Raw genomic sequence first — 45,505 nt, forward strand, 5'->3', positions numbered from 1 at the left:
GGCTGCCCCGTGGGCTGACCGGCGACTACGGCACGTACGGCACGCTCGGCCATGTCGACATCGTGGCCGCCTTCGTCCGCCCGGGCACCGTCGTCGCCCACGTCCAGCCCGACCCGGCCCACCCCGACCACGCGGTCACCCGGGAGCTCCTGGCGGTCCTGCGCGCCGCCACCGACGCCAAGGGCCGCCCCCTGGAGGTCATCGAGGTCCCCGCGCCCACCGTGCTGCGCGAGGACGGCGAGTGGGTCGACTACTCCTACATCAACCACTACCTCTGCAACGGGGCGGTGATCCTCTGCGCCTTCGACGACCCGCGCGACGAGGAGGCCGCCGCGATCTTCCGGGGCCTGTTCCCGGACCGTACGGTGACCCTGGTCGACGCCCGTACGATCTTCGCCGGCGGTGGAGGCATCCACTGCATCACCCAGCAGCAGCCCAAGATCTGAAACCCACGCGAAAGCCCGGTCCCATGCCCCCCGCCCCCCGCCGCACCCACCAGCCCGCCCCGCCGCGCGAGGACGTCCTCGCCGCCGCCATGGCCACCATCGCCGAACGCGGGCTGGACGGGCTGACCATGGCGGGGCTCGGGCGCGAGGTCGGGATGAGCAGCGGGCACCTGCTCTACTACTTCCGCACCAAGGACGAACTGCTGCTGCGGACCCTGGAGTGGAGCGAGACGCGCCTCGGGGCCGAACGCCGTGCCCTCCTCGCCGAACCCGGGACCGCCCGTGAGCGGCTGGACGCCTACATCGACCTCTACCTCCCCGCCGGGCACCGGGACCCCCACTGGACGCTCTGGCTGGAGGTCTGGGGCCGCTCCCAGAACGCGGACGACGACGCCCGCGTCCGGCAGGCCGCCATCGAGGGGGCCTGGCACCGGGACCTGGTGGCGCTCATCGCCGAGGGGATCTCGCGGCGGGAGTTCCGCGCGGTGGACGCCGACCGGTTCGCCGCCCGGCTGCGGGCGCTGCTCGACGGGTTTAGCGTGCATGTGACGGTGGGGATCCCGGGGACGGGCCGGGAGCAGGTGCTCGTCCAGGCGGCGGAGTTCCTGGTCGAGACGCTGGCGCCGGGACCGTGGGTCGACGATGCGACCGGCGTCACGACCGCATCCTGAGACGCCGCAGTCGCCGGGCCCTCACTGTGCGAGACTGCTGCCGTGTCCTCGTTCGTCATGATTATTGGCAGCAGGCGCGCCGGTCCGCAGTGACCGTCCCGTACCACCACGTACGGCGCGGCCACCGTGCCTCAGACCCGCGCGCAGACCTCTCGCACCCGCGAGGGGTTTTTTCGTTTTCCGGCCCGCACCCGGGCCGGGCGGAGCGCGCGGGATGATGGGGGCAAGTGGAGCTGGGGCCTGTTCCGGGTTCCCCGAACAGGCCCAGACCGTCCGGATCCACTCATCCGACAGGAGTCAGATCAGCATGACCACCAAGGCCAACGCCGCCGACGACAGTTTCCATGTCTTCGACACCACTCTGCGCGACGGTGCTCAGCGTGAGGGCATCAACCTGACGGTCGCCGACAAGCTGACCATCGCCCGGCACCTGGACACCTTCGGTGTGGGGTACATCGAGGGTGGCTGGCCGGGTGCCAACCCGCGCGACACGGAGTTCTTCGCCCGGGCCCAGCAGGAGATCGAGTTCGAGAACGCCCAGCTCGTGGCGTTCGGCGCGACCCGCAGAGCCGGTGGCAGCGCGGCCGAGGACCCCCAGGTGAAGGCGCTCCTGTCCTCCGGCGCGCCGGTGATCACGCTGGTCGCCAAGGCGCACGACCGCCATGTCGAGCTGGCCCTGCGCACCACCCTGGAAGAGAACCTGGAGATGGTCCGCGACACCGTCTCCCACCTGCGCGAACAGGGCCGCCGCGTCTTCGTGGACTGCGAGCACTTCTTCGACGGCTACCGCGCCGACACCGAGTACGCCAAGTCCGTGGTCCGCACCGCGTACGAGGCGGGCGCCGAGGTCGTCGTCCTCTGCGACACCAACGGCGGCATGCTCCCCGCCCAGGTCCAGGCGGTCGTCTCCACCGTCATCGCCGACACCGGCGCCCGGCTCGGCATCCACGCCCAGGACGACACCGGCTGCGCGGTCGCCAACACCCTGGCCGCCGTGGACGCCGGCGCCACCCACGTCCAGTGCACGGCCAACGGCTACGGCGAGCGGGTCGGCAACGCCAACCTCTTCCCCGTGGTCGCCGCGCTGGAGCTGAAGTACGGCATGCGGGTGCTGCCCGAGGGCGCGCTCGCCGAGATGACCCGGATCTCGCACGCCATCGCCGAGGTCGTCAACCTCACGCCCTCCACCCACCAGCCCTACGTGGGTGTCTCGGCCTTCGCCCACAAGGCCGGGCTGCACGCCTCCGCGATCAAGGTCGACCCCGACCTGTACCAGCACATCGACCCGGAGCTGGTCGGCAACACCATGCGGATGCTGGTCTCCGACATGGCGGGCCGCGCCTCCATCGAACTGAAGGGCAAGGAACTCGGCGTCGACCTCGGCGACGACCGCGTCCTCGTCGGCCGGGTCGTGGAGCGGGTCAAGGAGCGCGAACTCCAGGGCTACACCTACGAGGCCGCCGACGCCTCCTTCGAACTTCTGCTGCGCGGCGAGGTGGAGGGCAGGGCCCGGCGCTACTTCCGTACGGAGTCCTGGCGGGCGATCGTCGAGGACCGCCCCGACGGCACCCACGCCAACGAGGCCACCGTGAAGCTCTGGGCCAAGGGCGAGCGCATCGTCGCCACCGCCGAGGGCAACGGCCCCGTCAACGCCCTGGACCGGGCCCTGCGCGTCGCCCTGGAGCGGATCTACCCGCAGCTCGCCAAGTTGGAGCTGGTCGACTACAAGGTCCGCATCCTGGAGGGCCGCACCGGCACCGAGTCCACCACCCGGGTACTGATCACCACCGGCGACGGGGCCGCCGACTGGGCGACCGTGGGCGTCGCCGAGAACGTCATCGCCGCGTCCTGGCAGGCGCTGGAGGACGCCTACACCTACGGCCTGCTGCGCGCCGGGATCGAGCCGACCGAGTAGCCCCGCCGGTCCGCCCACGGAAGCCGCCGCCCCCCATCCCGGGCGGCGGCTGTCGTACGTTCAGAAGGTGAACACGCAACGCGCCCTGCCCGCACGGCGGATGAGGCCGGCCCAATCTCGACGTGAAGTATTGACGGCACTGTGCCGGCGCGATTGACTCCAGCCGCGACGCCGGTACCGGTTCCGGAACCGGTACCGAACGCGCCTCCGGGCATGCCCGCCGCTCCGTCCCCCGCTGTGTCCCGCCCTGCCCCCGTCCCGCGCCTGTCCTGTCCCCGCCCGGCCCCATGGAGGCCCGATGCGCGTCACCATCGCCGCTGTCGCCCGCGAGGCCGGCGTCAGCGGGACGACCGTGCCGCGGGTCGTCGGCACCGAGGGCGGGGCAGACGGGACCACCGCCGCCCGCGTTCGTGAAGTGATCGCACAGCTCGGCCATGTGCCCAGCTCCGGAACCGTGGGCCTGGCCCGCGGCTCCAGCCGTACTGTCGGCATGCTGGTCCCCTCGCCGACCCGGCCGCGGTCGGGTACGCCGTGACCCTGCCGCTCTCCCCGCCCGGGGTGATCACCGGGGGAGAGGTGCACGACCACCGGCCGGACGGCGACCGGCTCGGCGTCCTCTCCCTCTCCCCGCCGCAACTGCGCGTCCCTCTCCCCGCCGCAACTGCGCGTCCCTCTCCCCGCCGCAACTGCGCGCCTTCCGCCGGCAGGAGCTGTCCCCGGGTGCTCCAGGGGGTGATGACCTCCCTCGACCCGGTGCACACCGTCCGAGTGACCCACCCGCGAGAAGAGAGAGCCACCCGTATGCACCGCACCCCGCAACCCCGCCCCCGTAAGGGCGGCAGTGGCCGAAGCAGACCCGCGACAGCCGTCCTGGCCGCCGTGGCGGTCCTGGCCACCCTGCTCGCCGGCGCCGCGCCCAGCCAGGCCGCCCCCGAGGACCCGGCCCCCGTCCTCGTCGACCGCTTCGAGGGCGAGGTGCCGCTCGGCAACAACCCGCCCGCCGACGCCATCTTCACCTGGGGCGGCGACGCGGACGACCACCCGCGGCTGAAGCTCGCCGAGCGCGCGGACGCCCCCGAGGGCGAGCAGGTCCTCGAAGGCAGCTACGACATCAGCGCCTGGGGCGGCTTCAGCCACGAGTTCGCCGTGGCCACCCCGCCGCGGAACTGGACCGCCCACCAAGGCATCCGCTTCTGGTGGTACGGCCAGAACACCGCGCCCCTGCCCCCTGGTTCGGGCAAGCGGATCAACTTCGAGATCAAGGACGGCGGGGCCAACGGCGGCGCCTCCGAGCTGTGGAGCACCTCCTTCACCGACGACTGGGAGGGCTGGCACCTGGTGGAGATCCCCTTCGCGGACTTCGTCTACCGGGCCGACTACCAGCCCGTCGGCGGCATCGACCAGATTCTCGGCCTCGACGAGATGTGGGGCTACGCCTTCACCATGCCCGGCGGCGCACCCGGCAGCTTCGCCCTGGACGCCGTCGAGCTGTACGGCAAGGCGGACCCGGCGCTGACCGCGAGCGTGGTCACCGACACGGCCGTGCGCCCGGTGAAGAACGGCGCCGGCGCCGACATCACCCTCTCCGTCGCCACCACCGGCTCCGTCCCCACCGAGGGCCCGGTGACCGTCACGTACGCCACCAAGGGCGGCACGGCGGTGGCCGGCAAGGACTACACCCCGGTCACCGGCAGCCACACCTTCCCCGCGGGCACCGCGTCCGGCACCACGCACAAGGTGACCGTCCGCACCGCGAAGGCGTCCAGGCCCGCCGAGGCGAAGACGATCCCCCTGGAGCTGACCGTCACCGGAGCCAAGGCCCCCAAGGAGACCCCGCAGGTCGTCATCGACGCCCACGGACTCCCGTATCAGAACGCCACGTTGCCGGTGAAGCAGCGCGTCGCGGACCTGCTGGCCCGGATGTCGCCCGCCGAGAAGGCCGGCCAGATGACCCAGGCCGAGCGCAACGCGCTGCGCGCCCCCGGTGACATCGCCGCCTACGACCTCGGCTCGCTGCTCTCCGGCGGTGGCTCGGTGCCCACCCCCAACACCGCCGCCGCCTGGGCCAGGATGGTCGACGCCTACCAGTTGCGCGCCCGGGCCACCCGCTTCCAGATCCCGCTGATCTACGGCGTGGACGCGGTGCACGGCCACAACAACGTCGTCGGCGCGACGATCATGCCGCACAACATCGGCATCGGCGCGGGCCGCGACCCGAAGAGCGCCGAGAGGACGGGCGCGGTCACCGCGAAGGAAGTCCGCGCCACCGGCGTCCCGTGGGACTTCGCCCCCTGCGTCTGCGTGACGCGCGACGAGCGCTGGGGCCGGTCCTACGAGGCGTTCGGTGAGGACCCGGCCCTGGTCGAGGCCATGGAGACGGTCATCCAGGGCATGCAGGGCAGCCCGTCCGGCAAGGACCTGCACCGCAACGACAAGGTGCTCGGCAGCGCGAAGCACTTCGTCGGGGACGGCGGCACCGAGTACGGCTCCGCCACCACCGGCTCGTACACGATCGACCAGGGCATCACCAAGGTCACCCGCCAGGAGTTGGAAGCGGTGCACCTGTCACCGTTCGCGGAGTCGGTGAAGCGGGGCGTCGGCACGGTCATGCCGTCCTACTCCTCCCTCGACATCCTGGGCGACGACCAGGGCCCGGTGAAGATGCACGCCAACGCCGAGATGATCAACGGCGTCCTCAAGGACCGGATGGGCTTCGAGGGCTTCGTCATCAGCGACTGGCAGGCCATCGACCAGATCCCCGGCGACTACCCGAGCGACGTCCGTACGTCGGTCAACGCCGGACTCGACATGATCATGGTCCCGACCGCGTACCAGGACTTCACCAAGACGCTCAAGAACGAGGTCGCGGCGGGCCGGATCAGCCAGGCCCGGATCGACGACGCGGTCTCCCGCATCCTCACCCAGAAGTTCCGCCTCGGCCTCTTCGAGAGGCCGTACGCGGACACCACCCACCTGGACAAGGTCGGCTCGGCCGAGCACCGCGCGGTGGCCCGTGAGGCGGCGGCCAAGTCCCAGGTCCTGCTGAAGAACGAGGGAGGCGTCCTTCCGCTCGAACCGAACCAGAAGGTGTACGTCGCCGGGTCCAACGCCGACGACATCGGCAACCAGGCCGGCGGCTGGACGATCAGCTGGCAGGGCTCCTCCGGGAAGACCACCCCGGGCACCACGATCCTGGCGGGCATGAAGAAGGCGGCGAAGACCCCCGAGTCCGTCACCTACTCCAAGGACGCCTCCGCCGCCACGGACGGGTACGACGTCGGTGTGGTGGTCGTCGGCGAGACTCCGTACGCCGAAGGCATCGGGGACGTCGGCAACGGCCACGACCTGGAGCTGACCGCCGCCGACAAGGCGGCCGTGGAGAAGGTCTGCGCCGCCATGACGTGCGCGGTCCTCATCGTCTCGGGCCGCCCCCAGCTCATCGGCGACCAGCTCGGGAAGATGGACGCGCTGGTGGCCTCCTGGCTGCCGGGCTCCGAGGGCGACGGCGTGGCCGACGTGCTCTACGGCAAGCGCGCCTTCACCGGACAGCTGCCGGTGACCTGGCCGAAGTCGCAGGCGCAGCTCCCGGTCAACGTCGGGGACACGGCGTACGACCCGCAGTTCCCCTACGGCTGGGGCCTCACCACCCTGAAGAAGCCCCCGGCCGGCGGCGAACTGACCCTCGCGGCCCTCGCCCTCGCCGCCCAGGTCGCCGAGAGGGCACACCTGGGGAAGACGCCGGCGGGCAAGGCGATCGTGGACCAGGCCCGGTTGCTGGTCCAGCGGAAGATCGGCGGGAGGTTCACGCAGGCGGTCTCGAAGCCGTTCGCGGAGGCCGACCATCTGCTGCTCACCGGTGACCTGACCGGAGCGGTGGCAAGATTGCGTACGGCGTACCGCGCAGGGTAGGAATCCCCTACTCCAGGCGGGCTACCGCGTTTGTCGCCCGCCTGGAGTAGCGTGAAGTATGAGGAAAAGGCTCTTCCCCACGCTGCTGGCAGGCCTGCTGCTCATCATCGCAGCGGTTGCCCTCGCCCTGACCTCCCCCGCGTCGGCCGCCCCCGCGGCGACGATCACCGACGCCGCCCAGGCCCTGCGCGAGGACCCGGTCTATGTGGACCCGGCCGCCCGCGATCAGCTCTCCGTCGCTGACGAGAAGGCCCTGGAAGCCACCATCCAGAACGCCGACAAGCCGGTCCTCATCGCCGTTCTGCCCGACACCGACGCCTTCCCCGAGGAAGGCCTGCTCCGGACCCTGCGCAGCGACACCGGCATCACCGGCGTCTACGGCATACGCCTCGGCGACGGCTTCGACGCGGGCGCGGACCCGCAGGTCATGCCCGTCCGCGCGGTCGACAACCTCACCGCGTCGGTGAAGAACCCGGCGACCGACACCGACGCGGCCGCCCAGCTCAACGCCTTCACCGACCGCGCCGTCGAACAGGCCCGGGGCACCGCCCCCGCCTCCTGGTCCGGCGAAGGCGGCGCGGCCGACGACGCCGGCGCCCCGGTCGGCGGCCTGATCACGCTCGGGGCTTTGGTGGCGGCGGGCGGCGCGGGCGTCTTCGCGCTCTCCCGCCGTAACAAGCGCCGCAAGGCGGAGGAGGAGCGGGCCGCCCTCGACAAGCTCCGGGTCGTCGTGGACGAGGACATCACCGCGTACGGCGAGACGCTGGAGCGCCTGGACTTCCACCCCGCCGAACCGGGCGCCGACGACACCATGCGCGGCGACTACGAACGCGCCCTGGACTCCTACGAGAGCGCCAAGACCGGGATGGCGAAGGCCCAGCACCCCTCGGACGTCCGCGGCGTCACCCAGTCCCTGGAGGACGGCCGCTTCTCCCTCGCGGTCCTGGAGGCCCGCCGCACCGGCAAGGCCCTCCCGGCCCGCCGCCCTCCGTGCTTCTTCGACCCACGCCACGGCCCATCGGTCGCCGACGTGCTCTGGACCCCCTCCGGCGGCGCGTCCCGCGAGGTCCCGGTCTGCGGTGCGGACGAGGTCCGGCTCAGCCAGGGCGAGGACCCCATGAGCCGTACGGTCGACGCCGGAGACGGCAACCGCCGCCCGTACTGGGAGGCGGGCCCGGCCTACGGGCCCTGGGCCGGCGGCTACTTCGGCGGCGGCCTGCTCCCCGGCCTCCTGGTCGGCACGATGCTCGGCTCCATGCTGGCGACCCCGGCGTACGCCTCCGAGTACGGCGGCGGTGACTTCGGCGGCGGCGCGGGCGGCGAATGGGGCGGCGGCGACTTCTCCGGCTCCGACTTCGACTCCTCCGGCTTCGGCGGCGGAGGCGGCTTCGGCGACGGCGGAGGCTTCGGGGGCGGCGGGTTCGACGGAGGCGGCTTCTGAGCGCTCAGGATCTTCGCGCCAGGACCGTGGCTGGCAGGACCTCAGCGCCAGGACCGTGGCTGGCAGGACCTCAGCGCCGGGAGCGCGGCTGGCGGGATCTCCGCGCCGGGAGTATGGCTGGCGGAATCTCAGCGCCGGGAGTATGGCTGCCAGGATCTTCGCGCCAGGAGCCTCCTACAGCTCCCTCAGCGCCCCGGGTTCCGGCTGATCCCCTCAGCCGGGGCCCGGGGTCCGGGGCTCGGCCCGGGAGCCGGGGGCGGCGGACGGCCGCCCCCGGCCAGGTGCGCTCGGCACACGGCCGCCCACGCTCAGCCGGTGGTCACCCGCAACGTGCCCGACACCGTGACATCGGCGCCCGAGCCGTCCGAGGGCGCGGCGGTCAGCCGCCAGGTGTAGCCGCCCGCCGGGACCGGCTCGCCGGCGGCGGACGTACCGTCCCAGCCGACCCGTACCGCGCCGCGCGTGTCCTCGCCCGTCCACGTGCGGACGGTCTCGCCGGTCGAGCGGCGGACGAGCGTCAGCTTCCAGGACGCGGCCGGCCTGGACAGCCACCACGCGGCGTTCCACCCGCCCGCCGCCGTGGCGGGAACGGAGGAGTGGGCGACGCTCAGCGGGGAGACGGACTGCTGCGGGGCGGTGACATGGACGGTGTCGTCGGTCCCGACCCAGGCGAGCTTGCCCGCGTCCGCGTCCAGGGTCCAGGTGGTGCCGCGCCCGTCGCCCTGTGCGGGCCGCTTCAGACCGGTGACGGTGCCCAGGTCATCGGTGGAACCGTCGGGACGCAGAGCGGTCAGCCGCAGATCGCCCGACGCCTCGCGGGCGGCCAGGAACCGGTCGCCCAGCAGGACCCCGGAGACCGGGGCCGGGTAGTCGCGGCGGGTCGCCGTGTCGTACACGCCCGCCGCGTCCTCGGAGGCGCAGCTCCAGTACAGCAGGGTGCCGCTGCGCTGGAGCTCGCCGGGCACACAGTCGGCGCCGAGATCGTGACTCGCGGTCGCCCGGCCGGAGCGCGGGTCCACCACGTTCACCGTGCCGGGCCTGCCCGGGGCCGACTTGATCAGCCGGTCCCCGTCCAGCACCGCGCCCTGCGCCCGCTGGTCGCGGACGACGAGGTCACGGGCGGTGTCGACGACGTACTGCCGGCCGCCCGCCTCGTACAGCACGAACTCCGGCGCGGCGTCGAGGATGCGGCCGCCCGTGCCGGGCAGGAGCAGTCCCTCGGACTGCCGCTCCGGGTCGTCACCGGTCACCAGGGTGTCCTTGCCGGTGCCGGGAGCGGTGACCAGCCGGGCCAGCCCCTCGTCCGTACCGTCGGCGAAACGGCCCGCCGCGAGACCGGGGAAGTCGGCGAGCCGCGCACCGTCCTCCGGGTCGAGGCCGGTCCCGACGGCCTTGCCGTGCAACGTGTCCTTCCCGGCCAGCGCGTTGACGTACCGCAGCCGCCCCCGGTCGAGGCTCAGCGCCCCGATCTCGCCGTCCGCCGTCCTGACCTCGGGTACCTCCCGCATCACCAGGTCGAAGACGGTTCCATTGCCGTCCTGGGAGAACATGTGGATGGCCCGCTTGCCGTCGGCGTCCTTGCCCAGTGCCAGCACGTCGCCGTAGCCCTCGGCCCGGAGCTGCGCGGACTCCACCGTGGGCAGGAGCGTGCGCTCGGTGTCCGCGCCGGTGATGGGGGTGAGGCGCAGCGGACCGCCGACGCCCTCGTGCCAGACGATGTTGTCCGCCACCACGAACGAGGTGACCTCGCTCTCCGCGGACTGTGTGGCGAGCGGGACGACCCGGGGGGTACCCGTACCGCTCCGGGGCATGACCCGGACCCCCTGGCCGCCGCTGCCGTTGCGCGAGAACCAGCTCACGGTCATCTGGGTGAGGCGGAAACTGCTCGCGTCGCCGGTCACGGGCAGCGGCTTCACCCGGCCGTCGTACGCGGTCAGGATGCCGTAGCCCCGGGAGCCGTCCGCGAGGCGGTAGCCGATGAGGACCTCGCTGCCCTGCCCGCCGAGCACCACGGGCCGGGCGTCCGTGGTGGCTCCGGCGGGCAGCCGTACGACGGGATCCGCCGACGCGGCGCCGCCCCGGGCCACCCGCATCTCGTACGTCCCGTCGCCCTTGTCGACGGTGGCCACCACCCAGCCGCCGGCGAAGCGCAGGTTGAGGTAACCGGCGGGCACGGTGATCGTGTCGGTGAAGCGCGCGTCCTCGATGCCGATCCGTACGACGTCAATCCCGCCGTCCGCGCGCTGCTGGGTGTAGATCGCCCGGTTGTGCTCGTCGTGGCCCCCCACGAGCAGTTCCTCCGACACGGACGCGAGCTCGGTGACGACCCTGGTGCGCCTGTTGTACGAGTTCGTCCAGAGGTAGTCGCCGCCCTCGCGGTGCAGCACGCCGTACCTGCCGGTCGCCAGGACCGTCTCCGGCCCCTCGCCGTAGGCGTCGGGCGCGGGTATCAGGACCTCCGCCGCCTCCGCTTTCCCGGCGGCGTGTGCCGTGGCCGGCAGCGCCGTGGCGAGCCCGGCGGCCAGCGCCACCGCGACCGCCGCCGCCCCCGCGGCCCGCCCGGTACGTCGGCCTCGGTTGTAGCTGTTCGTGTACAGGTGTCGAGACACCTGACCCCCCTTGTCAGTTGACCGATAGTGCGCATCTGCGATGCGAACGCGATCAACCTTATTTGTATGTGGGGAAGTTGTGCACCAGACATGCGCGATCAGCGATACGGGGATGCTCCTCCCTACCTCCAGGCCACCCACCAGGCAGCCACCCCGCCGAGGACGATCAGCGCACACATCACCACGTTGCTCCGCCGGTAGTCCACGAGGATCGCGGCGAACTCGCGCAGCGTCGCGTTGGGCCAGAAGTACGCGGCGGTGGGCGATCCGACCACCTGCCCCCGGATCCGCACCCGGCGGGCGGTCAGGGCGGCGCGGAAGGCGTGGTAGTTGTTCGTGACGACGACGCACCGGTAGTCGGGCTTGGCCCGCTCCATGATCGCCTTGCTGAACCGCAGGTTCTCCTCGGTGGTCGTCGACCGGTCCTCCCGCTCGATCAGATGGGCCGGGAATCCCTCGGCTATCAGGTGGTCGGCCATGGCGTGCGACTCGGGCAGCTCCTCGTCCGGCCCCTGCCCGCCGGAGGTGATGAGCACCGGAGAGCCCCCGCGCTTGGCCAGCCGCGCATGCACGGCCTGCCCCCGCTTCAGCCGGCCGGCCAGCAGCGGCGGCACGGTGGAGCCGCCGACGAGCCCCGAACCGAGCACCACCACGAAGTCGGCCTTGCGGCGCACGCGCAGCCGCCCGTAGAGGAACGCGTAACAGACGAAACACAGGAAGAGGAACGAGAAGTAGAGCGCCAGCCCTCCGGCGGCGACCGCGACCCCGGTCAGCACCGGGTTGCGCACGCTCACGGCGGTCACCAGCAGCGCGACGACCCCGACGATGGCGAGGGCGGCGGCCAGCGAGAGCAGGTTGGAGGGGCTCCTGCCTTCCTTGCGCACCATCCGTACGCCGTTGACGAACAGGAAGTACGTCAGCAGCAGGACGGCCACCGCCCCCACCGCCAGCAACGACCAGGCCGCGACCACGCCCGAGGCGGACTCGGACCGGATCAGCAGGTAGAGCCAGGCGGCCACCGCGCAGAGGACGGCCAGCCCCAGGATCACGGCGTTGCTGAACTTCCTGCGGTCGTGCAACACGCTCACGCAGAAGACGAGGAAGAGGAGTGCCGCGGGGGCGTAGACGAGCATGGGCACAGAGTAGGCGGCGGGGTGCGGGCGGCGGACGGCGGTCCGCTCCGGGAATCGGGGCGTGCCCTTTACGGACTCCGAGCCGTTTAACCCGGCATGAAGAAGCGAAGCGTTCTCGCCGTCGTCACCCTCGCCACCGGAGCGGTCATCGCCGCGATCTCCCCGCCCCCCGGAGGCGGGGACACGGCTCACGCTGCCGAGCCGCCCATCAGCGTCGGCGCGCTGGACAACGTCGGCGAACTCGGCAAGCTCGTCGACGGCGCGGCGGAGACGACCTCCTCCACCGCGGGCACGGTGACCACGACCCTCTCCGAGGCCCGGTTCAGCTGAACCGGCCGGCAGCACACGGCGGCCCACCGGGAAACCGGTGGGCCGCCGTGTCATGTCCCGCTGCGTGAGGCGGAACGCGGCCGGTCCGCACCGGGGCGGGGCGGCTCGATCCCGTACGACCGGACGAGGCGGGCCAGCTGTCGGCCCGTGGCCAACAGGGGCTCCTCGTTCCGGTTGACCTGAGCGGTGACCTCGGCTCCCTCCACGGCGTTGATCACGGTGGTCGCCACCTCCCGGGCGTCCCCGGCCGGGAACCCGCAGCCCGCCAACTTGTCGAAGACGAGCCGCTCCCAGCTGTTCAGCGCCTCGGCGCACGCCCGCTGGATGTCGGAGTCGGCGCCGAGCGTCTCCAGGGCCGCCGCCGTGACCGGACACCCGTCGACCCAGCCCGATTCCCTGAGCCCGGAGGCGAGTTGGCGCGTGCAGGAGAGCACCGCCTCGGCCGGGTCCGCCTCGCTGTCCAGGGCTTCCCGCAGGAGCGACGCGAACTCCTGGCCGCTGTAGCGGATCGCGGCGACGGCGACGGTTTCCTTGCCGCCCGGGAAGAAGTGGTAGATCGAGCCGAGCGTGGCCTGCGACTCCGCGGCGATCTGCTTGATGCCGGTGCCCACGTAGCCCTGCCGCTGGAGGAGACGCGCGGCCGCCACGACGATCCGGTCCCGGGTGCTGGTCTCGGTCTGCATGGTGTCACTGTAGCGGGCACTAAGTAGAGCGTTCGTTCTAGATCTGTGCTAGCTTCCTGGGCAGCGCGCTAAATAGAGCGTTCGTTTTAGTAACAGGAGAGCATCATGAGCAGGGGGAGTGTCATGAGCAACACGCAGCGCACGGTCACCGTCATCGGTCTCGGCCCCATGGGCCGGGCGATGGCCGCTGTCCTACTCGACCGGGGATACGCGGTCACCGTGTGGAACCGCACCGCCTCCCGCGCGGACGACCTGGTGGCCCGGGGTGCGGTCCTCGCGCCGAACCCCGCCGCCGCCGCGGCCGCGAACGAAGTGGTCATCCTCAGCCTCACGGACTACGCGGCGGTGTACGACGTACTGGAGCAGGCCGCTCCGGCCCTGGCCGGCCGGGTCCTGCTCAACCTCACCTCCGCCACCCCCGAGGAGGCCCGCACCGGCGCCCGCTGGGCGGCCGGACACGGTGCCGTACAGCTCACCGGCGGCGTCAACGTCCCACCCTCGGGCATCGGGCAGCCCGAGTCGTCCACCTTCTACAGCGGGCCGCGCGAGGTGTTCGACCGGCACAGGCCGGTGCTCGAAGCGCTGACGGGCCGGGCCGAGCACCAGGGCGAGGACCCGGGCCGCGCCGCGCTCCTCTACCAGATCGGCGTGGGCATGTTCTGGACCTCCATGCTGGGCTACTGGCAGGCCATCGCCCTCGCCCGCGCGAACGGTCTGACGGCGGCCGACATCCTGCCGCACGCCGACGACACGGCGAACTCCCTCACCCAGTTCTTCGCCTTCTACACCGACCGCATCGACGCCGGAAAGCACCTCGGCGATGTCGACCGGCTCGCCATGGGGATGGCGAGCGTGGAGCACGTCCTGCAAACGAACGCCGACGCGGGCGTCGACACAGCCCTCCCGGCCGCGGTCGTCGACCTGTTCCGCCGGGGCATGGAGGCCGGCCACGGCACGGACAGCTTCTCGGCCCTGGTGGAGGTGATGGGGAAGCCCGCGAGATAGTCCGGCAGGCTGGAGCCCTGCCTACGGTGAACGGGAGAGGAAGGCGCCGACTGGGCGGACAGGCGGCTAGAGGGCGGTGCTGCTGCTGTGCACGAAGGCGCCCCAGGCGGCGGGCTCGACGGTGAGGACGGGGCCGTCGGTCAGCTTGGAGTCCCGGATGTGGACGGCGGAGGGGTGGGCGGCGACCTCTACGCAGTCTCCGCCGTCACCGTTGCTGTAGCTGGACTTGCGCCAGTGGTAGGCGACCTCGATGCAGTTTCCGCCGTCACCGTTGCTGTAGCTGGACTTGAACCAGTGGAGGGCGGTGTGGCAGGGGGCCGGGTGTGCTGCGCGGGACATGTCTCTCCAAGCAGTGCGTCAAGCAGTGCGTCCAGTAGCCGGGCGCTCTCCTCGACGGTGAGCGCCTGGGAACGCAGCATCCCATACCTCTGCATAAGAGCGCTGACGTCGGCCGGGTCGTCGTACAGCTCTGCGCGCAGCTGGCCGTCGATGTAGGCGAGCTGATCGTGGTCGGGCGTCTCCAGCAGGACGAGCGGCCCCGCGAGTCCGGCGTGCCGAGGAGTGTTACGAGGCATGATCTGAATGGTGACGAACGGCAGATCCATGCAGCGCCGCAGATAAAGAAGCTGCTCCCGCATCACTTCGGGATCACCCAGCTGGGTGTGCAGGATGCTCTCCTCCAGGATGAAGTGGAGGATGGGCCGGGGCTTGCGCTCCAGGATCTTCTGGCGGTCGAGGCGATCCGCCACCCGCTTCTCGATCTCCTCCTCTTCGAGCGGCGGGTAGTTGCAGCCGAAGATGAAGCGTGCGTACGCCTCGGTCTGGAGCAGCCCCGGAATGAGCTGGGACTGGTACGAGAACAGGCTCACCGCGCCCTGCTCGTACTGCACGAAGTCCCTGACCAGCGCCTGGTAGCGCTCCTTCCTCGGGATCCTCTCCACCGCGACGCGCAGTGCGCCTTTGGTGTCCAGTAGTTCATCGAGCTGGACGGCCAGGTCCAACTGAAGGGCCCGTCGCCCCTGTTCGATGGAGGCGATGGTGTCCTCGCCGACCCCTACCCGCTCGGCGAGGCCGGCCTGGGTCAGGCCGGCGAGTTTGCGGAAGTGGCGCAACTGCGCCCCGACCAGCTGCCACGAAGTGACCCGCCTGATGCCGCTCTGCTTTCCCGGTTGCATGAGATGGCTCTCCCCTTTTCGCCCCGCTGTCCACCCGTCAGAGGTCGTACAGATTGTTTTGTACGGCCTTCCGCTCTGCTTCAGCGTAGTGACGGTGTGTGAGCGTGGAACCATGAACGAGACAACTCAACTCCCCTACTTCCGCACGGCCTTCTACTGCCGAGACCGCAGCTCCATCCCGGTCGTACGCAGGTTCACCCGCAAGGCGCTGATCGACTGGGAGTGCGAGGAGCGCGCGTATGACGTACTGCTCTGCGTCACCGAACTGGCGACCAACGCCCTCCGCCACGGCGTCCCGCCGGGGCGTGGCTTCAGGGTCCAGATCTTCCTGGAGCGGATGGAGAGGGCGCTCCGGATCGAGCTGCACGACAGCGGCGACGGCGAGGTCCGTGTGGCGGACGGTCTCCCCGGCGTGGAGGACGAGGGCGGCCGTGGGCTGTTGCTGGTCTCGGCGCTGGCGGACAAGTGGGGGGTGGCGGAGCGGAACCCCGGCAAGATCGTGTGGTGCGAGTTCACCCTCGGGTGATCCTTGCCGTTTCGGCAAGCACATTTGTCGTTCCGGGGTGACCTGCGCGCACTATCTCCACCAACTGGAGGTGGTCCGCATGACCGACATGCAGCAGCAGCGGTACGACGTGGTGATCGTGGGAGGCGGGGCGGCCGGCCTGAGCGGGGCGCTGACCCTGGCGCGGGCCCGGCGCTCGGTGCTGGTGATCGACGCGGGGGAGCCCCGTAACGCTCCCGCGTCCCATGTGCACAACTACCTGGGCCGCGAGTCGACCCCGCCGGGCGAGCTGCTGGCGATCGGCCGGGGCGAGGTGGCCGGGTACGGCGGGGAGATCGTGGAGGGTCGGGTGGCCTCGGCCGAGCGGCTGCCGGGGGAGGGGGACCAGGGCTTCCGGGTGGTGACGGAGGGCGGCGCCATGGTCGAGGCGCGCAGGCTCCTGGTGACGACGGGGCTCGTGGACGAGCTGCCTGCCGTACCGGGTCTGGCCGAGCGCTGGGGGCGTGAGGTGCTGCACTGCCCGTACTGCCACGGCCGTGAGGTGGCGGACCGCCCGGTCGGGGTGCTGTCCACCGGCCCCCTCGCCGTACACCAGGCGCTGATGTGGCGGCAGTGGAGCGACGACGTCACCCTTTTCCGCCACACGGGCCCCGGGCCGACGGACGAGGAGTACGAGCAGCTGGCCGCGCGCGGAGTGGCTGTGGTGGACGGCGAGGTGACGGGGCTGGAGGTCGCGGACGGCCGTTTCACCGGCGTACGCCTGGCAAGCGGCCGGGTGATCCCGCGTGAGGCCCTGGTGATCCAGGCCCGCTTCACCGCCCGCTCGGCCGTACTCGAATCGCTGGGGCTGGTCCCGGTCGCACAGGAGATGGGCGGTGAGGTGATCGGCACGTACATCCCCACCGACGCGGTCGGCGCGACGGAGGTCCCCGGTGTCTGGGCGGCGGGCAACGTCACCCGCCTCACCGAACAGGTCATCGGCGCCGTAGCTGCCGGGCTCATGGCGGCAAGCGCGATCAACGGCGACCTGATCGCCGAGGACACCCGCAACGCGGTGGAGGCACGGCGGCGCGGCTGAGCGGCGAGGAAGGGAAGTTGCCTGACGGGGCGTCGCCCCGGGTGGCGCTACACCGGGCCGTGCGGCTCGCGCCACATCCCCCACAGCGTGGGGGGAGCAGACCGGCATGACCCTGGTGTGACCTCCTGAACCACCGTCAGGACAGGCCGGGACGCTCCGCCTTCGGTGCCCTCTGCGCAACGGCGTACGCACGCAGGGCGATTGCTGCCCAGATGCCCGCCAGGACCAGCGCACCTACCGCCATGGCGGCGAGCTCCGGCGCCTCCGGGCGCCAGCCCAGGGAGAGGCGCGTGCCCACGAGAAGAAGGATGACGGTGATCGTGCCCGGGGAGGGGACCGGCACCCTGGCCGCCGCGGCCCGCAGCACGGCTGCCGTCGCCAGGCCGGTGACCGCCCAGGCGCCCAGGTAGAGCCAGGGTGACCCCGGGGCGGCGCCGAGCAGCCCGTAGTCGTCGGGGCCGAGGCGGAACAGCGAGCCGGCCCAGCCCAGGCCCAGCCCGAGGGCGGTGACGCCCACCACCCACAAGGCGTGGCGCCACAAAGGGCCGGGCCGCACGGTCACTTCTTCGTAAGCATGGCCGCCCGGATCGGACGGGTCCAGAAAATCCATCACACCAGAGAGACGCGCGGAGGGGGCCTTGCGTTGCGTCGAACGGCCGATCACCTGACCGAATCAGGCCGTCGCCGTCGCCGTCGCCGCTGTAGCTGTACCTGTCGCTGCCGCCGGCACCGGGCTCAGCTCACGAAGCGGTGGCGGGCCTGCTCGATGTGGCCGAGGTACTGGTGGGTCCAGTCGCACATGCGGTGGACCGTCCCCCGCAGGCCCTGGCCCGGCTCGGTGAGGGTGTACTCGACCTTCGGCGGCACGGTGGGGTACACCGTCCGCCCGACCAGGCCGTTGCGCTCCAGCATGCGCAGGTTCTGGGTGAGCATCTTGTGGCTGATGCCGTCGACCTCCTTGAGCACCTCGCTGAAGCGCAGGGTGCGGTCACCGAGGGCCTCGATGATCAGGAGCGCCCACTTGTTGGCGACGTCCGAGAAGATCTCCCGCGCCAGGGAGTCCGCACGCCGCAGGTCCGCCTCGTCGGGCGAGCCGCTGAACTGCTTGGTCACCATGAGGTTCCTCCGTCACGCATAAGTGCGTTCTTCCACGTCAGGGCCGACTCTCCTACGGTTCCTGAGTAACCACAAGAGACCGGAGAATCCCGGTCTCCCCGAGCATGAGGAGGCGCGGAACATGGCCATCACCCTGTTGGACCCGGAGGGACTGCCGAAGATCGGCGTGTACCGGCAGGTCGCGGTCGCCACGGGCTCGAAGCTCGTCTTCATCGCCGGACAGGTCGCTTGGGACGCCGACGGCACCACGGTCGGTGCAGACCTCGCCGCTCAGGTCGAGCGGTGCTACCTGAACATCGGGACGGCCCTGGCCGGGGCCGGCGGGTCCTTCGACGACGTGGCGAAGCTGTCGGTGTACGTCGTCGACTGGACGCCCGAGAAGATGCCGCAGTTCTTGGAGGGCGCGGCCAGGGCGGCGGTGAAGCTGGGCGTCACCCCGGTCCCGCCGGGCACGCTGGTGGGCGTCGCGGCACTCGACGTACCGGAGCACCTGGTGGAGATCGAGGCGACGGCGGTCCTGGACTGAGCTCGTTCCGGTTCCTGGCCCCGTCCTTGCCCGTCCTTGCCCGGCCCATCCAGGCCCGTTCGGCCGTCCGACGTAACGCGGGCGGACGAATAGTGGCGCCCCCGGGTGACAAGCGGGGTGTGGTGCATGTGTGAGCGTCCGCTGAGGGGATACGCGGAGGGGGCCGGGAGCCACGAGGGTGCCGGCATGTCGGCAACGTAAAGGGAGAACTTCGTGAGCATCATCGCCTGGATCCTCATCGGCCTGTTCGCGGGACTGATCGCCAAGGCGCTGACTCCGGGCAAGGACCCGGGGGGCTGTCTCCTCACGATGGTGATCGGCATCGTGGGCGGGCTGCTCGGCGGCTGGCTGGGCAAGGTGATCTTCGGTGTCGACTCGATCGACGGATTCTTCAGCTTGTCGACGTGGATCGCCGCCATCGTCGGTTCGGTGATCGTTCTGCTCGTCTACCGCCTGGTCACGGGGAAGCGATCCCGCTGACGCGTTCGGGTCGTCGGGTGGGAACGATGCCACGACGGGTCGACTCATCCGCTTCTGCCTACATTGGCAGAGGGCCATCCGCGCAACCGCAGTAGGAGACACCGCCGACACGTCTGCGGAAGACAAACAAGAGGAAACGACGACGTGACCGAGACCTCGCGCAAGCCGACCACCTCCGACTCCGGCGCCCCGGTGGAGAGCGACGAGCATTCGCTCACCGTCGGCCCGGGCGGGCCGATCCTGCTCCAGGACTCGTACCTGATCGAGCAGATGGCCCAGTTCAACCGCGAACGCATCCCCGAGCGTCAGCCGCACGCCAAGGGCAGCGGTGCCTTCGGGAAGTTCGAGGTGACCGCGGACGTCTCCGCGTACACCAAGGCCGCGCTGTTCCAGCCGGGCGTCACGACCGACCTGGTGATCAGGTTCTCCACCGTCGCCGGGGAGCGGGGCAGCCCGGACACCTGGCGTGACCCGCGCGGCTTCGCGGTGAAGTTCTACACCAGCGAAGGCAACTACGACATGGTGGGCAACAACACCCCCGTGTTCTTCGTGAAGGACCCGATGAAGTTCCAGCACTTCATCCGGTCCCAGAAACGCCGGGCGGACAACAACCTGCGCGACCACGACATGCAATGGGACTTCTGGACCCTCTCGCCGGAGTCGGCCCACCAGGTCACCTGGCTGATGGGCGACCGCGGTATCCCGCGCACCTGGCGCCACATGAACGGCTACACGTCCCACACGTACATGTGGATCAACGCGCAGGGCGAGCGGTTCTGGGTGAAGTACCACTTCAAGACCGATCAGGGCATCGAGACGTTCACGCAGGACGAGGCCGACCAGATGGCCTCCGCGGACACGGACTACCACACGCGTGATCTGTTCGAGCACATCCGCGACGGGGAGTACCCGAGCTGGACGCTGAAGGTCCAGATCATGCCGTACGAGGACGCGAAGGACTACCGGTTCAACCCGTTCGACCTGACCAAGGTGTGGCCGCACGGCGACTACCCGCTGATCGAGGTCGGGCGGATGACGCTGGACCGCAACCCCACGGACAACCACGCGGAGATCGAGCAGGCGGCCTTCCAGCCGAACAACCTGGTCCCGGGTATCGGCCCGAGCCCGGACCGCATGCTCCTGGCCCGCCTGTTCAGCTACGCGGACGCGCACCGCTACCGCATCGGCGGCAACTACCAGCAGCTCCCGGTCAACGCCCCCGTCGCCCCGGTGCACACGTACTCCAAGGACGGAGCGATGGCGTACCGGAAGACCACGGACCCGGTCTACGCCCCCAACTCCAAGGGCGGCCCGGCGGCCGACACGGAGCGCTACGGCACCCCGCCGAGCTGGTACGCCGACGGGGACATCACCCGGGCGGCCTACGTCGACCACGCCGAGGACGACGACTGGGGCCAGGCGGGCACGATGGTGCGCGAGGTCCTGGACGACGCGGCGCGGGACCGGCTGGTGGACAACGTGGTCGGCCATCTGCTCAACGGCGTGACCGAGCCGGTGCTGCAGCGGGCGTTCCAGTACTGGGTGAACATCGACAGCACGATCGGCAAGCGCATCGAGCAGGGCGTGCGCGCGAAGGCCGACGAGAAGGACCCGAAGGCGGCACAGCAGGCGAACCCCGCCCGCTCGTCGATGCAGCACAAGGCCTGAGGCCCGTCCCGCACTCCGGAAGGCGCCGATCCGGCACGCACAGCAGGCCCCCACCCCGTTGTCCACGGGGTGGGGGCCTGCGGCTGTCACATCTCGCGGTCGGCCGCCGCCCCCTCCCACGTCTCCGGCGCCCACACCCCCGACCGCCGCAGCGCGTTCGAGCAGTGACGGAAGATCTCGTCGATCTCGACGACCATGGCCAGCTTCGGGCGCTGGCCCCTCACGGTCATCGCGTCGAAGAACGGGGCGTCCGTGAGGATGCGGGCGCGGCCGTTGACGCGGAGCACGTCCATCGCGCCGGGTATCAGGTAGAGCAGGCCCACGTGCGGGTTGGACAGGATGTTGTGGAAGCTGTCCGCCCGGCGGTTGCCCGCGCGGTCGGGGAGGGCCAGGGTGCCGGGGCCCAGGACGTGGGTGAAGCCGGGGCCGTCGCCGCGCGGGGTGACGTCGCAGTTGCCGGCGGCGTCGGAGGTGGAGACCGCGCAGAACGGGGAGCGGGCCAGCAGGTCCAGGTCGTCGTCGGTGAGCCGGTCGTGGACCTTGTCGATGACGATGGGGTGCGGGGTGCCCAGGATCTCGCGCAGCTCGTCCGCCGAGCCCAGGGGCACGGCCCCGGCCGGCGGGCCGGAGAGGGGGGCGGCGGTGTCGGCGGCGTACGACAAGGAAGGGCTCCGTACTCGTGGGGTGCGACAGCGCGCGGTCGAACAGGCGCCGTTAGGTTGACCTTACTTCGGGCCCCCTGACCTGCCTTCTTCGGGGTGCGGGGTTGCGGAGGTGCGGGGGTGCCGGGGTGCCGGGGTCGGGTGCCGGGTGCCGGGTGCCGGTGCCGGTGCCAGCGTGCGAACGGTTGCGCGCCGGGGCACCCCCCCGGTCCGGACGCGCCGATGAGCGCGCCCCGCCGTCCGGACGCGCCGATGAGCGCGCCCCGCACCCGGATCTCCCGGGTGCGGGGCGCGCTGTCGTACGCGGAGCGGGTCACGCCTGCGGTGCGGCCACCTTGATCGCGGAGATGTCGAAGGTCAGCTTGACCTTGTCGCTGACCATGACCCCGCCGGTCTCCAGCGCCGCGTTCCACGTCAGCCCCCAGTCGGAGCGCAGGATGTCCGCGCCGCCCTCGAAGCCGACGCGCTCGTTGCCGTAGACGTCGGTGGCGGAGCCGTTGAACTCCAGGTCGATGGAGAGCGGGCGCGTGACGTCCTTGATGGTCAGGTCGCCGGTGATGCGGTACGCGTCGCCGCCCAGCTGCTCCGCCCGCGTCGAGCGGAACGTCATCAGGGGGAATGCCTCGGCGTCGAAGAAGTCGGCGCTGACCAGGTGGCCGTCGCGGTCGGCGATGCCGGTGTCGACGCTGGCGATCTTCACGTCGATGGCGGCGGAGGAGTTCGCCGGGTCGGTGCCGTCCAGGGTCAGGGTGCCCTCGTGCTCGCCGAAGGAGCCGCGCACGTTGGTGACCATCGCGTGCCGCACGGTGAAGCCGATGCTGCTGTGGGCGGGGTCGATGGTGTAGGCGCCGGTCAGGGCGGCCAGCGCCGGGTCCACCGCGGGAGCTTCGGTGACGGCGGTCGGGGCGGCGGTCGGCTTGCGGGTGAACAGAGCCATGGCTCCTCCTCGGGGGACGGGTGCGAGCGGTGCCGCGCGGGGGTGGCGCAGGTGCGTCGCCGGTGTTGTTTAACCTTCAACGAGATTGACTGTAACCCGGTCTTGTTCAACTTTCAACCTTCTCGTCCGCAGGGAGTGCCGCTCCCGGGGTCGCCCTCTGGCGGACGCGCGTAGAGCTCGGGCGCTATCTCCCTGCCAGGCGTGTGCGGCCCCGCACCCGTACGCGCGCTGTTTTGTCATGAGCAGGAGGAAAGTCCCCATGATGAACCGCCCACGACTCCGCTCCGCCCTCACCGCCCTGGCCCTCGTCCTCGGCGCCCTCTTCGTCCCCGGTGTCGGTGCCCTCGGCAGCGGTGCCACCGAGGCGCACGCCGTCACCAAGCTGACCCACGCGCAGGCGACCTCCCGGTTCAGCTCCTCCGGGATCACCTGGTCGTCCTCGGGTGGCTGCTCCAACCGCAACGTCCCCACCTGCACGTCCTTCGACCAGCTCAACCTGCCGACCGCCCAGGGCGCCCAGACCCTCAAGAGCGCCACCGGCTGCGCGCTGAGGATCACCGGCGGCACGGAGACCGGGCACGCCGGCGGCACGTACTCGCACTGGAACGGCTACAAGCTCGACTTCGCCAAGAGCACCTGCCTGACCAACTACGTCACCGGCGTCTTCACCTACATCGGCGTACGGGGCGACGGCGCCCGCCAGTACCGGTCCGGCTCCGGCAACATCTACGCCGACGAGGGCAACCACTGGGACGTGACCTACTACAACTGCGGCGGCTGCTGACCAGCCGGCCGAGGGGGCGGACCGCCCCGTGCCAGGGGCGGTCCGCTCGCGTGCGGGGATCAGCCGATCAGGTCGACGGGGGCCGGTCGCCCGGATCGAGCGGTGTCAGCCGGTCGGGTCGTCGGCGATCAGTCGATCGGGTCCACGGTCGGTCCCTCCCGCTCCAGCAGGTCCCGGGCGAACCGCTCCCACTGTGCGTACCGGTCGGGGTGCGCGGACCGCTGCACCGCCTGGCACGCGGCACCCGGATCCATCGACTCCCAGCCGTCGATCTGGAGCAGCCCCGGGTTCCTGGTCGGCGAGGGCAGCCCGTAGAAGGACTTCGACGCGGTCGGGACATGGGTGATCTGCTTCGCCGTACCCCAGCCCATGCTCGGGCGCTGCTGGAAGATGCCGAGCGAGTCGTGGTCCACGGCGCTCGTGTAGTTGACGAACTTCGACTCCTGCATGGCCGTCATCAGGGCGATCACCTGGGCCTGCTCCGGGAGGTCCGCCCCTTTGCCGACGCCGATGACCGTACGCGCGTGCGCGAGCTGTTCCGGACCCAGGTCGGACGGGTCGGCGAAGACCGCCCGCAGCTCGCTGTCCGGAGCCGTCCTGAGCAGGTGGGCCGTCGCGGTGTCCACGCGGCCGGTGGGGGTGAGGCCGTAACTCTGCTGGAAGGTGCGCAGGCCCTGGGAGGTGGGGGGCGGGGGAGCGGCGTGGGCGTAGGCGGGGGCGGCCAGCAGGAGCCCGGCGGCGAGGACCGCGAGCGTGCGGTGGGGGAGCCTGTTCTTTCGCATACCGAACGTTTCCGGGACGCCGAAACGAAAGTCAAGGATGCCGTGAATAGTATGAATTGAGGGTGTGTTGTCGGCCCGAGGTGCCCATGCCGGCCGGACGTGGGAGTGCCCCCGCCGGCCGGGCCCGGCAGGGGCACTCACCTCCCGGCGGCGGGGGCCGTCAGGACCCCACGCTCACCGTGAAGCGGCGCGGGTTCCCGTCGTGCGCCGCGCCCGAGACGTCCGGCTCACCGTCCGGGCGGACGACGTCGTACGGGAAGGCGTAGCCGATCGGGCTGTTGGCGTGGACCACGCGGGACCAGTGGTTGGTCACCGGCGTCCGGTAGTAGTCCGCCACCGACGTGCCGTTCGGCTGGCTCGGGTGGCTCAGCATGATCGACCGGGTACGGGCCACTTGGACTTACGGATCAGGGTTGTTGGACGGAGGCGGCCCCCGCTGCCGCCATGCGTTGACGGTGTCCCGACACGACGGCTACTCAGGGGCCATGTCGCCAAGATTCCCCTCCGCCGGCCTGGTCGCCGTCGCCGCAGCAGCCGTCCTGGCGCTCGTGGGGACCGCCCTCCCCGCCGCAGCCGCCGATCCGTCCCCCGCACCGGCGGCCGAGCCCAGCGGCTCCGCCACCATCGCCTCCCCCCACCTCACCGTCGCCGTGGCCGACGACTTCCCGCGCGTCCTGTCGTACACCGCCAAGGCCGGTGGCACGCGGCTCCTCGGCAGTACGCGGCCGGTCACCGCCGTCACCCTCAACGGCACCGCCCACCCGGTGAAGCTCAAGGGCGCGCCGAAGGTGTCCGCCTCCGCCGCCCGCTACACCCTCGCCTTCGGCGGTCTCCCGGGCGTCGAGATCGACGCCTCGCTCACCGTCTCCGGCCGGACCACCACCTTCAAGGTGACCGCCGTCAGAGACACCGCCGCGTTCCGGGTGGGCACCATCGACATCCCCGGGCACGACCTGATCTCCGTCGGGTCCACCGAGCCCGGCGCCGCCACCGCGTTCACGACGCTCGACCCGGACTCCACCCGCACCGCCGACGTCTTCGCCGAGGTCACCGGAGCCACCGAGCCGGACCCCGCACCCGTCGGCGCCACCTACGCGATCCTCAACACCGGCTCCCTGGCCGCCGCCGTCGAGTCCAACTCCTCCTACGACAAGCCCTCCGGCCCCACCGGTGGCGACGACGCCCGCTTCTGGCGCCAGGCCCGCACCGAGGCCGACGGAAGCGGCGTCCGGGTCGGCGTCAGCTCCGGCCAGTGGACCTACCGGGGCCAGGGCGCCCCCCAGCCCGAGAGCGGCGAGAACCTGCCCTGGGCCAAGGTCGTCGTCACCCCGGACGCCAACGGCGACCGGACCGTCGACTGGCAGGACGGGGCGATCGCCTTCCGCTCCATCGGCATCACCGCCCCCGGCAGCGAGGAGACCGCCGACCGGGTCGTCACCCACATCCCGTTCAACTTCGCCAGCCAGGCCACCCACCCCTTCCTGCGCACCCTCGACGACGTCAAGCGGATCTCCCAAGCCACCGACGGTCTCGGCCAGCTCGCCATCCTCAAGGGGTACGGCTCCGAGGGCCACGACTCCGCCCACCCGGACTACGGCGGCAACTACAACAAGCGGGCCGGCGGCCTCAAGGACCTCAACACCCTGCTGAAGGAGGGCAGGAAGTGGGGCGCCGGCTTCGGCGTCCACGTCAACGCCACCGAGTCCTACCCGGAGGCCCACGCCTTCAGCGAGCAGCTCGTCGACAAGACCAAGCCCGGCTGGAACTGGCTCAACCAGAGCTACTACATCGACCAGCGCCGCGACATCAACAGCGGCGACCTGGCCAGGCGCTTCCAGCAGCTGCGCGACGAGACCGACCAGAACCTCGACTTCCTCTACATCGACGTCTACTACAGCCACGGCTGGATCGCCGACAAGACCATCCGGTCCGTCCAGAAGCAGGGCTGGACCGTGGGCACCGAGTGGGCCGACAAGTTCGAGCGCGCCTCGCTCTGGTCGCACTGGGCCAACGACCTGAACTACGGCGGCGCCACCAACAAGGGCCTCAACTCGCAGATCATCCGGTTCATCCGCAACGGCGAGAAGGACATCTGGAACAAGCACCCGGTCCTCGGCCAGAGCGTCCTGGAGGAGTTCGAGGGCTGGACGGGTGAGACCGACTGGAACGCCTTCACCGCCAGTATCTGGCAGAGCAACCTCCCCGCCAAGTACCTCCAGCAGCAGAAGATCACCCGCTGGGACGGCAACGACATCACCTTCACCGGAGGTGTGCGCGGCACGGTCGAGGACGGGAAGCGGACCTTCTACGACCACGGCCGCAAGGTGCTCAGCGGCACCGGCTACCTGCTGCCGTGGGACGGCGGCAAGAAGCTCTACCACTACAGCGAGACCGGGGGCACCAGCACCTGGGAGGTGCCCGGCAAGGGCCCGTACACGGTCTACGAGCTGAGCGACAACGGGCGGAAGAAGGCCGCCACCGTCCGCCCGGTGAACGGGAAGATCACGCTCACCGCCACCGCCGGACAGCCCTACGTCCTCCACCCGGACCGTGCTCCGAAGAAGGCCTCTGTTGAATGGGGCCAGGGCACGCCCCTGGAGGACCCCGGCTTCAACGACCGTACGCTGAAGGGCTGGACGAAGACCGGCACGGTCGTACGGGACACCGACGAGCAGGGCCGCAACAGCGCCGCCCTCTCCGGCACCCCCGCCGCCGCCCTCTCCCAGCCCGTCACCGGCCTCAAGCCCGGCAGGCGCTACACCGCGTCCGCTCTCATCGAGGTGAAGCCCGGCCAATCCCGCCGTACGGTCCTGAGCGCGGGCGGGAAGTCGGTGGCCGTCGAGCGCTCCACGGCCAAGGACTTCGTCGCCGCGTCCGACTGGCACGGCACCTGCTTCCAGCGAGCCAAGGTCACCTTCACCGCCCCGGCGAGCGGCCGCACCACCCTGCGCGTCGAGGCGGCGGCGGGCTCCCCGGCGACGGTCCGCGCCGATGACGTACGGATCGTCGAGAACGCCCCCGCGACCCGCCCCGGCACCCTCGTGTACGAGGACTTCGAGGCGGTCGACCAGGGCTGGGGCCCCTTCCTCAAGGGCGACGCGGGCGGCTCCACCGACCCCCGCACCAGCATCTCCCAGCTCCACGCCCCGTACACCGGGTCCGGCTGGAACGGGAAGTTGATCGACGACGTGCTCGGCGGCAAGGAGTCCCTGAAGTCCCACGAGGAGAACACCGGGCTCGTCCACCGCACCGCCCCCTGGACCGTCCCGATGGAGGACGGCCGCCGCTACCGGGTGGAGTTCGACTACCAGTCCAGCCACGCCGGGGCCTACACCTGGGTCGACGGCTACGACCGGGTCGCGGGCGGCAGGGCCACCTCCACCGAGACCCGCGCCACCCCCGTCGGGCAGCAGCGCACCACCGGCCACTTCAGCCAGACCCTCACCGCGGGCTGCGGCGACACCTGGACCGGGCTGCGGAAGCGGGCCGGGGCACCCGAAGGCGCGGACTTCGTGCTCGACGCGTTCACCGTGACCGACCTCGGACCGGCCCCGGCCGGAAAGGAGGCCGTCTGCGGCACGCTCGGCGTGGCCGCCGACACCGAGACCCTGGAGCCGGGCGCTCCGAACACCGTCGAGGCGGTCTTCGGCAACGACGAGACGACCGCCGCCACCGGCGTGAAGCTGGCGCTGACCGTGCCCGAGGGGTGGCAGGCCGAGCCCGCGGGCCCGCTCGCCTTCGACACGGTCGCCCCGGGCGCGAAGGTCACCGGCAGCTGGCGGGTCACCCCGCCGGTCGACGCCCCGTACGAGACGTACCAGCTGGGCGCGGAAGCCACGTACGCCGTCCAGGGCTCCCCGCGCACGCTCGGCGCGCGGACCTCCGTACGGACCCTGCCGCCACCGCCCACGAAGGACAGCTGGGCCGGTGACCTCGACTGGACGGCCTCGCGGAACGGCTGGGGACCCGTCGAGCGCGACCGGTCCAACGGGGAGATGGGGACCGGCGACGGCAGCCCGCTGAAGATCGGCGGGGTCGCGTACGCCAAGGGCCTCGGCACTCACGCCCCGGCGAAGATCCGCTACTACCTGGGCGGGAAGTGCACCTCCTTCACCGCCGAGGTCGGGGTCGACGACGTCCAGGCCGGTCGCGGCAGCGTCCGGTTCTCCGTCACCGCCGACGGCACGGGGAAGGTGACCTCCCCGGTGCTGGGGGCCGCGGACCCGGCCTGGCAGCTCACCGCCGACGTCACCGGCGCGAAGTACGTCGAACTCGTCGTCGACGACGGCGGGGACGGCAACGGCAACGACCACGCCGACTGGGGCAACGCCCGCTTCCACTGCGGAGGTTGAACGCCCGTCGAACAGCGGCCCGGGCGCGGTGGACCTGAGGGGAACAGCGCTGGGCCATACTGGGGGGGCCTTCGGGCCCCCTCGGTGACGTGTGGTCCACGGCACACCGGCTCTTGTAGGGTTCCCATAGCGTCGAACGGCGTTTCGCTGGTGGATCGCCTGCACGGCGGGATGGTTCTGTTCACACCCACCACGAAACGGGGCAGGAGACTGTACGGAGTCGACGGCACGATTTCTGGGTCGGGGTTCGTAGGGTCGATGCATGACCGTTGTGGACGAAACCCAGGGTGAGCCGAGCGACACGCGTGGCCGGGTGGCCGAACTGCTGGCCCTGCGCGAGCAGGCCCGGCGTGGCCCCAGCGAGCGCGCGACCCAGGCGCAGCACGCCAAGGGCAAGCTGACCGCGCGTGAGCGCATCGAGCTGCTGCTGGATCCGGGCTCGTTCAAGGAGGTCGAGCAGCTCCGCCGGCACCGCGCCACCGGGTTCGGCCTGGAGGCCAAGAAGCCGTACACCGACGGTGTCATCACCGGCTGGGGCACGGTCGAGGGCCGCACGGTCTTCGTCTACGCGCACGACTTCCGGATCTTCGGCGGAGCGCTGGGCGAGGCTCACGCCACGAAGATCCACAAGATCATGGACATGGCCATCTCGGCCGGTGCCCCCCTCGTGTCGCTGAACGACGGCGCCGGCGCCCGTATCCAGGAGGGCGTCTCGGCGCTCGCCGGCTACGGCGGCATCTTCCAGCGCAACACGCGCGCCTCCGGCGTCATCCCGCAGATCAGCGTGATGCTCGGCCCGTGTGCGGGCGGCGCGGCCTACAGCCCGGCGCTCACCGACTTCGTCTTCATGGTCCGCGAGACCTCGCAGATGTTCATCACCGGCCCGGACGTCGTCAAGGCGGTCACCGGCGAGGAGATCACCCAGAACGGCCTCGGTGGCGCGGACGTCCACGCCGAGACCTCCGGCGTCGCGCACTTCGCGTACGACGACGAGGAGACCTGCATCGCCGAGGTCCGCTACCTCATCGGGATGCTGCCCTCCAACAACCGCGAGAACCCGCCGACCGTGGAGAGCGACGACCCGGCCGACCGGCGCGGCGACGTCCTGCTGGACCTCGTCCCGGCCGACGGCAACCGCCCGTACGACATGCACCAGGTGATCGAAGAGCTCGTCGACGACGGCGACTACCTGGAGGTCCACGAGCGCTGGGCCCGCAACATCATCTGCGCGATGGCCCGCCTGGACGGCCAGGTCGTCGGCATCGTCGCCAACCAGCCGCAGGCGCTGGCCGGGGTGCTGGACATCGAGGCGTCCGAGAAGGCCGCCCGGTTCGTCCAGATGTGCGACGCCTTCAACATCCCGATCATCACCCTTCTGGACGTCCCCGGCTTCCTCCCGGGCGTCGACCAGGAGCACGGTGGGATCATCCGGCACGGCGCCAAGCTGCTGTACGCCTACTGCAACGCCACCGTGCCCAGGATCTCGCTCATCCTGCGGAAGGCCTACGGAGGCGCGTACATCGTCATGGACAGCCAGTCCATCGGGGCCGACCTCACCTACGCCTGGCCCACCAACGAGATCGCGGTAATGGGTGCCGAGGGCGCGGCCAACGTCATCTTCCGCCGCCAGATCGCGGACGCCGAGGACCCCGAGGCCATGCGCGCCCGCATGGTCAAGGAGTACAAGGCCGAGCTGATGCACCCCTACTACGCGGCCGAGCGCGGCCTCGTCGACGACGTCATCGACCCCGCCGAGACCCGCGAGGTGCTCATCGCCTCGCTCGCCATGCTCCGCAACAAGCACGCCGACCTGCCGTCCCGCAAGCACGGCAACCCCCCGCAGTAGTCGCCGACCGCAGCGGCGCGATCCGCCGCACGGTCCACGACACCCTGCCGAGAAGACGGAGACACCCCGCCATGAGCCTGACTTCCGCCGAGTCCGTCCTGCGCGTCGAGAAGGGGCACGCCGACCCCGAGGAGCTGGCGGCCATCACCGCCGTCCTGATGGCCCGCGCCGCCGACCGGCCGTCCGCCCCCGCCCACCCGGGCCGCGACACGGCCGGCTGGCGCCGCCTGGAGCGCACGCCGGGCTTCCGCGCGCCGCACAGCTGGCAGGGCTGAGAACCCGCACGGCGTCACGCGGAAGGGCCCCGCACTCCTCAGGAGTGCGGGGCCCTTTCTCGTACGTACCGGAGGTCGGCTCAGCGCAGGCGCGCCATCAGGGCGTGCTCGACCAGCGTGATCAGCGCGCTCTTGGCGTCGGCGCGGTGCCGGGCGTCCGTCGTCAGGATCGGGGTGTCCGGCCCGATCTGGAGCGCCTCGCGTACCTCGTCGGGGGTGTAGGGCTGGTGTCCGTCGAAGCCGTTGAGGGCGATGACGAAGGGCAGGCCGCTGTTCTCGAAGTAGTCGACGGCGGGGAAGCAGTCGGCGAGGCGGCGGGTGTCGACGAGGACGACGGCGCCGATGGCGCCGCGGACCAGGTCGTCCCACATGAACCAGAAGCGGTCCTGGCCGGGGGTGCCGAACAGGTACAGGATCAGGTCCTGGTCCAGGGTGATGCGGCCGAAGTCCATGGCCACCGTCGTGGTGGTCTTGTCCCCGGTGTGGGTCAGGTCGTCGATGCCCGCGGACGCGGACGTCATCACGGCTTCGGTGCGCAGCGGGTTGATCTCCGAGACGGCACCGACAAACGTGGTCTTACCCACGCCGAAGCCCCCTGCCACCACGATCTTCGCCGAGGTAGTGGAGCGGGCCGCTCCGCCGCTAGAGCTTGCGAAGTCCACTGAGCACCCTTTCGAGCAGTGTCACATCTGGCTGGCCGCCGGCGGCCTCGTCGCCGCCGGGCTGATGGATAGCGACGAGTCCGGCCTCGGCCAGGTCGGCGACGAGGATCCGGGCAACGCCGAGGGGGATCGAGAGAAGGGCCGAGACCTCGGCGACCGACTTGATCTCGATGCAGAGCCGGCAGATCCGCTGGTGCTCGGGCAACTGCCCTTGCAGCCGCGTCGGATCGGCCGTGGTGCTGACCAGCGCCTCGATGGCGAGCTGGTAACGCGGCCGGGTCCGGCCGCCGGTCATGGCGTACGGGCGGACCAGCGGATTGTGCGCGGCCGGCTTGGCGGGCTCGGGGGCCCGCCGCTGCTGCACCGGCTGGATACGCGGCTGCTGGGGCGCGTCGTAGCGCTGCTGCTGAGGCTGCTGCTGCGGCCACGGCGAACCCGGCTGCTGCTGGGGCCACTCGGACCCCTGCGCGCCGTGGCCGCTCTGCGGCTGCTGCGGCTGCTGCGGTTGCTGATATGGCTGATATGAGTTCCCCGGGGCCTGGCCGCCGGATGCGGTGGGGTAGCCGAAACGGTTGTCACCGTGCTCACCCGGAACCCTCTGCTCACCCTCGTATGGGTGTCCGCCTGTGGGTGCTGCCACGTTTCCTCCTCCGACTGCCGGTCGCCGATCCCAGTGGGGCCGCGCCACCGCACCTTATGGCGCGGTGGCGCGAAACGCACTGTCTGTCTACTAGTTAAGAAGACTTCCCTGAAGCTCGGCGCGGAGATCCGGGGTCAGGACACTGCCCGCGCGGTCGACCAGAAGTGCCATTTCGTACCCGACCAGACCGATATCGGCATCCGGGTGGGCGAGAACGGCGAGTGACGAACCGTCCGAGATGGACATGATGAAGAGGAATCCCCGCTCCATCTCCACGACGGTCTGGTTCACCGGCCCGCCCTCGAAGATCCGGGAGGCGCCCGCGGTCAGCGACGTCAGACCGGAGGCGACGGCCGCCAGCTGGTCGGCGCGGTCGCGCGGGAATCCTTCGGACATGGCCAGCAGGAGTCCGTCGGCGGAGACCACCACCGTGTGCGACACCCCGGGGGTGTTGTCCACGAAGTTGGTGATCAACCAGTTGAGATTCTGCGCCGCCTGGCTCATCGGGCTCACACTAACGCTCCTGGTTGTAGGTGGTACTGGTGTCCGACCCGGCGGTGCGTCCTCGCTGGACCCCCCGCCGCAGGTTGCTCAACCTGCCGCGGACGTCCTCGGGGGCGCGGGAGACCTGTGGGCCGCCCTGCTGGGTCTGCTCCGCCGTGCCCTCGACCAGGTTGGCCTTGGGTACGCGCCGGGGGAGACCGGAGGGGGTGACTCCGCCCGCCTTCGGCTCACGGAGCTTCTCGGCCCGCTCCCAGCGCTCGTCGTTCGTCGAGCGCCAGTCCTCGGTGCCGTCCCCGTCGGTCTGCGGGGCCTGCCGCTCTTCCTGCTGCGGCTGCCGCCGCGGAGCCGGAGCGGCTGCGGACCGGTCGTTGCCACGGCCGCTCGGCTGCCAGTGCTGGGCACCGCCGCGGCGAGGAAGACCGGCTCCGGTCAGCTCGTGGCCGACATTCGGGGTGGACCCCGGACGGTCGAAGCCTACGTGCTCCTGCGACGGCGCGGGAACGCTCGGAACAGATTCCGCCTCAGCCTGCCGAACCGGCTCGAATGTGTTCTGGAAACCGCTCTGAACAGGCCAGTCGTCCTGGGGGGACTGGTCGGTCGGGGCAGCGTACCGGTCGGCGGCGTACGGGTCCTGCGGGTTCTCCGGAGCGGCATATGCCGCTTCCGGGTAACCCTCCCGCGGCTGCTCCTGGGACCCGTTCTGGTCCTGCCGCGGGTAGCCGCCCCCGGCGCCGTACTGCTGCTGCTCGTAGGAGTCGGCGTACGGGGCCTGGCCCTGCTGGGCCGCGTTCTGGCCGTACTGGTCCTGGCCGTAGGACTCCTGCGGGTAACCCTGCGAGCCGCCCGCGTACTGGTCCTGGCCGGCGTACTGCCCCTGCCCGTAGCCCTCCTGGCCGTACCCCTGCTGTTCCTGGGAGCCGTCCGGGAACGGGCCGCCGGTGCCGGCCTGGGCCTCCAGCGCCGCCCTGCGCTCCTCGCGCATCAGCGAACGGTTGACCGGGTCCAGCTGGCTCGGGTCCGCCGCTGCCTCGTAGCGCGAGTCGTCGAAGCCGAGCTCCGCCGCGGTGCGCATCTGGCCGTGCTGCGGCGCCGGCTCGAAGGGGTTCTGCTGCTCGGGGATGATCGAGGAGACGGTGAAGTCGTCCTGCCCGTCCAGGGAATCGCCACCGCCACCATGGGTGATCACGTCCGGGAGCATGACCAGCGACGTCGTCCCGGCCTGCTCGCCCGAGGGGCGCAGCTGGACCCGGATGCCGTGCCGGTCGGCCAGCCGGCCGACCACGAACAGGCCCATGCGCTGGGAGACCGCGGCGTCCACGGTCGGCGGGTTGGCCAGTTTGTGGTTGATGTCGGCGAAGTCCTCGGCGGTCAGGCCGATGCCCTTGTCGTGGATCTCGACCATCACCCGGCCGTCGGGCAGCCGGGTCGCGGTGACGCGGACCTTGGTCTGCGGAGAGGAGAACGTGGTGGCGTTCTCCAGCAGCTCGGCCAGCAGGTGCACGAGGTCGGTGACGGCCCGGCCGTGGATCTCGGCCTCGGGGACGCCGGACAGCTCGATGCGCTCGTAGGACTCCACCTCGGAGGAGGCGGCGCGCAACACGTCGACCAGCGGCACCGGCTGGTCCCAGCGGCGGCCGGGCTCCTCGCCCGCGAGGACCAGCAGGTTCTCGCCGTTGCGCCGCATACGGGTGGCCAGGTGGTCCAGCTTGAAGAGGCTCTCCAGCTGGTCCGGGTCGGCCTCGTTGTTCTCCAGGTCGGTGATGAGGGTCAGCTGGCCCTCGATGAGCGACTGGTTGCGGCGCGAGAGGTTGGTGAAGATCGCGTTGACGTTGCCCCGCAGCATGGCCTGCTCGGCGGCGAGCCGGACGGCCTCGCGGTGCACCTGGTCGAAGGCGCGGGCCACCTCGCCGATCTCGTCCTGCGTGGTGATCGGGATCGGCTGCACCCGGGTGTCGACCCGGCCCGGGTCGGTGCGGGAGAGCTGGTCGACGAGGGAGGGCAGCCGCTGCTCGGCGATGGTGAAGGCGGCGGTACGCAGCTGGCGCATCGACCGGCTCATCTGGCGGGCCATGAGCCCGGCCAGGATGAAGGCGGCCAGCAGGGCGATGACGACGGCCAGACCGTTGACGATGGCGTCCCGCTTGGCGTCGGAGGAGATCCCCGCGGCCTCGTCCACGGCCTTGGTGACGAGCTCGTCCTCGACGGTGGCGTACCCCTCGAACTTGGCGGTGGCGGCGGCCATCCAGGTCTCGGGCGTGATGCCCTTCTTCGCCAGGTCCTCGGGGTCCTGGCCCTGGCCGATCTGCTGGGCCATGCCGTCGAAGACCGAACCGTCGATGCTCGGCGGCGACACGAACGGCTGGCCCGCGGCGTCGGCCTGCTCGCGGGCGGCCTTGAGTTGCTTGGCCCCCTCGGCGGCCTTGCCCGCCATGACCTGCTTGAGCCGGTCCACATCGGCCTGGGTACCACCGGAGTTGAACTCGCCGAGGGCGATCTGCTCCATGTAGTTGTACGAGCCGAAGGCCTTGACCTGGTCGTTGTAGGTGCCGGGCTTCTTGCTCGGGCGCACCAGCAGGTGCATGCCGATCGAGCGCTGAAGCGATTCTGCAGCCTTGGCCAGCTCGATCGCGTAGACGGTGCGGCCGTAGCTGGTGATGTTGCCGGTGCCGAGGCCGAGCTCGTTGGAGAACTCCATCAGCGAGTGCTGGACCTGGGTGTAGCCCTCTTCGGTCTTCACCGGGTCCAGCGCCTGCGAGTAGGCGGCCTTGCGCAGCTCGGTGAGCTTGGGCTCCTCGCCCTTGAAGAGCTTGAGGCGGCGCTCCAGGCCCGGCTTGGCGGGCATCTCCTTCACCGCTTCGTCGAACGCCGCGCGCGCCTCGTCCGTGGCGGCCCGGGTCTGCTCGACCACGTCGGCGTCCCGGTCACCGGAGAGCAGCGGCTGTGCGGTGAGGTCGCGCTCGTCCAGGAGCGCCTGACCGTAGTCCGATGCCGCGCGGACGACGAGGGCGGTCTTCTCGGCCTCCTGCGCCTCGCTCCAGGTGTCGATGGACCCCTTCACCTGGAAGCCGCCCATGACCAGGCCGACTATGACGGGGATCAGGAGGATCGCGTTCAGCCGGGTGGCCACGCGCCAGTTGCGCGGGGAGAACCGGCTGGTGCTGCCACCGGCCGGCTCCGGCTCCGGCGCCTGTGCAGGGGACGCCGCAGCGTGCGACGGCGGCGTGAAGTTGCCCCGCTCGGGCTGCACCACGGAGCCCTCGTTGCTTCGCCTCACTCGACCAACAACCTCTCGGCGCCGGCACCTACGTTGTGCCGGATCATTCGTTCAGGGCCGTAACTACTCGGGAGTTCGACGAATTGCAGCACGGGGACGGGCCCCCTTCCAAACACTCGGAATCGATCATTCCGAGTGGCACACGCCTCAGATAAAACGGGCATAAAGAGCGAGCCCCGTCAAAAGGCGGGGCTCATGTGAGCGCAGTGGCACCAGGTGGATGCATCGGGTGGTGGCGCGAGTTCAATTCTCTGTCGAAACGTTATGAACACGGGGGCGGATCGTGTCAAACGACACAGGCCGCCCCCGCGTGACTACAGCAACTTCCGTATGCCGAAAACGACTTACGCCTACTTGTCAGGACTACTTCAGTCGTGCCATCAGAGCGTGCTCGACCAGCGTGATCAGGCCGCTCTTGGCGTCGGCGCGGTGCCGGGCGTCCGTCGTGATGATGGGAGCGTCCGGCCCGATCTGGAGCGCCTCGCGTACCTCGTCGGGGGTGTAGGGCTGGTGTCCGTCGAAGCCGTTGAGGGCGATGACGAAGGGCAGGCCGCTGTTCTCGAAGTAGTCGACGGCGGGGAAGCAGTCGGCGAGGCGGCGGGTGTCGACGAGGACGACGGCGCCGATGGCGCCGCGGACCAGGTCGTCCCACATGAACCAGAAGCGGTCCTGGCCGGGGGTGCCGAACAGGTACAGGATCAGGTCCTGGTCCAGGGTGATGCGGCCGAAGTCCATGGCCACCGTCGTGGTGGTCTTGTCCCCGGTGTGGGTCAGGTCGTCGATGCCCGCGGACGCGGACGTCATCACGGCTTCGGTGCGCAGCGGGTTGATCTCCGAGACGGCACCGACAAACGTGGTCTTACCCACGCCGAAACCGCCCGCCACCACGATCTTCGCCGAGGTGGTGGAGCGGGCCGTACCGCCGCTAGAGCTTGCGAAGTCCACTGAGCACCCTTTCGAGCAGTGTCACATCCGGCGCGCCGCCGGCCTCTCCGTTGCCCGGCTGGTGGATGGCCACCATGCCGGCTTCCGCCAGGTCCGCCACGAGGATGCGGGCGACGCCCAGCGGCATCGACAGCAGCGCGGAGACCTCGGCCACCGACTTGACCTCACGGCACAGGTGGCAGATCCGCTGGTGCTCGGGGAGCAGGGTTCCCAGATGCGCCGGGTCCGCGGTGGTGCTGACCAGTGCCTCTATCGCGAGCTGGTACCGCGGCCGGGTCCGGCCGCCGGTCATGGCGTAGGGACGGACCAGCGGCTGGTCGCCTTCCCCGTCGTACGACGCGTGGTGCAGTGCGCCGTACGGATCGGGTGAGGCGGGTGGCGGGGTCATGAATCCTCCGGGCGTGACAGCAGGTTCTCGGCTTGCCGTCTGCAAGGGGCCGGTGAGGGGACTAAGGCGGCCTGGCGGGTGAGGGTTGTGGGCATTACCTGAGGGGATCGTCTCGTGAGTCCGCTGGACGGCCGCCTAGTGGAGCAGACTGCCCTGGAGCTCGGCGCGGAGGTCGGGCGTGAGGACGGTGCCCGCGCGGTCGACCAGGAGGGCCATCTCGTAACCGACCAGACCGATGTCGGCGTCCGGGTGGGCGAGGACGGCGAGTGAGGAACCGTCGGAGATGGACATCAGGAAGAGGAACCCGCGCTCCATCTCCACAACGGTCTGGCTGACGGCGCCGCCCTCGAAGATCCGGGAGGCGCCCGCGGTCAGCGACGTCAGACCGGAGGCCACGGCCGCCAGCTGATCGGCGCGGTCGCGCGGGAAACCTTCGGACATCGCCAGCAGCAGGCCATCCGCGGAGACCACCACCGTGTGGGACACCCCTGGGGTGTTGTCCACGAAGTTGGTGATCAGCCAGTTCAGATTCTGCGCGGCCTGACTCATGGGGCTCAACTAACGCTCCTGCTGGTGAGTGGGACCGAGATGGATACTGCCGGTCGACGGGCCGTTGTTGGCCTGCCGTCCCTGCTGGATGCCCCGGCGGAGATTGGTCAGACGACCGCGCACGTCATCGGGCGCACGCGAAACCTGAGGTCCGGACTGGTGATTCTGCTGCTGAGCGGTCCCGGGAACCAAATTGGCGCGGGGAACACGGCGGGGCAGCCCGGAAGTGGTGACCCCGCCGGCGGCCGGCTTCTTGACCCGCTCGGCCTGTCGTACGAGTTCGTCGTTGGGCGAGGCGCGCCAGGAGCTGGTGACCGAGGTGTCGGCCGCACCACGCTGGGGCATGGGCGGAACGGGCACACCGGTGGGCTCCGGAACGGCCGGCGCCTGCGGCTCGGCGTCCTGCTGGCCGCCCTGGCCCGGGCCGTGGAACCAGTTGGTCTCCAGGGTGTCGTACAGCGGCGTACGACCGTCCCCGGGACCGGCCGGCGGCAGGGCCTCCGGCTGCTGGGGCAGCGCGGGACGGTACGGGGCCTCGCCCGCCGGGGACGCCGACGGACGCGGGGCGCCGAAGCCACCCTCGTCCCGGCCGCGCTGACGCGGCGCGGGCAGACCCTGGCCCTGGTTCTGCTGGAGCGGCACGTCGAAGTCGGGCCGCGCGAACTGCGCGGTGCTCGCCGGGTCCTGGTCCTGCCGGCCGTAGCTCTGGCCCTGGGGGGCCTGCGGCGCCGAGAAGTCCGGCCGGGCGAACTCGGCGGTCGCGCCCGGGTCCTGGCGGCCGTCCACCGGCCGCTGGTTCAGCGGGGCGTTGAACGCCTGGTCCTGGCCGGGGCCGGTGGGCCGGGCGAACTGCCCGGTCGCGTCGTGCTCCTCGTGGCCGCGCGGGGCGTCGACGCCCCAGCCCGCGGCCTGCGGACGCTGCTGCGGGCTGCCGCCGGGCAGCTCAACCCGCGGACCACCGGTCGGCGGCAGCTGGCGGCCGGGGCCGCCGGGCTGCTGGAAGCCGCCCTGGGCGCCGGGGCCGCTCTGTTCGAGCCGGGCCTGCTGGGGCTGCGGCGCGCCGGGACCCTGCTGGTGCTGGCGGGGCTGGCCCTGCTGGTTCTGCTGGCCCTGCTGGTTCTGCGGGGCGAACGCGTTCGGGCGGCCGTTCTGGCCGGGGGAGGCCGGGGCGCCGTGACCGAACAGGTTGGGCTGACCCGGCTCCGTACGGCCGGGAGCGTCGCCCTGACCGCCGCGCGCGCCGAGCCGGGCGCCGTTGCCGAAGGCGCCGGAGAGGCCGCCGCCCTGGCGCTGCGGCTCCTGACCCGGGAAGGGCTGACTCGGGTTGCCGGGGTTCTGCGGCCCGTTGTTCTGAGGCCCGCCGTTCTGGGACCCGCCGTTCTGGGGCCCGCCGTTCTGCGGACCCTGCGGCCGGCCGGCGCCGTTCTCCCGCGCGGGCAGAGCGGCGCGCGGACCGGAGCCCGCGCCGACCTGGCCGCGCTGGCCGCCGGGGCCGGAGCCGAGGCTCTTCGCACCCGGTCCACCCGGTCCGCCGCCGATGCCGGGGCGCTGGCCGTTGCCCGCGCCGTTGCCGGCCAGCAGGCCGCCGGGGGCGCCGCCGGGCTGCTGGCCGGGACCCTGCTTGGACGGGGGCTGCTTGCCGCCGTGGGCGACATCGACGGGCAGCATGACCAGCGCGGTCGTGCCGCCGGAGTCGGAGGGCCGCAGCTGGATGCGGATGCCGTGACGCAGCGACAGCCGGCCGACCACGAACAGACCCATGCGGCGGGAGACCGAGACGTCCACGGTGGGCGGCTGCGCGAGCCGCTCGTTGATCGCCGCGAGGTCCTCGGGGGAGAGGCCGATACCGGTGTCGTGGATCTCGACGAGCACCCGGCCGTCGGGGAGCGCGTGACCGGTGACCCGGACCTTCGTCTGCGGCGAGGAGAACGATGTCGCGTTCTCCAGCAGCTCGGCGAGCAGGTGCACGAGGTCGTTGACGACCCGGCCGGCGACCTCGGTCGCCGGCACGGCGGACAGCTCGATGCGCTCGTACTGCTCCACCTCGGAGGCGGCGGCACGGAGCACGTCGACCAGCGGGACGGGGCGCGTCCACCGGCGACCCGGCTCCTCACCCGCGAGGACGAGGAGGTTCTCACCGTTACGGCGCATACGGGTCGCCAGGTGGTCGAGCTTGAAGAGCGAGGACAGCTGGTCCGGGTCGGCCTCGCGCGACTCCAGCTCGGAGATGAGCGAGAGCTGACGCTGGATGAGGCCCTGCGAACGGCGCGAGAGGTTGGTGAACATCGCGTTGACGTTGCCTCGCAGCAGCGCCTGTTCGGCGGCGAGGCGGACGGCCTCGCGGTGCACGTCGTCGAAGGCCGCGGCCACCTTGCCGATCTCGTCCCGGGAGTGCACACCGACCGACTCGACGGAGGTGTCGACGTCCTGCGGGTCGGTCTCGGAGAGCTGCTTGACGAGCTCGGGCAGCCGGTCCTGGGCGACCCGAGTGGCGGTGTCCTGGAGGCGGCGCAGCGAGCGGATCATGGAGCGGGCCACCACGAAGGCGCCGACCAGCGAGACGCCGAGGACGAGGAGGACGACCGCACCGTTGATGATCGCCTCGCGCTGGGAGGCCTCGCGCAGCTCGCGCGCCTTGGCCTCCATGTCGCTGAGGAGGGTGGTCTCGATCGTCTTCATCGCGTCGATCTTGGTGGAGCTCTGGTCGTACCAGTCCATGTACGAGCGGACCTTGGCCCCGTCGATCCCGTTCGGGGTGTCGAGGATGTACTTGGCGTACATGTTCGCCGCGTTGATCTCGGGGTTGTTGCCGTTGTCCAGGGGAGCCATCAGGTCGACCGGGCTCTGCCCCGTCGACCCGTAGATCGTCTTGAACGAGCTGATCGCGCGGGTTTCCTTGTCCTGCGCGTTCTTGCCGAACTGCTTGTCGTTCTCGTTGAGGTGCGGCTTCTTGACCGAACCACCGGGCAGTGCGGCCGCGATGATCGCGCGCTGGATCGAGGCGTACTCCTTGGCGGAGGAGAACGCCGCCAGGGCCCGGGTGCGCTTGATCATCTCCGGGTTGTTGGTCGCCTGGGCCATGTCCTGGGACAGGCTGAGGAGTGCGGTGATCAGCTGGCTGTACTGGTCGACGGTGTTGAGGCTGGGGGTGCCCTTGCCGTACGCCGTCTCGCGGGTCGACCGGATGTTGCCGAGCTGGGAGGCGATCTGGCCGACGCTCGCGTGGATGCTCTCCAGCGCGGCGTCGTTCTCGAAGTCACCGATCTCGTTGGTCGCGTCGAAGAACGCTTCCCTGGCCCGGTCGGTGTCCTCCCGGGGCTGGGAGACCTTGTAGTCGGTCGCCTTGGACCCGTTGGACAGCGGACCGGCGGCCTGGTCGCGCTCCACCTGGAGCTGCTGGGCGAGCGCGGTCGCCTGCTTGGTCATCTGGGTCAGCAGCTGCATGTGCTCCAGCTGCTGCATGTCGTTCATGGACTCGTTGATCCGCAGACCACCCAGGCTGGTCGCCGCGACCACGGGGAGGGCGAGGAGCGAGATCAGTCGCGTGCTGATGCGCCAGTTACGGAGCGCTATTCGCGAGCCCGTGTCGGCCGGGCCGCGGGAGGCGGGAGGAGTGCTCGGCTCGGCTCCGCCGTTCGCCGGGGAGCCCGGGCGCTGCGCACGGTCGCTGTTGTCGCCGGCAGCGGCCGGCCCGGGGTTCTGGGCGTGCTGGGGCGAGGAACCGCGGTCGGTCCCGCCGCGCGGCTCCTGTTCCGCCGGAGCGCTGCCATCCCTCTTGAAACGTCCCTGCACTAGCGTCGCAACCTCTGGACCAGGCGTTCCGTCCGAATACGGACAGAACGGTGTCGGCGTCGTGGGGCACTGGACGCGCCCCATGGTGGTCGTTGAGTGACCGGCGTACTTCCCCCTCCCGCCGCGCCTCGGCGCTGCGTCGCGCCCCGGTGCGCCGGCCTGAAACCCGCGGCGGTGCGTGGAATTCCAGCACAGTGCAGGATCTCCAACAAGGCCCAGGTACCGGGCTGTGACCTGGGTGACACGTTGTGATGAATGAGTGACAAATAGTAGAGAGTGATCGTGGGTAAAGCGGACTTACGGGGAGGAGTCGCTTAGGGGTGGGGGGTGTCCCAGACGCGATGATCAGGAGCGGAATAATGGATTCAGAGAGGTAATGTCCGTTTCTCGGACCATGATCACTTGCCCGAAATGGGTCAATTGTCGATTACTTCGTGAGCAAACTCACAGGATGATCGTCGCCTCATCCGGGGATCGGCGGGGAATCGGATGTTTAGCCTGACGCTTTACAGGGATGGCGAATCCGACAAGCCGGCGCCACCGAGGTGGCGCCCGTACCGACAGGATCCTGACGGCAGATGAAGACGACGACGATGTTCCGCAACATTGCCAACCCCCGGCGCACCACGCTGGCGCACCTCAAGGACGCCGAAGCGCTGCGGACGCCGGTCCAGCCGGAGCACGCCGCCGAACTGCCCACCGTCACGGCCAACCCGCGCCGCACCATCCTCATGGAAGCCCCGGTCACCGCCGCCCGGTAGTACCCGCCCTGCGGGGCGGGGCTGTCCCCCTCATCGGCGCCGGGTGAGGCGCTAGCCTGGAGCGTCAGTCTTCAGCCAGCCAGCAAGTGAGGGGCGACAGCATCCCGTGCGCATCGCCAGGTTCTCCATCGACGGCAATGTCGCCTTCGGCGCCGTCGAGGGGCAGGGCACCGTGGAATCCGGTGACCTCGTCCTCGACATCATCAAGGGCATCCCGTACGCCGACTTCGAGCTCTCGGGCACCAAGGTCCCGCTGAACAAGGTCCGGCTGCTGCCCCCCGTGCTCCCCAACAAGGTCGTGGCCGTCGGCCGCAACTACGCGGAGCACGCCGCCGAGCTCGGCCACGAGGTCCCCGACGCGCCCATCACCTTCTTCAAGCCCACCACCTCGGTGATCGGCTCCGGCGACGCGATCGAGTACCCCTCCTTCTCCAACGACCTCCACCACGAGGCCGAGCTGGCCGTGGTCATCGGCCGCATGTGCCGCGAGGTCCCGCGCGAGCGCGTGCGTGACGTCATCCTCGGCTACACCTGCGCCAACGACGTCACCGCCCGCGACGTGCAGGACCGCGAGAAGCAGTGGGCCCGCGCCAAGGGCTTCGACACCTCCTGCCCGCTGGGCCCCTGGGTGGAGACCGATGTGGACCCCCACGACCTCACCATCCAGGCGACGGTCAACGGCGAGCAGCGGCAGCTCGGCCGCACGAGCGACATGGTCCGCTCCGTCGAGGACCTGATCGTCCACATCACGGAGGCAATGACCCTCCTCCCGGGCGACGTGATCCTCACCGGCACCCCCGCAGGGGTCGGCCCCCTGCACGTCGGCGACGAGGTCGCCGTCACCATCGAAGGCATCGGCACTCTCACCAACAAGGTGATCAAGCGTGGCTAACGCACCTTTCCCCAAGCTCTCGGCGCCGCTCGACCAGGGGAGGCCCCATCGCGTCCGTTTCTGTCCCTCCCCGACCGGCAACCCCCACGTGGGCCTGGTCCGCACGGCCCTGTTCAACTGGGCCTTCGCCCGGCACCACCAGGGCACCCTGGTCTTCCGGATCGAGGACACCGACGCCGCGCGCGACTCCGAGGAGTCCTACCAGCAGCTGCTCGACTCGATGCGCTGGCTGGGCCTGGACTGGGACGAGGGCCCGGAGATCGGCGGCCCGCACGCGCCGTACCGCCAGTCGCAGCGGATGGACCTGTACAAGGACGTCGCCGAGAAGCTGCTCGCCGCCGGGTACGCCTACCCCTGCTACTGCACCACCGAGGAACTGGACACCCGCCGCGACGCCGCCCGCGCCGCAGGCCGTCCGTCCGGCTACGACGGCCACTGCCGCCACCTCACGGAGGAGCAGAAGGCCGCGTACGAGGCCGAGGGCCGGAGCTCGATCGTCCGCTTCCGGATGCCCGACGAGGCCATCACCTTCACCGACCTGGTCCGCGGCGACATCACCGTCCAGCCGGAGAACGTCCCGGACTACGGCATCGTCCGCGCCAACGGGGCCCCGCTCTACACGCTGGTCAACCCGGTCGACGACGCGCTGATGGAGATCACCCACGTCCTGCGCGGCGAGGACCTGCTCTCCTCCACCCCGCGCCAGATCGCCCTGTACCGGGCGCTCATCGAGCTGGGCATCGCCAAGGAGACCCCCGCCTTCGGCCACCTGCCGTACGTCATGGGCGAGGGCAACAAGAAGCTCTCCAAGCGCGACCCGCAGGCCTCCCTCAACCTCTACCGGGAGCGCGGCTTCCTCCCCGAGGGGCTGCTGAACTACCTCTCGCTGCTCGGCTGGTCGATCGCCGAGGACCGCGACATCTTCTCGACGGACGAGCTGATCGCGGCGTTCGACATCGAGGACGTCAACGCCAATCCGGCCCGCTTCGACCTCAAGAAGGCCGAGCACATCAACGGCGAGCACATCCGCATGCTGGAGGTGAAGGCCTTCACCGAGGCCTGCGGCCCCTGGCTGAAGGCCCCCTTCGCGCCCTGGGCCCCGGAGGCCTTCGACGCGGAGAAGTGGACGCGGATCGCCCCGTACGCCCAGACCCGGGTCACGGTGCTGGCCGACATCACCGACAACGTCGACTTCCTCTTCCTCGACGAGCCGGTGGAGGACGAGGCGTCCTGGGCCAAGGCGATGAAGGGTGACCCGGCCGCGCTCCTGACCACGGCCCGCGCCAACCTGGAGGCGGCGGACTGGAGCGACCCGGAGTCCCTGAAGAACGCCGTGCTCACCGCCGGCGAGGCGCACGGCCTCAAGCTCGGCAAGGCGCAGGCCCCGGTCCGGGTCGCCGTGACCGGCCGCACGATCGGCCTGCCGCTCTTCGAGTCCCTGGAGATCCTGGGCCGCGAGAAGAGCCTGGCCCGCGTGGACGCCGCGCTGGCGAAGCTGACCGCGTAAGGCGACGAGACACCCCCGTGGAGGGCCGCAGCCGACCGGCTGCGGCCCTCCACGGCTTTTTCACCCCTCGCCGGCACCCGCGGGCCGCTACCGTGACGTACATGCCGATCCGAGCCGTGCTCTGGGACATCGACGACACGATCTTCGACTACGCGGGTGCCGACCGCACGGGTATGCGGCTCCACCTGGAGCTCATGGGACTACCCGAGGCGTACGCGTCGGTCGACGAGGCCCTCGACGCCTGGAAGGCGATCACCGTCCGGCACTGGGCGCGCGTCGCCGCCGGCGAGACGGACTTCCTCGGGCAGCGACGGGACCGGGTACGGGAGTTCCTCTCGCGGGCCATGGAGGACGCCGAGGCCGACGCATGGTTCGCCGGGCACGTCACGCACTACGAGGCCGCCTGGACCCTCTTCCCGGACGTGCTGCCGGTCCTCGACCGGCTGGTGCCCGCCTACCGGCACGCGATCCTGTCCAACTCCAGCACCGAACACCAGCACCGCAAGCTCACCACGCTCGGCATCCGGGACCGGTTCGAGGCGATGGTCTGCGCCGTGGAGCTGGGGGTCTCCAAGCCGGAGCCGGGCGCCTTCCACGCCGCCTGCGAGGCGCTCGCGCTGGAGCCGCACGAGGTGGCGTACGTCGGGGACGAGCCGGACATCGACGCGTCCGGTGCCGTCGCCGCCGGACTCACCGGGATCTGGCTCGACCGGCAGGGCAGGGCCGGGAGGACGGATCTGGTGACGATCACCGGGCTCGACCAGCTCCCCGGCCTGCTGGGGGGCCAAACCCGTTTTGGAGCGCCGGACACCTTCGGGTAATGTTCTTTCTGCGCCGCCCGAGCGGGCCGAAAGATCCGGCCGGGAAGCGCAGACAGAAGTGAAGCCCCCACCAGGGGTTGCATTTCAGTGGGCTATGGTGTAATTGGCAACACTACGGTTTCTGGTACCGTCATTCTAGGTTCGAGTCCTGGTAGCCCAGCGCAGTACACGTAAGATCAGCAGGACAAGCCCCCGTTGTGTAGCGGCCTAGCACGCTGCCCTCTCACGGCAGTAGCGCCGGTTCGAATCCGGTCGGGGGTACAGATCCTTCCCGCGAGAACACCTGGGTCGCACCCTCGTTCTCGCGGTGACAATATCCGGCTACCGCCGGGTGGAGGATCGCTAGGGCCCCCGTTGTGTAGCGGCCTAGCACGCTGCCCTCTCACGGCAGTAGCGCCGGTTCGAATCCGGTCGGGGGTACAACAGAGCGGTACGGGAAGGC

General features: G+C 70.8%; 38 protein-coding genes, 3 tRNA genes and 2 pseudogenes (1 of these 43 cut by a window edge). 24 read left to right on the plus strand and 19 right to left on the minus strand.

Annotated features, from left to right (window positions below; genetic code table 11):
• From ACIQAK_RS09285 to ACIQAK_RS09310, 6 genes and pseudogenes are all read left to right on the plus strand, one after another.
• Nucleotides 1–446, plus strand: partial view of an agmatine deiminase family protein gene (locus ACIQAK_RS09285; RefSeq protein ID WP_366387648.1) — the final stretch only. 583 nt of this gene lie to the left of the window's left edge; the window shows 446 of its 1,029 coding nt (coding positions 584–1,029); the start codon falls outside the window, past its left edge; its stop codon occupies nt 444–446.
• A gap of 23 nt (nt 447–469) precedes the next feature.
• Nucleotides 470–1,117 (plus strand): TetR family transcriptional regulator C-terminal domain-containing protein, encoded by a 648-nt coding sequence (locus ACIQAK_RS09290; RefSeq protein ID WP_366387649.1) that lies wholly within the window; start codon nt 470–472, stop codon nt 1,115–1,117.
• Between the two features lie 307 nt (nt 1,118–1,424).
• Entirely contained in the window at nt 1,425–3,032 is a 1,608-nt protein-coding gene (cimA, locus tag ACIQAK_RS09295; protein WP_366387650.1) for a citramalate synthase, read from the plus strand.
• 298 nt (nt 3,033–3,330) lie between these two features.
• A pseudogene (locus ACIQAK_RS09300) lies at nt 3,331–3,558 on the plus strand (LacI family DNA-binding transcriptional regulator); the annotation flags it as partial.
• A gap of 275 nt (nt 3,559–3,833) precedes the next feature.
• Nucleotides 3,834–6,941 (plus strand): glycoside hydrolase family 3 N-terminal domain-containing protein, encoded by a 3,108-nt coding sequence (locus ACIQAK_RS09305; RefSeq protein ID WP_366387824.1) that lies wholly within the window; start codon nt 3,834–3,836, stop codon nt 6,939–6,941.
• A 58-nt stretch (nt 6,942–6,999) separates the two neighbouring features.
• Nucleotides 7,000–8,382, plus strand: a complete 1,383-nt coding sequence (locus ACIQAK_RS09310) for a hypothetical protein (protein WP_366387651.1) — start codon at nt 7,000–7,002, stop codon at nt 8,380–8,382.
• A 308-nt stretch (nt 8,383–8,690) separates the two neighbouring features.
• Here ACIQAK_RS09310 and ACIQAK_RS09315 read toward each other — a convergent pair whose 3' ends face one another.
• Both ACIQAK_RS09315 and ACIQAK_RS09320 read right to left on the minus strand, forming a co-directional pair.
• Nucleotides 8,691–10,991 carry a FlgD immunoglobulin-like domain containing protein gene (locus ACIQAK_RS09315; RefSeq protein WP_366387652.1) on the minus strand — a complete coding sequence of 767 codons (2,301 nt, stop codon included), beginning with the start codon at nt 10,989–10,991 and terminating at the stop codon, nt 8,691–8,693.
• 122 nt (nt 10,992–11,113) lie between these two features.
• On the minus strand, nt 11,114–12,124 hold the full coding sequence (locus tag ACIQAK_RS09320) for a YdcF family protein (protein ID WP_366387653.1): 1,011 nt from the start codon (nt 12,122–12,124) through the stop codon (nt 11,114–11,116).
• 96 nt (nt 12,125–12,220) lie between these two features.
• Between ACIQAK_RS09320 and ACIQAK_RS09325 the strand changes: the two genes are divergently transcribed.
• On the plus strand, nt 12,221–12,454 hold the full coding sequence (locus ACIQAK_RS09325) for a hypothetical protein (protein ID WP_366387654.1): 234 nt from the start codon (nt 12,221–12,223) through the stop codon (nt 12,452–12,454).
• 50 nt (nt 12,455–12,504) lie between these two features.
• On the opposite strand, the gene ACIQAK_RS09330 is transcribed toward ACIQAK_RS09325, so the two are convergent.
• Nucleotides 12,505–13,137: a TetR/AcrR family transcriptional regulator gene (locus ACIQAK_RS09330; protein ID WP_366387655.1), complete on the minus strand. Its 633-nt coding sequence runs from the start codon at nt 13,135–13,137 to the stop codon at nt 12,505–12,507.
• A 123-nt stretch (nt 13,138–13,260) separates the two neighbouring features.
• Here ACIQAK_RS09330 and ACIQAK_RS09335 point away from each other — a divergent pair, with 123 nt between their 5' ends.
• A complete protein-coding gene (locus ACIQAK_RS09335) occupies nt 13,261–14,142 on the plus strand; it encodes an NAD(P)-binding domain-containing protein (RefSeq protein WP_366387656.1) in 882 nt (293 codons plus the stop codon).
• A 66-nt stretch (nt 14,143–14,208) separates the two neighbouring features.
• On the opposite strand, the gene ACIQAK_RS09340 is transcribed toward ACIQAK_RS09335, so the two are convergent.
• Together ACIQAK_RS09340 and ACIQAK_RS09345 are read right to left on the minus strand one after the other, a co-directional pair.
• On the minus strand, nt 14,209–14,394 hold the full coding sequence (locus tag ACIQAK_RS09340) for a DUF397 domain-containing protein (protein ID WP_366387825.1): 186 nt from the start codon (nt 14,392–14,394) through the stop codon (nt 14,209–14,211).
• Complete coding sequence (locus ACIQAK_RS09345) at nt 14,331–15,317, minus strand: helix-turn-helix transcriptional regulator (RefSeq protein WP_366387657.1); 987 nt, start codon at nt 15,315–15,317, stop codon at nt 14,331–14,333. Before ACIQAK_RS09345 ends, ACIQAK_RS09340 begins: the two co-directional genes overlap by 64 nt.
• 112 nt (nt 15,318–15,429) lie before the next feature.
• On the opposite strand from ACIQAK_RS09345, the gene ACIQAK_RS09350 reads away from it, so the two are divergent.
• Together ACIQAK_RS09350 and ACIQAK_RS09355 are read left to right on the plus strand one after the other, a co-directional pair.
• Nucleotides 15,430–15,843 carry an ATP-binding protein gene (locus ACIQAK_RS09350; RefSeq protein ID WP_366387658.1) on the plus strand — a complete coding sequence of 138 codons (414 nt, stop codon included), beginning with the start codon at nt 15,430–15,432 and terminating at the stop codon, nt 15,841–15,843.
• An 88-nt stretch (nt 15,844–15,931) separates the two neighbouring features.
• Nucleotides 15,932–16,900, plus strand: coding sequence for an NAD(P)/FAD-dependent oxidoreductase (locus tag ACIQAK_RS09355; RefSeq protein WP_366387826.1), 969 nt, complete (start codon nt 15,932–15,934; stop codon nt 16,898–16,900).
• 136 nt (nt 16,901–17,036) lie between these two features.
• Here ACIQAK_RS09355 and ACIQAK_RS09360 read toward each other — a convergent pair whose 3' ends face one another.
• On the minus strand, nt 17,037–17,510 hold the full coding sequence (locus tag ACIQAK_RS09360) for a hypothetical protein (RefSeq protein ID WP_366387659.1): 474 nt from the start codon (nt 17,508–17,510) through the stop codon (nt 17,037–17,039).
• A 125-nt stretch (nt 17,511–17,635) separates the two neighbouring features.
• Entirely contained in the window at nt 17,636–18,016 is a 381-nt protein-coding gene (locus ACIQAK_RS09365) for a helix-turn-helix domain-containing protein (RefSeq protein ID WP_366387660.1), read from the minus strand.
• Nucleotides 18,017–18,137: 121 nt separating this feature from the next.
• Here ACIQAK_RS09365 and ACIQAK_RS09370 point away from each other — a divergent pair, with 121 nt between their 5' ends.
• The 3 genes from ACIQAK_RS09370 to ACIQAK_RS09380 all read left to right on the plus strand — a co-directional run bounded on the left by ACIQAK_RS09370 (nt 18,138) and on the right by ACIQAK_RS09380 (nt 20,690).
• Nucleotides 18,138–18,542 (plus strand): RidA family protein, encoded by a 405-nt coding sequence (locus ACIQAK_RS09370; RefSeq protein ID WP_366387661.1) that lies wholly within the window; start codon nt 18,138–18,140, stop codon nt 18,540–18,542.
• 213 nt (nt 18,543–18,755) lie between these two features.
• Entirely contained in the window at nt 18,756–19,022 is a 267-nt protein-coding gene (locus tag ACIQAK_RS09375; RefSeq protein WP_366387662.1) for a GlsB/YeaQ/YmgE family stress response membrane protein, read from the plus strand.
• A 144-nt stretch (nt 19,023–19,166) separates the two neighbouring features.
• On the plus strand, nt 19,167–20,690 hold the full coding sequence (locus ACIQAK_RS09380; protein WP_366387663.1) for a catalase: 1,524 nt from the start codon (nt 19,167–19,169) through the stop codon (nt 20,688–20,690).
• An 86-nt stretch (nt 20,691–20,776) separates the two neighbouring features.
• Here ACIQAK_RS09380 and ACIQAK_RS09385 read toward each other — a convergent pair whose 3' ends face one another.
• Together ACIQAK_RS09385 and ACIQAK_RS09390 are read right to left on the minus strand one after the other, a co-directional pair.
• A complete protein-coding gene (locus tag ACIQAK_RS09385; protein ID WP_366387664.1) occupies nt 20,777–21,352 on the minus strand; it encodes an MSMEG_1061 family FMN-dependent PPOX-type flavoprotein in 576 nt (191 codons plus the stop codon).
• Between the two features lie 313 nt (nt 21,353–21,665).
• Complete coding sequence (locus tag ACIQAK_RS09390; RefSeq protein ID WP_366387665.1) at nt 21,666–22,289, minus strand: YceI family protein; 624 nt, start codon at nt 22,287–22,289, stop codon at nt 21,666–21,668.
• A 259-nt stretch (nt 22,290–22,548) separates the two neighbouring features.
• Here ACIQAK_RS09390 and ACIQAK_RS09395 point away from each other — a divergent pair, with 259 nt between their 5' ends.
• Nucleotides 22,549–23,073 carry a hypothetical protein gene (locus ACIQAK_RS09395; protein ID WP_366387666.1) on the plus strand — a complete coding sequence of 175 codons (525 nt, stop codon included), beginning with the start codon at nt 22,549–22,551 and terminating at the stop codon, nt 23,071–23,073.
• Nucleotides 23,074–23,201: 128 nt separating this feature from the next.
• Here ACIQAK_RS09395 and ACIQAK_RS09400 read toward each other — a convergent pair whose 3' ends face one another.
• Together ACIQAK_RS09400 and ACIQAK_RS09405 are read right to left on the minus strand one after the other, a co-directional pair.
• A complete protein-coding gene (locus ACIQAK_RS09400; RefSeq protein WP_366387667.1) occupies nt 23,202–23,855 on the minus strand; it encodes a peptidoglycan-binding domain-containing protein in 654 nt (217 codons plus the stop codon).
• 160 nt (nt 23,856–24,015) lie between these two features.
• Nucleotides 24,016–24,237, minus strand: a pseudogene (locus tag ACIQAK_RS09405) (beta-1,3-glucanase family protein); the annotation flags it as partial.
• Between the two features lie 103 nt (nt 24,238–24,340).
• On the opposite strand from ACIQAK_RS09405, the gene ACIQAK_RS09410 reads away from it, so the two are divergent.
• The 3 genes from ACIQAK_RS09410 to ACIQAK_RS09420 all read left to right on the plus strand — a co-directional run bounded on the left by ACIQAK_RS09410 (nt 24,341) and on the right by ACIQAK_RS09420 (nt 30,328).
• Nucleotides 24,341–28,207, plus strand: coding sequence for an endo-alpha-N-acetylgalactosaminidase family protein (locus tag ACIQAK_RS09410; protein ID WP_366387668.1), 3,867 nt, complete (start codon nt 24,341–24,343; stop codon nt 28,205–28,207).
• 262 nt (nt 28,208–28,469) lie between these two features.
• On the plus strand, nt 28,470–30,053 hold the full coding sequence (locus tag ACIQAK_RS09415; RefSeq protein WP_366387669.1) for an acyl-CoA carboxylase subunit beta: 1,584 nt from the start codon (nt 28,470–28,472) through the stop codon (nt 30,051–30,053).
• Between the two features lie 71 nt (nt 30,054–30,124).
• Nucleotides 30,125–30,328 (plus strand): acyl-CoA carboxylase subunit epsilon, encoded by a 204-nt coding sequence (locus tag ACIQAK_RS09420; protein ID WP_366387670.1) that lies wholly within the window; start codon nt 30,125–30,127, stop codon nt 30,326–30,328.
• Nucleotides 30,329–30,408: 80 nt separating this feature from the next.
• Here ACIQAK_RS09420 and ACIQAK_RS09425 read toward each other — a convergent pair whose 3' ends face one another.
• The 8 genes from ACIQAK_RS09425 to ACIQAK_RS09460 all read right to left on the minus strand — a co-directional run bounded on the left by ACIQAK_RS09425 (nt 30,409) and on the right by ACIQAK_RS09460 (nt 41,082).
• Entirely contained in the window at nt 30,409–30,990 is a 582-nt protein-coding gene (locus ACIQAK_RS09425) for an ATP/GTP-binding protein (protein WP_014048542.1), read from the minus strand.
• A complete protein-coding gene (locus ACIQAK_RS09430; protein WP_366387671.1) occupies nt 30,971–31,630 on the minus strand; it encodes a DUF742 domain-containing protein in 660 nt (219 codons plus the stop codon). Before ACIQAK_RS09430 ends, ACIQAK_RS09425 begins: the two co-directional genes overlap by 20 nt.
• A gap of 90 nt (nt 31,631–31,720) precedes the next feature.
• Entirely contained in the window at nt 31,721–32,134 is a 414-nt protein-coding gene (locus ACIQAK_RS09435; protein ID WP_240111643.1) for a roadblock/LC7 domain-containing protein, read from the minus strand.
• 10 nt (nt 32,135–32,144) lie between these two features.
• The gene (locus tag ACIQAK_RS09440; RefSeq protein ID WP_366387672.1) at nt 32,145–35,408 is read right to left on the minus strand and encodes a nitrate- and nitrite sensing domain-containing protein; all 3,264 of its coding nucleotides are present in this window, start codon (nt 35,406–35,408) and stop codon (nt 32,145–32,147) included.
• A 363-nt stretch (nt 35,409–35,771) separates the two neighbouring features.
• Nucleotides 35,772–36,353, minus strand: a complete 582-nt coding sequence (locus ACIQAK_RS09445; RefSeq protein ID WP_014153856.1) for an ATP/GTP-binding protein — start codon at nt 36,351–36,353, stop codon at nt 35,772–35,774.
• A complete protein-coding gene (locus ACIQAK_RS09450) occupies nt 36,334–36,741 on the minus strand; it encodes a DUF742 domain-containing protein (RefSeq protein WP_003966010.1) in 408 nt (135 codons plus the stop codon). Before ACIQAK_RS09450 ends, ACIQAK_RS09445 begins: the two co-directional genes overlap by 20 nt.
• A gap of 135 nt (nt 36,742–36,876) precedes the next feature.
• Entirely contained in the window at nt 36,877–37,290 is a 414-nt protein-coding gene (locus ACIQAK_RS09455; protein WP_006127850.1) for a roadblock/LC7 domain-containing protein, read from the minus strand.
• 9 nt (nt 37,291–37,299) lie between these two features.
• Nucleotides 37,300–41,082 (minus strand): nitrate- and nitrite sensing domain-containing protein, encoded by a 3,783-nt coding sequence (locus tag ACIQAK_RS09460; protein WP_366387673.1) that lies wholly within the window; start codon nt 41,080–41,082, stop codon nt 37,300–37,302.
• Between the two features lie 578 nt (nt 41,083–41,660).
• On the opposite strand from ACIQAK_RS09460, the gene ACIQAK_RS09465 reads away from it, so the two are divergent.
• The 7 genes from ACIQAK_RS09465 (at nt 41,661) to ACIQAK_RS09495 (ending at nt 45,483) form a co-directional block, all read left to right on the plus strand.
• Nucleotides 41,661–41,843 (plus strand): hypothetical protein, encoded by a 183-nt coding sequence (locus tag ACIQAK_RS09465; protein ID WP_366387674.1) that lies wholly within the window; start codon nt 41,661–41,663, stop codon nt 41,841–41,843.
• Between the two features lie 106 nt (nt 41,844–41,949).
• Nucleotides 41,950–42,735: a fumarylacetoacetate hydrolase family protein gene (locus ACIQAK_RS09470; RefSeq protein WP_366387675.1), complete on the plus strand. Its 786-nt coding sequence runs from the start codon at nt 41,950–41,952 to the stop codon at nt 42,733–42,735.
• Nucleotides 42,728–44,242, plus strand: a complete 1,515-nt coding sequence (gltX, locus tag ACIQAK_RS09475; RefSeq protein ID WP_366387676.1) for a glutamate--tRNA ligase — start codon at nt 42,728–42,730, stop codon at nt 44,240–44,242. The genes ACIQAK_RS09470 and gltX overlap by 8 nt, the downstream gene beginning before the upstream one ends.
• Nucleotides 44,243–44,343: 101 nt before the next feature.
• The gene (locus tag ACIQAK_RS09480; protein ID WP_366387677.1) at nt 44,344–45,063 is read left to right on the plus strand and encodes an HAD family hydrolase; all 720 of its coding nucleotides are present in this window, start codon (nt 44,344–44,346) and stop codon (nt 45,061–45,063) included.
• An 88-nt stretch (nt 45,064–45,151) separates the two neighbouring features.
• Nucleotides 45,152–45,223, plus strand: a tRNA-Gln gene (locus tag ACIQAK_RS09485).
• A gap of 28 nt (nt 45,224–45,251) precedes the next feature.
• A tRNA-Glu gene (locus tag ACIQAK_RS09490) sits at nt 45,252–45,324 on the plus strand.
• A gap of 86 nt (nt 45,325–45,410) precedes the next feature.
• Nucleotides 45,411–45,483: transfer RNA gene (locus ACIQAK_RS09495), tRNA-Glu, on the plus strand.
• The last annotated feature ends 22 nt before the right edge of the window (nt 45,484–45,505 follow it).

The sequence above is a fragment of the Streptomyces sp. NPDC088706 genome (assembly GCF_044752765.1).
GTDB lineage: Bacteria > Actinomycetota > Actinomycetes > Streptomycetales > Streptomycetaceae > Streptomyces.

Excerpts from the sequence above, each read along its gene's own strand:
- ACIQAK_RS09395 (WP_366387666.1), top strand. The coding sequence starts at position 22,549 with ATGATGAACCGCCCACGACTCCGCTCCGCCCTCACCGCCCTGGCCCTC.
- ACIQAK_RS09330 (WP_366387655.1), bottom strand. The coding sequence starts at position 13,137 with ATGCAGACCGAGACCAGCACCCGGGACCGGATCGTCGTGGCGGCCGCG.
- ACIQAK_RS09480 (WP_366387677.1), top strand. The coding sequence starts at position 44,344 with ATGCCGATCCGAGCCGTGCTCTGGGACATCGACGACACGATCTTCGAC.
- ACIQAK_RS09350 (WP_366387658.1), top strand. The coding sequence starts at position 15,430 with ATGAACGAGACAACTCAACTCCCCTACTTCCGCACGGCCTTCTACTGC.
- ACIQAK_RS09290 (WP_366387649.1), top strand. The coding sequence starts at position 470 with ATGCCCCCCGCCCCCCGCCGCACCCACCAGCCCGCCCCGCCGCGCGAG.
- ACIQAK_RS09310 (WP_366387651.1), top strand. The coding sequence starts at position 7,000 with ATGAGGAAAAGGCTCTTCCCCACGCTGCTGGCAGGCCTGCTGCTCATC.
- ACIQAK_RS09325 (WP_366387654.1), top strand. The coding sequence starts at position 12,221 with ATGAAGAAGCGAAGCGTTCTCGCCGTCGTCACCCTCGCCACCGGAGCG.
- ACIQAK_RS09335 (WP_366387656.1), top strand. The coding sequence starts at position 13,261 with ATGAGCAACACGCAGCGCACGGTCACCGTCATCGGTCTCGGCCCCATG.
- cimA (WP_366387650.1), top strand. The coding sequence starts at position 1,425 with ATGACCACCAAGGCCAACGCCGCCGACGACAGTTTCCATGTCTTCGAC.
- ACIQAK_RS09370 (WP_366387661.1), top strand. The coding sequence starts at position 18,138 with ATGGCCATCACCCTGTTGGACCCGGAGGGACTGCCGAAGATCGGCGTG.
- ACIQAK_RS09360 (WP_366387659.1), bottom strand. The coding sequence starts at position 17,510 with ATGGATTTTCTGGACCCGTCCGATCCGGGCGGCCATGCTTACGAAGAA.
- ACIQAK_RS09365 (WP_366387660.1), bottom strand. The coding sequence starts at position 18,016 with ATGGTGACCAAGCAGTTCAGCGGCTCGCCCGACGAGGCGGACCTGCGG.
- ACIQAK_RS09305 (WP_366387824.1), top strand. The coding sequence starts at position 3,834 with ATGCACCGCACCCCGCAACCCCGCCCCCGTAAGGGCGGCAGTGGCCGA.
- ACIQAK_RS09390 (WP_366387665.1), bottom strand. The coding sequence starts at position 22,289 with ATGGCTCTGTTCACCCGCAAGCCGACCGCCGCCCCGACCGCCGTCACC.
- ACIQAK_RS09320 (WP_366387653.1), bottom strand. The coding sequence starts at position 12,124 with ATGCTCGTCTACGCCCCCGCGGCACTCCTCTTCCTCGTCTTCTGCGTG.
- ACIQAK_RS09410 (WP_366387668.1), top strand. The coding sequence starts at position 24,341 with ATGTCGCCAAGATTCCCCTCCGCCGGCCTGGTCGCCGTCGCCGCAGCA.
- ACIQAK_RS09420 (WP_366387670.1), top strand. The coding sequence starts at position 30,125 with ATGAGCCTGACTTCCGCCGAGTCCGTCCTGCGCGTCGAGAAGGGGCAC.
- ACIQAK_RS09415 (WP_366387669.1), top strand. The coding sequence starts at position 28,470 with ATGACCGTTGTGGACGAAACCCAGGGTGAGCCGAGCGACACGCGTGGC.
- ACIQAK_RS09400 (WP_366387667.1), bottom strand. The coding sequence starts at position 23,855 with ATGCGAAAGAACAGGCTCCCCCACCGCACGCTCGCGGTCCTCGCCGCC.
- ACIQAK_RS09450 (WP_003966010.1), bottom strand. The coding sequence starts at position 36,741 with ATGACCCCGCCACCCGCCTCACCCGATCCGTACGGCGCACTGCACCAC.
- ACIQAK_RS09435 (WP_240111643.1), bottom strand. The coding sequence starts at position 32,134 with ATGAGCCAGGCGGCGCAGAATCTCAACTGGTTGATCACCAACTTCGTG.
- ACIQAK_RS09355 (WP_366387826.1), top strand. The coding sequence starts at position 15,932 with ATGCAGCAGCAGCGGTACGACGTGGTGATCGTGGGAGGCGGGGCGGCC.
- ACIQAK_RS09345 (WP_366387657.1), bottom strand. The coding sequence starts at position 15,317 with ATGCAACCGGGAAAGCAGAGCGGCATCAGGCGGGTCACTTCGTGGCAG.
- ACIQAK_RS09455 (WP_006127850.1), bottom strand. The coding sequence starts at position 37,290 with ATGAGTCAGGCCGCGCAGAATCTGAACTGGCTGATCACCAACTTCGTG.
- ACIQAK_RS09465 (WP_366387674.1), top strand. The coding sequence starts at position 41,661 with ATGAAGACGACGACGATGTTCCGCAACATTGCCAACCCCCGGCGCACC.